The organism is Sulfitobacter sediminilitoris, from assembly GCF_010667575.1.
In the GTDB taxonomy this organism is placed as follows: Bacteria; Pseudomonadota; Alphaproteobacteria; order Rhodobacterales; family Rhodobacteraceae; genus Sulfitobacter; species Sulfitobacter sediminilitoris.
Window position 1 is genome coordinate 54,936 of sequence record NZ_JAABNT010000005.1, and the last position, 56,186, is coordinate 111,121.

Annotated in this window: 57 protein-coding genes and 1 pseudogene (2 of these 58 cut by a window edge); 29 read left to right on the plus strand and 29 right to left on the minus strand. The window is 59.0% G+C overall.

Annotated features, from left to right (window positions below):
- Positions 1-638, minus strand: partial view of a TldD/PmbA family protein gene (locus GV827_RS09730; RefSeq protein ID WP_164353617.1) — the 5' end (the start) only. 709 nt of this gene lie to the left of the window's left edge; 638 of the gene's 1,347 nt are visible here — the first part of the coding sequence; its start codon is at positions 636-638; its stop codon lies beyond the left edge, outside the window.
- A gap of 122 nt (positions 639-760) precedes the next feature.
- Complete coding sequence (locus tag GV827_RS09735; protein ID WP_164353618.1) at positions 761-2,290, minus strand: DUF2125 domain-containing protein; 1,530 nt, start codon at positions 2,288-2,290, stop codon at positions 761-763.
- Between the two features lie 157 nt (positions 2,291-2,447).
- Between GV827_RS09735 and GV827_RS09740 the strand changes: the two genes are divergently transcribed.
- Complete coding sequence (locus GV827_RS09740; RefSeq protein WP_164353619.1) at positions 2,448-3,197, plus strand: SDR family oxidoreductase; 750 nt, start codon at positions 2,448-2,450, stop codon at positions 3,195-3,197.
- Positions 3,194-3,835 carry an enoyl-CoA hydratase/isomerase family protein gene (locus GV827_RS09745; RefSeq protein ID WP_164353620.1) on the plus strand — a complete coding sequence of 214 codons (642 nt, stop codon included), beginning with the start codon at positions 3,194-3,196 and terminating at the stop codon, positions 3,833-3,835. Before GV827_RS09740 ends, GV827_RS09745 begins: the two co-directional genes overlap by 4 nt.
- Positions 3,836-4,052: 217 nt before the next feature.
- Here GV827_RS09745 and GV827_RS09750 read toward each other — a convergent pair whose 3' ends face one another.
- Together GV827_RS09750 and GV827_RS09755 are read right to left on the minus strand one after the other, a co-directional pair.
- Positions 4,053-5,258 carry a serine hydrolase domain-containing protein gene (locus GV827_RS09750; RefSeq protein ID WP_235930312.1) on the minus strand — a complete coding sequence of 402 codons (1,206 nt, stop codon included), beginning with the start codon at positions 5,256-5,258 and terminating at the stop codon, positions 4,053-4,055.
- A gap of 205 nt (positions 5,259-5,463) precedes the next feature.
- Positions 5,464-5,757 carry an HNH endonuclease family protein gene (locus GV827_RS09755; protein WP_164353622.1) on the minus strand — a complete coding sequence of 98 codons (294 nt, stop codon included), beginning with the start codon at positions 5,755-5,757 and terminating at the stop codon, positions 5,464-5,466.
- Positions 5,758-5,832: 75 nt separating this feature from the next.
- Between GV827_RS09755 and GV827_RS09760 the strand changes: the two genes are divergently transcribed.
- Both GV827_RS09760 and GV827_RS09765 read left to right on the plus strand, forming a co-directional pair.
- Positions 5,833-7,164, plus strand: coding sequence for a mechanosensitive ion channel family protein (locus GV827_RS09760; protein WP_164353623.1), 1,332 nt, complete (start codon positions 5,833-5,835; stop codon positions 7,162-7,164).
- Positions 7,161-8,345, plus strand: a complete 1,185-nt coding sequence (locus GV827_RS09765; RefSeq protein ID WP_164353624.1) for a TIGR03862 family flavoprotein — start codon at positions 7,161-7,163, stop codon at positions 8,343-8,345. Before GV827_RS09760 ends, GV827_RS09765 begins: the two co-directional genes overlap by 4 nt.
- 8 nt (positions 8,346-8,353) lie before the next feature.
- Here GV827_RS09765 and GV827_RS09770 read toward each other — a convergent pair whose 3' ends face one another.
- From GV827_RS09770 to GV827_RS09790, 5 genes are all read right to left on the minus strand, one after another.
- A complete protein-coding gene (locus GV827_RS09770; RefSeq protein ID WP_164353625.1) occupies positions 8,354-8,947 on the minus strand; it encodes a glutathione S-transferase family protein in 594 nt (197 codons plus the stop codon).
- A gap of 19 nt (positions 8,948-8,966) precedes the next feature.
- Entirely contained in the window at positions 8,967-9,965 is a 999-nt protein-coding gene (holA, locus tag GV827_RS09775) for a DNA polymerase III subunit delta (RefSeq protein WP_164353626.1), read from the minus strand.
- On the minus strand, positions 9,962-10,444 hold the full coding sequence (gene lptE, locus GV827_RS09780) for an LPS assembly lipoprotein LptE (RefSeq protein ID WP_164353627.1): 483 nt from the start codon (positions 10,442-10,444) through the stop codon (positions 9,962-9,964). The genes holA and lptE overlap by 4 nt, the downstream gene beginning before the upstream one ends.
- Positions 10,431-12,977, minus strand: coding sequence for a leucine--tRNA ligase (gene leuS, locus GV827_RS09785; RefSeq protein WP_164353628.1), 2,547 nt, complete (start codon positions 12,975-12,977; stop codon positions 10,431-10,433). The genes lptE and leuS overlap by 14 nt, the downstream gene beginning before the upstream one ends.
- 84 nt (positions 12,978-13,061) lie before the next feature.
- The gene (locus tag GV827_RS09790; protein ID WP_164353629.1) at positions 13,062-13,562 is read right to left on the minus strand and encodes a DUF3576 domain-containing protein; all 501 of its coding nucleotides are present in this window, start codon (positions 13,560-13,562) and stop codon (positions 13,062-13,064) included.
- A 290-nt stretch (positions 13,563-13,852) separates the two neighbouring features.
- Here GV827_RS09790 and GV827_RS09795 point away from each other — a divergent pair, with 290 nt between their 5' ends.
- Positions 13,853-14,752 (plus strand): porin, encoded by a 900-nt coding sequence (locus GV827_RS09795; RefSeq protein ID WP_164353630.1) that lies wholly within the window; start codon positions 13,853-13,855, stop codon positions 14,750-14,752.
- Positions 14,753-14,852: 100 nt separating this feature from the next.
- Positions 14,853-15,506 carry a YggS family pyridoxal phosphate-dependent enzyme gene (locus GV827_RS09800; protein WP_164353631.1) on the plus strand — a complete coding sequence of 218 codons (654 nt, stop codon included), beginning with the start codon at positions 14,853-14,855 and terminating at the stop codon, positions 15,504-15,506.
- 306 nt (positions 15,507-15,812) lie between these two features.
- Here the strand turns inward: GV827_RS09800 and GV827_RS09805 are convergent, their stop codons facing one another.
- Both GV827_RS09805 and ribA read right to left on the minus strand, forming a co-directional pair.
- A complete protein-coding gene (locus tag GV827_RS09805; protein ID WP_164353843.1) occupies positions 15,813-16,292 on the minus strand; it encodes a L,D-transpeptidase family protein in 480 nt (159 codons plus the stop codon).
- A gap of 23 nt (positions 16,293-16,315) precedes the next feature.
- A complete protein-coding gene (gene ribA, locus GV827_RS09810) occupies positions 16,316-17,404 on the minus strand; it encodes a GTP cyclohydrolase II (RefSeq protein ID WP_164353632.1) in 1,089 nt (362 codons plus the stop codon).
- A gap of 168 nt (positions 17,405-17,572) precedes the next feature.
- Here ribA and GV827_RS09815 point away from each other — a divergent pair, with 168 nt between their 5' ends.
- The 5 genes from GV827_RS09815 (at position 17,573) to GV827_RS09835 (ending at position 21,095) form a co-directional block, all read left to right on the plus strand.
- Positions 17,573-18,259, plus strand: coding sequence for a response regulator transcription factor (locus tag GV827_RS09815; protein ID WP_164353633.1), 687 nt, complete (start codon positions 17,573-17,575; stop codon positions 18,257-18,259).
- Between the two features lie 223 nt (positions 18,260-18,482).
- The gene (locus GV827_RS09820) at positions 18,483-19,271 is read left to right on the plus strand and encodes an exodeoxyribonuclease III (RefSeq protein WP_164353634.1); all 789 of its coding nucleotides are present in this window, start codon (positions 18,483-18,485) and stop codon (positions 19,269-19,271) included.
- 58 nt (positions 19,272-19,329) lie between these two features.
- Entirely contained in the window at positions 19,330-20,241 is a 912-nt protein-coding gene (gene trxA, locus GV827_RS09825) for a thioredoxin (RefSeq protein ID WP_164353635.1), read from the plus strand.
- Positions 20,242-20,268: 27 nt separating this feature from the next.
- Complete coding sequence (locus GV827_RS09830; RefSeq protein ID WP_164353636.1) at positions 20,269-20,913, plus strand: LON peptidase substrate-binding domain-containing protein; 645 nt, start codon at positions 20,269-20,271, stop codon at positions 20,911-20,913.
- 29 nt (positions 20,914-20,942) lie between these two features.
- Positions 20,943-21,095 (plus strand): Trm112 family protein, encoded by a 153-nt coding sequence (locus GV827_RS09835; RefSeq protein ID WP_204325835.1) that lies wholly within the window; start codon positions 20,943-20,945, stop codon positions 21,093-21,095.
- On the opposite strand, the gene GV827_RS09840 is transcribed toward GV827_RS09835, so the two are convergent.
- Complete coding sequence (locus GV827_RS09840) at positions 21,092-22,318, minus strand: FAD-dependent monooxygenase (RefSeq protein WP_164353638.1); 1,227 nt, start codon at positions 22,316-22,318, stop codon at positions 21,092-21,094. The genes GV827_RS09835 and GV827_RS09840 overlap by 4 nt on opposite strands.
- Positions 22,319-22,405: 87 nt before the next feature.
- On the opposite strand from GV827_RS09840, the gene GV827_RS09845 reads away from it, so the two are divergent.
- The 5 genes from GV827_RS09845 to GV827_RS09865 all read left to right on the plus strand — a co-directional run bounded on the left by GV827_RS09845 (position 22,406) and on the right by GV827_RS09865 (position 29,662).
- Positions 22,406-23,734, plus strand: coding sequence for an amidase (locus tag GV827_RS09845; RefSeq protein ID WP_164353639.1), 1,329 nt, complete (start codon positions 22,406-22,408; stop codon positions 23,732-23,734).
- A 118-nt stretch (positions 23,735-23,852) separates the two neighbouring features.
- Positions 23,853-25,040, plus strand: coding sequence for an aminotransferase class I/II-fold pyridoxal phosphate-dependent enzyme (locus GV827_RS09850; protein ID WP_164353640.1), 1,188 nt, complete (start codon positions 23,853-23,855; stop codon positions 25,038-25,040).
- A 17-nt stretch (positions 25,041-25,057) separates the two neighbouring features.
- Complete coding sequence (locus tag GV827_RS09855; RefSeq protein WP_164353641.1) at positions 25,058-27,946, plus strand: DNA translocase FtsK; 2,889 nt, start codon at positions 25,058-25,060, stop codon at positions 27,944-27,946.
- Positions 27,947-28,347: 401 nt separating this feature from the next.
- Entirely contained in the window at positions 28,348-28,965 is a 618-nt protein-coding gene (locus tag GV827_RS09860; RefSeq protein ID WP_164353642.1) for a hypothetical protein, read from the plus strand.
- Positions 28,966-29,059: 94 nt separating this feature from the next.
- Complete coding sequence (locus GV827_RS09865; RefSeq protein ID WP_164353844.1) at positions 29,060-29,662, plus strand: LolA family protein; 603 nt, start codon at positions 29,060-29,062, stop codon at positions 29,660-29,662.
- Between the two features lie 136 nt (positions 29,663-29,798).
- Here the strand turns inward: GV827_RS09865 and GV827_RS09870 are convergent, their stop codons facing one another.
- Together GV827_RS09870 and GV827_RS09875 are read right to left on the minus strand one after the other, a co-directional pair.
- Positions 29,799-30,386, minus strand: a complete 588-nt coding sequence (locus tag GV827_RS09870; protein WP_164353643.1) for a transglycosylase SLT domain-containing protein — start codon at positions 30,384-30,386, stop codon at positions 29,799-29,801.
- A 72-nt stretch (positions 30,387-30,458) separates the two neighbouring features.
- Positions 30,459-31,340, minus strand: a complete 882-nt coding sequence (locus GV827_RS09875) for an AEC family transporter (RefSeq protein ID WP_164353644.1) — start codon at positions 31,338-31,340, stop codon at positions 30,459-30,461.
- 85 nt (positions 31,341-31,425) lie between these two features.
- Between GV827_RS09875 and hspQ the strand changes: the two genes are divergently transcribed.
- Positions 31,426-31,752 (plus strand): heat shock protein HspQ, encoded by a 327-nt coding sequence (gene hspQ / locus GV827_RS09880; RefSeq protein ID WP_164353645.1) that lies wholly within the window; start codon positions 31,426-31,428, stop codon positions 31,750-31,752.
- Positions 31,753-32,055: 303 nt separating this feature from the next.
- Here hspQ and GV827_RS09885 read toward each other — a convergent pair whose 3' ends face one another.
- Both GV827_RS09885 and GV827_RS09890 read right to left on the minus strand, forming a co-directional pair.
- The gene (locus tag GV827_RS09885) at positions 32,056-32,565 is read right to left on the minus strand and encodes an ATP-binding protein (RefSeq protein WP_235930313.1); all 510 of its coding nucleotides are present in this window, start codon (positions 32,563-32,565) and stop codon (positions 32,056-32,058) included.
- The gene (locus GV827_RS09890) at positions 32,549-32,887 is read right to left on the minus strand and encodes an STAS domain-containing protein (protein ID WP_164353646.1); all 339 of its coding nucleotides are present in this window, start codon (positions 32,885-32,887) and stop codon (positions 32,549-32,551) included. Before GV827_RS09890 ends, GV827_RS09885 begins: the two co-directional genes overlap by 17 nt.
- 85 nt (positions 32,888-32,972) lie before the next feature.
- Here GV827_RS09890 and GV827_RS09895 point away from each other — a divergent pair, with 85 nt between their 5' ends.
- The 8 genes from GV827_RS09895 to rarD all read left to right on the plus strand — a co-directional run bounded on the left by GV827_RS09895 (position 32,973) and on the right by rarD (position 42,743).
- Complete coding sequence (locus GV827_RS09895) at positions 32,973-34,145, plus strand: thiolase family protein (protein WP_164353647.1); 1,173 nt, start codon at positions 32,973-32,975, stop codon at positions 34,143-34,145.
- Positions 34,146-34,361: 216 nt separating this feature from the next.
- Positions 34,362-34,934, plus strand: a complete 573-nt coding sequence (locus tag GV827_RS09900) for a helix-turn-helix domain-containing protein (protein WP_164353648.1) — start codon at positions 34,362-34,364, stop codon at positions 34,932-34,934.
- A 3-nt stretch (positions 34,935-34,937) separates the two neighbouring features.
- Positions 34,938-35,558 (plus strand): LysE family translocator, encoded by a 621-nt coding sequence (locus GV827_RS09905; RefSeq protein ID WP_164353649.1) that lies wholly within the window; start codon positions 34,938-34,940, stop codon positions 35,556-35,558.
- Between the two features lies 1 nt (position 35,559).
- Positions 35,560-35,934: a GFA family protein gene (locus tag GV827_RS09910; RefSeq protein ID WP_164353650.1), complete on the plus strand. Its 375-nt coding sequence runs from the start codon at positions 35,560-35,562 to the stop codon at positions 35,932-35,934.
- Positions 35,935-35,945: 11 nt separating this feature from the next.
- On the plus strand, positions 35,946-38,393 hold the full coding sequence (locus GV827_RS09915) for a GcvT family protein (RefSeq protein WP_164353651.1): 2,448 nt from the start codon (positions 35,946-35,948) through the stop codon (positions 38,391-38,393).
- Entirely contained in the window at positions 38,390-39,271 is an 882-nt protein-coding gene (locus tag GV827_RS09920; RefSeq protein ID WP_164353652.1) for a homocysteine S-methyltransferase family protein, read from the plus strand. The genes GV827_RS09915 and GV827_RS09920 overlap by 4 nt, the downstream gene beginning before the upstream one ends.
- A 36-nt stretch (positions 39,272-39,307) precedes the next feature.
- Positions 39,308-41,752 carry a GcvT family protein gene (locus GV827_RS09925; RefSeq protein ID WP_164353653.1) on the plus strand — a complete coding sequence of 815 codons (2,445 nt, stop codon included), beginning with the start codon at positions 39,308-39,310 and terminating at the stop codon, positions 41,750-41,752.
- Positions 41,753-41,819: 67 nt separating this feature from the next.
- Positions 41,820-42,743, plus strand: a complete 924-nt coding sequence (gene rarD / locus GV827_RS09930) for an EamA family transporter RarD (RefSeq protein ID WP_164353654.1) — start codon at positions 41,820-41,822, stop codon at positions 42,741-42,743.
- Here rarD and GV827_RS09935 read toward each other — a convergent pair.
- Positions 42,740-43,150, minus strand: coding sequence for a nuclear transport factor 2 family protein (locus GV827_RS09935; RefSeq protein WP_164353655.1), 411 nt, complete (start codon positions 43,148-43,150; stop codon positions 42,740-42,742). The two genes, rarD and GV827_RS09935, sit on opposite strands and share 4 nt — an antisense overlap.
- Before the next feature lie 76 nt (positions 43,151-43,226).
- Between GV827_RS09935 and GV827_RS09940 the strand changes: the two genes are divergently transcribed.
- Positions 43,227-43,874, plus strand: coding sequence for an RluA family pseudouridine synthase (locus GV827_RS09940; protein ID WP_164353656.1), 648 nt, complete (start codon positions 43,227-43,229; stop codon positions 43,872-43,874).
- Positions 43,875-43,880: 6 nt separating this feature from the next.
- Here GV827_RS09940 and GV827_RS09945 read toward each other — a convergent pair whose 3' ends face one another.
- The gene (locus GV827_RS09945; protein WP_164353657.1) at positions 43,881-44,516 is read right to left on the minus strand and encodes a class I SAM-dependent methyltransferase; all 636 of its coding nucleotides are present in this window, start codon (positions 44,514-44,516) and stop codon (positions 43,881-43,883) included.
- 164 nt (positions 44,517-44,680) lie between these two features.
- Positions 44,681-46,108, minus strand: a complete 1,428-nt coding sequence (locus tag GV827_RS09950; RefSeq protein ID WP_164353658.1) for an aldehyde dehydrogenase family protein — start codon at positions 46,106-46,108, stop codon at positions 44,681-44,683.
- 153 nt (positions 46,109-46,261) lie between these two features.
- Between GV827_RS09950 and GV827_RS09955 the strand changes: the two genes are divergently transcribed.
- Positions 46,262-46,915, plus strand: a complete 654-nt coding sequence (locus GV827_RS09955) for a peroxiredoxin (RefSeq protein WP_164353659.1) — start codon at positions 46,262-46,264, stop codon at positions 46,913-46,915.
- Here GV827_RS09955 and GV827_RS09960 read toward each other — a convergent pair.
- The 4 genes from GV827_RS09960 to pnp all read right to left on the minus strand — a co-directional run bounded on the left by GV827_RS09960 (position 46,912) and on the right by pnp (position 51,417).
- Positions 46,912-47,589, minus strand: a complete 678-nt coding sequence (locus tag GV827_RS09960) for a hypothetical protein (RefSeq protein ID WP_164353660.1) — start codon at positions 47,587-47,589, stop codon at positions 46,912-46,914. The two genes, GV827_RS09955 and GV827_RS09960, sit on opposite strands and share 4 nt — an antisense overlap.
- Positions 47,586-48,437: a glycosyltransferase family 25 protein gene (locus GV827_RS09965; protein ID WP_204325826.1), complete on the minus strand. Its 852-nt coding sequence runs from the start codon at positions 48,435-48,437 to the stop codon at positions 47,586-47,588. Before GV827_RS09965 ends, GV827_RS09960 begins: the two co-directional genes overlap by 4 nt.
- Before the next feature lie 142 nt (positions 48,438-48,579).
- Entirely contained in the window at positions 48,580-49,137 is a 558-nt protein-coding gene (locus GV827_RS09970; protein WP_164353662.1) for a L,D-transpeptidase, read from the minus strand.
- A 144-nt stretch (positions 49,138-49,281) separates the two neighbouring features.
- Positions 49,282-51,417, minus strand: coding sequence for a polyribonucleotide nucleotidyltransferase (gene pnp / locus GV827_RS09975; RefSeq protein WP_164353663.1), 2,136 nt, complete (start codon positions 51,415-51,417; stop codon positions 49,282-49,284).
- Positions 51,418-51,665: 248 nt separating this feature from the next.
- Here pnp and GV827_RS09980 point away from each other — a divergent pair, with 248 nt between their 5' ends.
- Complete coding sequence (locus GV827_RS09980; protein WP_164353664.1) at positions 51,666-51,881, plus strand: hypothetical protein; 216 nt, start codon at positions 51,666-51,668, stop codon at positions 51,879-51,881.
- Between the two features lie 70 nt (positions 51,882-51,951).
- Here the strand turns inward: GV827_RS09980 and GV827_RS09985 are convergent, their stop codons facing one another.
- On the minus strand, positions 51,952-53,067 hold the full coding sequence (locus GV827_RS09985; protein WP_164353665.1) for a serine/threonine protein kinase: 1,116 nt from the start codon (positions 53,065-53,067) through the stop codon (positions 51,952-51,954).
- Between the two features lie 100 nt (positions 53,068-53,167).
- Here GV827_RS09985 and GV827_RS09990 point away from each other — a divergent pair, with 100 nt between their 5' ends.
- Positions 53,168-54,565, plus strand: coding sequence for an amidase family protein (locus GV827_RS09990; RefSeq protein ID WP_164353666.1), 1,398 nt, complete (start codon positions 53,168-53,170; stop codon positions 54,563-54,565).
- 67 nt (positions 54,566-54,632) lie between these two features.
- Here the strand turns inward: GV827_RS09990 and rpsO are convergent, their stop codons facing one another.
- From rpsO to GV827_RS10005, 5 genes and pseudogenes are all read right to left on the minus strand, one after another.
- Positions 54,633-54,902, minus strand: a complete 270-nt coding sequence (gene rpsO / locus GV827_RS09995) for a 30S ribosomal protein S15 (protein ID WP_164353667.1) — start codon at positions 54,900-54,902, stop codon at positions 54,633-54,635.
- Between the two features lie 165 nt (positions 54,903-55,067).
- Positions 55,068-55,475, minus strand: coding sequence for a hypothetical protein (locus GV827_RS23990; protein WP_328823141.1), 408 nt, complete (start codon positions 55,473-55,475; stop codon positions 55,068-55,070).
- A 21-nt stretch (positions 55,476-55,496) separates the two neighbouring features.
- Positions 55,497-55,736, minus strand: a pseudogene (locus tag GV827_RS23995) (calcium-binding protein); the annotation flags it as partial.
- Between the two features lie 9 nt (positions 55,737-55,745).
- Positions 55,746-56,018, minus strand: coding sequence for a hypothetical protein (locus GV827_RS23595; RefSeq protein ID WP_235930314.1), 273 nt, complete (start codon positions 56,016-56,018; stop codon positions 55,746-55,748).
- Positions 56,019-56,125: 107 nt separating this feature from the next.
- Positions 56,126-56,186 carry the 3' end of a DUF1643 domain-containing protein gene (locus tag GV827_RS10005; protein ID WP_164353668.1) on the minus strand. It continues 464 nt past the right edge of the window, so the window shows 61 of its 525 coding nt (coding positions 465-525); the start codon falls outside the window, past its right edge — the gene reads right to left on this strand; it ends in the stop codon at positions 56,126-56,128.

Genomic DNA, 56,186 nt, shown 5'->3' on the forward strand with positions numbered 1-56,186 from the left:
CCGATGTCTTCGGGCGTGCGCAGGTCGCTTTGAAAGATACGACCATCGCCGTCATAGTCGCGTTCCATACCGGTGCCGGTCCCTGCAATTGCAACGCAGGAAATGCCCCGGTCGGTCCGGCCATAGCCCCCTTCGAAACCGTTGCTCATCGCGATGTGGACCTGCTGTGCGCCGTAGCCACCACTAGCGGATTGAACCTGCGTGACACCTTTGACAGCCAATGCCGCAGCCTCGGCGCGCGCGGCATCGTCTTGCAGGGCGTCTGGTGTTGGCTCCGGCGTGTCGTCATAAAGCTCAAGCGCCGCGAGATCCCAACCGGTCGCAAGCTGATCGGGGTCCGCCAGACCCGCATAGGGGTCTTCCGGTGCTTCGCGGGCCATTGCGACGGCGCGTACTGCCATCTCTTCAATCGTGCGCTCTGACACATCAGAGGCTGAGACGGTCGCGGTGCGCTGACCCACGAAAACGCGCAGGCCGATGTCGATCCCTTCTGATCGCTCAGCTTGCTCTAGCGCGCCGCCCCGGACATCTACGGAAAGCGAGGTCGCCTGAACGGCCTTGGCATCAGCCGCATCGGCCCCGGCCTTGGACGCCGCGTGCAAAAGCGATTTGGTCAGCACATCAAGAGGCTGTGACATGAAGGATGGCTCCGTTTGGATGATGACGGAGAGGTAACCTCACACCTGTCCAAGAACAAGTGCAGTGCGAAAAAAGGGCGAAACTGCAGGCCGCCCTTAAATGCCGTCGTGGCAGATGTATGTCAGCGAATACGCTGCCCGTTCGCAAGGATCTGGCCATCCTGTGTGAACTCGATCCGCGATTTGAGGGAATCGGGTTCTGTGCCGGGCACGGCGAATAGACCCATCATCATCCGTGCACCCATCGCCTGATCTTGCGGCAAAAGGCCCATCGCGACCAGCTTGTCCAGCAGGCCGTTGCCGCCGTCCAGCGTCAGGTTCACATCACCAACCGGGTTGCCCATGCCGGGCACCATGCTGGGCCCTGCACCATCGAAGGTCAAATCGCCGGAGCCTTCCAGCTTGGCACCTGCCGCATCAACAACCAGAGTATTGAGCTGGAGCGCCTCAACCTCGCCCGGTGCACCGGCCATCTGTGCGGCAGCATCGGGGTTCATCCAGTCCACCAGCAGCTTGGCCTTGCCCGCCAGATCAAGGACCACTGTTGCCGGGTCGCGTGGCAGCTGGCCCGCAGGGTCAAACATGCTCCAGATCATGTCTGACATTGTGAAACTGCCGAGCGTGAGGCCAAAGGCGAAATCCTGTGCCTCGTCGGATTTGCTGACGGGCATCGCAAGGTTGAACCCGCTTTCCGCCATCGCGATTTCGAAGGGAAATGGCATGCCTTCGGCGGTCACGGCCACGTTCACGTTTTTCTGTGCGCCAGCATAGGCCAGACCGTCGGCGCCCATATCGACACTCAATTCCCCTCCATCGGAGGAGGTGGACATGACATAGTTTCCGCTTTCAGGGTCTTTCATGTCAAAATTCGAAGAGCCGCCGGTGTAGGAAAAGCCGCCCGATACATCAAAGCCAGCCTCAAGCATGGCGGCCATGTCCCCCGCATCCGGCACGTCCAGCGGGATAATCCCGGCCCCGTTCATGGTAACCCCGGTGACGCTTCCGGTGACGGCCCCTTGGGTGTTGGGCTGTTCCGGATCGATGAAGGAAAAATCATACGTCAGGGAATCGAGGCTGCCCGATTGCGTATATTCGCGCATGTCGCCGATGCTGAGCGTCGTTGTCGTTTCAAGGTTCGACCCTGCCACCTTCACGCGCGCCATGTCTTCACCCAGCGCCTCATTGCCGACCTGCATCTGGACAAGGTCCATCGCGATGGTTTGCGCGGTATAGAGATACGTCATTTCCTCGGGTGAACCGCTGGCTGTCATCGCGTGCCCGGTCTGGGAATAGTTCAGCGTCATCGCGAACTCTTCCCCGCCGGGGCCGCTGTCCTTACCGGACATGGTGATGGGCATGGTGTCGGGCAGGATGATCGCGACCGTGCCATCCCTGTTCTGGTCAAAACGGATTGTGCCCAACGTCATGTTCATGCTGCCGTCTTCGGGCATCTGGAAGTTGAGGCTGATATCGCTGACCGTCAAATCATCTCCGCTTACGCTCTCTGTGGCGCTGATCTGATATCCCATGCCTTCCAAGTAGGTGCGCCAGTCGCCCCAGACCTGCGCAGGGGTCAGATCAGCAAAAGCTGCTGTTGAAAAAAGCGCGACCGGCATGGCAAGGCCAAGCGCAAGAGGAGGAAATCGAGTCATGAAATATCCTTTGTAACAACGTGTCGGCACCGTCTGACAAAGCCGTTACGGCGTCAAGACAGAGGGAGAGGGGTGGACCCCAAGTCAGCGGAAGATTACCACATTGCCGAGAGAAGATGCAAAATTCGACAGGAACCTCGAAGGGAGGACCGCGCAGATGGATATGAACGGCAAGACGGTCATGATTACGGGGGCAAGCCGGGGTATCGGCGCCGAAGCAGCACGGGTGTTCGCCGATGCAGGTGCCAATGTGGCGCTGCTTGCCCGGTCCCAAGAGGCAATCGCCGAACTGGCCGGTGAACTTGGGCCCAAAGCCATCGCCATCCCCTGCAATGTCGCCCGCTATACAGAGATGGCGGCGGCGGTTGAGAAAACCGCAAGCGCCTTTGGCGGTCTCGATGTGCTGATCAACAACGCTGGCGTGATCGAGCCGATCTCGCATCTGGCCGATGCCGATCCTGACGAGTGGGGACAGGTGATTGATGTAAACCTCAAGGGGGTCTTCAATGGCATGCGCGCGGCCTTGCCAGTGATGAAGGCACAAGGGGCCGGGTCCATTCTGACAATTTCTTCAGGCGCGGCACATCACCCGATTGAGGCATGGAGCCATTACTGCGCCTCTAAGGCTGCTGTGAACATGCTGACGCGCTGTGTGCACAAGGAAGAGGCCGGGAACGGCATCCGCGCCATGGGCCTGTCGCCCGGCACCGTGGCCACCCAGATGCAACGCGAGATCAAGGCGTCTGGCATCAACCCTGTCAGCCAACTGGATTGGGAGGATCACATCCCGGCAGACTGGCCCGCCAAATGTCTGCTGTGGATGTGCGGCGCCGAGGCAGACCGGTTCATCGGGGATGAGATTTCCCTGCGGGATGAAGACATCCGTCGCGCGGTGGGGCTGATATGATCGACCTTAACAAAGAGGCGGACGTCTGGACTGTCACCATCAACCGTCCCGACAAGGCGAATTCGCTGACGCACGCGATGCTGAGTGAACTGGCAGACATCATGGAAGACGCACAATCTGCCCGGGCGGTGATCCTGACGGGAACCGGCAAGGTCTTCAGCGCCGGTGCCGATCTGGAAGAAGCCGTGGCCGGGCTGGCGAAATCCGATGTCTGGGAGCGGTTGTCAGGCGCGATTGCCGCGCTGCCGGGTCTGACGATTGCCGCCTTGAACGGCACCTTGGCGGGGGGCGCCATGGGCATGGCGCTGGCCTGTGACCTGCGCATCGCGGTGCCGGGATCGAAGTTCTTTTACCCGGTGATGAAGCTTGGTTTCCTGCCGCAGCCGTCCGACCCTGCCCGCATGTCGGCCCTGATCGGTCCTGCGCGCACCAAGCTTATCCTGATGGGCGGTCAGAAGATCGAGGCCGAAGAGGCCCTGAGATTTGGTCTGATCGACCGGATCATAGAGCGGGATGACCTGATGGCGCACGCGCGTATGCTGACCGAGGATACGGTTGCTGCCGCACCGGAGCACGCCATCGGGATCAAGGAGATGTGCGGTCCGGGACCCATGGCGGGCGATCCGGGGACCGTCTGATCAGATCAGCGGCACAAAGGGCACGTCGCAGGCGGCAAGTAGGGTCAGAGCCGTCAGGGTCAGAAGAATGCGCATGGGGTGCCTCGTTTCACTGCCTTTTTTGCACGATCCGTCCTGCCGGGCCAGGTGTCAAGCGCGGTTGGCGAATGGATGCCGTTCCGCCGAGGCAGCCCGTTGCACAACGCCTGGCAAGTGATCCTGTCGTCCTGGGGCGCGTCTATTGCGACATCAAGAACTCTGCCACGGCCTGATAGGCAGGGAGGGAGGTCGGATCGATGTATCCGTTCTGTGCCCTCGGGAAAGAGGCAAGGCGGACTAGAACCATCTGTGCCGTCGGGTCCACATAGATGGTCTGACCATGCACCCCGCGCGCGGCATAGGCACCGTGGTCATTGTGAAATACCCACCATTGGCTGGTGTAGCTGCCGCTGGGCAGGGTGGGGAAGCCACTGAACTTGGCCGGGTCGCCCCCGGCTGCAATGGTCTGGACAACCTCGGCCGGAAACAGTTTTTTGCCGTTGATTTCCCCTTGGTTCAGCATGACAAGACCCAGCCGTCCGAGATCACGCAAACCTGCGGTCACGCCTCCGCCAGCGAAGGGGACACCCTTGCCGTCAACGGTCTGGTAGGCATCCTGTTCGGCTCCCATGGGCCGCCAAAGCCGGTCAGAGGCCAGTTCAGTGACTGACTTTCCCGTGACCCGGCTGATGATCCAGCCAAGCATATCTGAATTGATGGTCTTGTAGTGAAATGCATCGCCGTGTTGCCCATCGGCTGCGACCTGCTGGAGGTACTCCCAATATCCGTTGGGCCCAGCGTAATCCTCAGGTTTCGGCAGCGGGCTGGCGGCGGCGGAGTACAACCAGATGTCCGCATTAGGATCAGAGTAATCCTCGGAGTATTTGACGCCCGTGGTCATATCCATGACCTCGCGGATCGTAACAGTCGCAAAAGCGCTTTCGCCGATTTCAGGGATGACATCGCGTACCAAAAGCGTGTCATCCAGCACCCCTTCAACGACGAGAATTTGGCCCAGTAGTCCCGTGATCGACTTTGTCATCGACATGATCGCGTGCTTGCCGTCCTCCTGCAGACAGCCAAAATAGCGCTCGTAGACGACCTGCCCTTTATGCAGGATCAGGATGCCATCGGTGTAATTGGCATAGAGGGATTCCTCCCACGTCATCTCTTTTTCACCGTTGATCGGCATGAAGCTGAGCGCATCGATGCTTTGACGCAGATCGGCAAAACGGGCGGGCGACGGGTATTGCAACGCCACAGGAGCAGCGGTGCCACGGCTGATTTCTTCGGTCGGAAGAAACTCGCGCAGGTGGCAGACCGACCAGCGCAATTTGGGAAAGCTGAAATAGTTGGAATCGGGTTGCGTGATCAGCTTGTCAGCGGGCGGGGGAAAACCCTGCATCCATCCCATGACGCGAGGATCGGACTCCTTGGCTGATAGGACATCAGTCTGAGCATGAACCGCTGTTGTGACAGGTGTAAGCAGCAAACAAAGCACACCGGTGATTAGATTTTTCCAATATCCAAGCATGAAACCCTCCCCTCAACGAATCTTGATTTATTAGTTGATGTTAGCGCAGGGACGGCTGATTGTCTGCGCAACGCCCTCATCGACCACGCCGCTTGCCCGGCACCTTGGATCGGAACCCGGGCGGGCGCTTGGCCACCCAAGCCGCGAATTTTGCAAGGCGCGGATGGGTTCGCAGCGCCTCTGGCGTGCTGAAATGCCGTGCCAGTTCCGCTTCTGAAAGCGTCGCATGAATTTCCCGGTGGCAGATGTGATGCATCAACACTGTCGGGCCGCCTTTACCCCCTTTCAGTTTCGGGATCAGGTGGTGCAGGCTTTGCGGGACGTCCCCGGGGATCGGGCGAAGGCAAAGCGGGCATATCGGGTCGGACATCAGCAAAGACCTTGAACGCGGACGGCGGGACGGGCAAGAGGATGACGCAACACCGAAGAAAGACAAGGCGCAGGTATGGAGTTTGATCTCTCCCAACAGCCGGAAATCGTACAGCAAGCCTACGGGTATGCGGTGCAGGCATGGGAGCTGGCGATGAGCTGGCTGCTGAGTCCCGAGGCGTGGTCGCAATTTGGCCTGCTGGTATTGGCGTGGCTTCTGGCGGGTCTGATTTCCCGAAGGATGCGCCCGGCACTGGCACGGGTGATTGATCCGGGCGAGAAGGAGAACCTCTTTTCGACGCCGCGCCGCTTCCTGTTGCAGTTCCTGCCGCTGATCTCGCCCCTGCTGGCCTATGCCCTGACGGGCATCGGGGAAAGCATCGTGCGGTCGCTCTTTGACAGCGGTGCCGTGATTGCGTTTGGCAAGCGGGTATTCTTGTTCCTTGCGGCGCGGGCGCTGGTGCGGGACATCATCACGGACCCGTTCCTCAAGCTGCTGGGGCGCTATATCCTGCTCCCGATCATGGCGATTTACACGGTCGGGCTGCTGGACGTGGTGAGCGCACGGTTGAGCGAAACCATCGTCGGCGTCGGCAACATTCGATTTTCGCTGATGACGCTGGTGCGCGGCATTATCGCGGGGTCGTTGCTGTTCTGGCTGGGCCAGTGGTCGAACAGCCAAACCACGGCGCTGATTGCGCAGAACAAGGAAATGCGCCCCTCCATCCGCCAGTTGCTGATCAAGACGGCGGAGTTCACGATTTTTGCCATCGCGTTCCTGCTGCTGATGAACATTCTTGGGATCGACCTGACAACGCTTGCGGTCCTGGGTGGTGCAATCGGTGTGGGGCTGGGCTTTGGCCTGCAAAAGATTGCGTCGAACTTCATCTCTGGCGTGATCCTGTTGGTCGAAGGTCAGGCGACCGTCGGAGACTACGTGGAGCTGGACGGCGGCGAGCAGGGCAAGATCGTCAAGATGATGGCACGGGCCGCAATACTGGAGACATTCGACGGGCGCTGGATCGTTGTGCCGAACGAGGATTTCATCACGACGCGTGTGGTGAATTATTCAGACAGCGGATCGGCAAACCGCTACGAGGCGCCGTTTTCGGTCAGCTACGACACGGACATCAACAAGATCCCGCCGCTGATCGAAGCAGCAGTGGCATCCCACCCGGAAGTGCTGGACGTCCCATATCCTCCCGATTGCGAACTGCGTGGTTTTGGCGAGAGCGGCATCGATTTCGCGGTGGAATTCTGGGTGAACGGTCTGGATGACGGGCCGAACAAATACACGTCAGATGTGCTGTTCCTGATCTGGAATGCCCTGAAGGACGCCGGTGTGGAAATCCCGTATCCACAGCGGGTGGTCGAGATCAAAGGCGGACTGCCGAAAGAAACGCCGTGAACCATGCCGTGGTAATCGGGGCCGGTCCGGCGGGGCTTATGGCCGCGGAGGTCATGGCGGCGGCCGGGCTAAAGGTGACCCTGTGCGAGGCCAAGCCTTCTGTCGGGCGCAAGTTTCTGATGGCGGGAAAGTCCGGGTTGAACCTGACCAAGGACGAGGCGCTGGACCCTTTCACAGAGGCATTCGCAGAAGCAACCGGGCCTTTGGCCTCAATCATCCGGGCTTTTGATAGTGATGCGGTGAAAGCCTGGGCGCAGGGACTGGAGCAAGAGGTCTTCACCGGCTCCACCGGCCGGGTGTTTCCCGTGGCGATGAAAGCCTCGCCCTTGTTGCGCGCCTGGATGGGACGGCTTGCCGAGACCGGCGTGGAGGTGCACACGCGCTGGGCGTGGCAGGGATGGCGCGACGGGGCGCTGATATTTAGTACACCTGAGGGTGAGCAAACGCTCGCTGCTGATGTGACCGTGTTGGCCCTGGGCGGCGCAAGCTGGTCACGATTGGGGGCAACCGGGGAATGGGCGGATATCCTCAAACGGCAGGGTGTGGAGATTGCGCCATTTGCTGCAGCCAATGCGGGTGTTTCGGTCAAGTGGTCGAGCCATATGTCCAAACATTTCGGTGCTGCATTGAAAGGGGTGGCATGGCATGCTGGTCCCTATACATCGCGGGGCGAAGCCACGCTTTCGGCGCGGGGGCTCGAAGGGGGCGGTATCTATTCCGTCTCGAGGGGCGTGCGCGAAGGCCATCCGCTGACACTTGACCTGTTCCCCGATCTGACGGTGCCCGATATTACTGCACGGCTGAGCAAGCCGCGCGGCAAGGCCAGTCTGTCAAATCACCTCCGCAAAACGCTGAACCTGTCTCCGGCGCAGATCGCCCTGGTGCAGGAAATGGCACGTCCCTTGCCGGATGGTCTGCGAGCCACGGCCCGGCTGTTGAAAGCGTTGCCCATCAAGCACGCGGGCTTGCGACCCATGGATGAGGCCATCTCGACCGCGGGCGGCATTCCGTTCGATGCACTTGACGACACATTGATGCTGCGCGATTTGCCCGGCGTTTTTGCCGCCGGGGAAATGCTGGACTGGGAAGCGCCGACCGGTGGATACCTGATCAGCGCCTGCCTTGCGACAGGGCGCTGGGCGGGGCTTCATGCTGTCGAATGGCTGCGCAAGGCAGGGTAGGCGCGGCCTTATCCCGGTTGCTTGGCCTGTGCGGCCTTGAACGCATCACGTTCGCGCATGGATTTCGCCCATTCGCCAAGGCGATCGTTCACACGGGGGAAGCCCGCGCCGATTGACCAGTTGATGCAGTGCACTGCCAGAATGTCAGCATGGGTCATGTGATCGCCCATCAGGAACGGACCTTCCAGCCGGTCTGCCAGAACGTCGGCTGAGCGGATGAATTCAGCTTTCAACGCGTCCTTGATCGCGGGCACGCGGCTTTCCTCAGGCAGAACAAAGCTGTGTTTCGCGGCAGTCCACAGGATCGCGTCGAATTCGTCGATCAGCCAGAAGGTCATGGCATCTTGACGGGCGCGGGCAGGGGTGCCTGCGGGCGCGGTCAGCTTGCCGTGTTTGTCGCCAAGATACGTCATGATCGCGACGCTGTCGGTAAGCACGTCCTCTCCGTCGATGAGCGCGGGAATTTTGCCCAATGCGTTGTACTTCTTGGCCTCGTCTGAACGGGGTCCAGCGTCGATTTGAATGTACTTCTCGCCCATTTCTTCAAGCATCCACATGACGCGGAAAGCGCGGGATTTGGTGGCTCCGATGACGGTGTACATGGGCAGTCCTTTCAGTGGGTTATCTTTGAGCGCCCAGCATGGCGAGGCGAATGAAAGCGCGTTCAACAAGTGCCAGACTTGGGGCATTCTGCCCGGCTGAGCGCAAGGTAAGGTCGGTGTCGGTCAACACGCTGAGGGCAGTCTCCAGTTTGGCCGCGCCCCAGCTTTTGGCCTGTCGTGCCACCCGGTCGCGGTCGCGCACGCCGTAGATGGGCGCGCCGGGGCTGGCCGCAATCCGGTAGAGCGTGCGGAAATGGCGGATTGCCATAATGGTAAGTGTGACGGCGGTGACACCCTGAGCTTGCAGTTTGCTCATAACGGGGCCGATGTCGCGCGCGCGGGCTTCGGCGACCACGTGCAATATGTCGTCGACATCCGCCTCAGTCGAGGTGGGGGCGCAGGCCATGATATCTTCTGTGCTCAGCCCGGTGTCATCATTCAGTTTGTAAAGCGACAGTTTTTCTACAGTCTGGCGAAAATCACCGGGATCAAGGACGCGGGCAAGATCGGTCAGGGCCGGCATTGCCTCGCCATCGGGGTGCAGCCCGGCATCGCTGAGCATGCGCTCGATCTCGGCCCGGTCGGGTGGGTTGTCATAGATGGCGGCCGCAAAGGCGCTTGGATGTGCTTCGAATGCCTTGCGCACTTTTGAGGTCTTCTTGAGATCACCGCCGGTGACGACGATCTGTGCATCGCCCGGCTGCCAGTCAGCCAATGCGTCGATCAGGATCTTCGCGACATTGTCGTTCGCGTCCTCGACGAAAGCTGCGCGCGGGCCGGGAAAGAAACCCACCGCCTTGATCGCGTCCAGCAACATCGCGGGATCGCGACGCAGGTCTGCCGCCGGAATGCGGGTAAGACGCATTTCTTCTTCGGCGTTCGGCCCAAGCAGTGCCTTGACGAACTCCTGCCGCTTCAATGCGACACGCATTGCATCGCCCCCAAAAATCAACAGGCCGGCATTTTCCGGATCGGGGCGCGCGAAATAGGCGTTGGCATCGCGGGTGTTGAGTTTCATGTGCCTAGATCTGCCGCGTATAGGCGCGTGACGATCTGATCTGCGATCACGTTCATCAGACGCTTCTGCGCGTCCTGCTCTCCGGCAAGGGTTTCAACGGTTGTTCCGGTGGCGGAATATCCGACGAAGTTTTCAACTGTACCAGAGGTTACCACCTGACCACTATCAAGGCTGCGCAGACTGAATTGAACAACCCCGATCAGGTTGAACCGCCCGGTATCGCCTTCGCGGTCAATGGCAAGACGCGCTTCGGATGTGTTGATGATCATTGAAAGCGCAAAGGCCGGATCGCTGCTGCGGCCCAGCCGCTCTTCCAGTTCCCGCACCAAAAGGTAGCTGTCCTGTGAGCCGGGCGGATCCACAAGCACGCGGTTTTGCAGGGTCTGGCCGTTTCCGCCCGGACCGTAGATCGGTGTGAACCCGCAAGCGGCAAGCGCCAGCGGGGCCAAAAGCACAAATCTGCGGTCAGGCAACAACATTCACGATCCGTCCGGGGACAACGATGACTTTCTTTGGTGCGGCCCCATCAAGGGTCCGGATGACAGCTTCGTGGGCGAGGGCGATTTTTTCAACCTCTTCCTTGGCCATATCGGCGGGCACGTTGATTTCTGCACGCCGCTTGCCATTGACCTGGATCGGCATGGTGATCGTGTCGTCAACCAGCATCGCTTCGTCCGCCTTTGGCCAAGGCGCGTTGACGATCAGACCGTCGCCGCCCTGATGGGCCCAGACATCCTCGGCCAGGTGAGGGGTCATCGGGGACATGAGCTGCGCGAGGGTCATGATCGCCTCGCGCTGTGCCGCGTACCCGGCCTTGGATTTCTGCAAGGTCGCGGTGAAAGCATAGAGCTTTGCGATGGCCGCGTTGAACCCGAAGGATTCGATTCCCATGGTCACATCATGGATCGTCTTGTGCATGGCACGGAGCAGATCGTCATCGCCTTCGCCTTTTGCATCCTTGTCCATCTGTCCGATCTTGTCGCACAGGTTCCAGACACGAGTGAGGTGTTTGAAGGCGGCTTCGGCACCTGAGGCCGTCCACTCCACGTCCCGTTCCGGGGGCGAATCGCTCAGCACGAACCAGCGGGCGGTGTCGGCGCCGTAGTTCGAGATGATGTTCAGCGGGTCGACCACGTTTTTCTTGGATTTCGACATCTTGGCCGAAGGGATGATCTCGACCTCGGTGCCATCGGCCAGTTTGCCGTCGGTCACGTCCTCGGGCAGATGATAGACGGGTCGCCCGTTTTCATCGCGTGTGAGGTAGATCTCATGCGTCACCATGCCTTGGGTAAACAGGGCATCAAAAGGTTCAATCGCGGATTCCGGCAAGTGCCCCGTGATGTGCATCGCACGGGCAAAGAAGCGCGAGTAAAGCAGGTGGAGAATCGCGTGTTCGATGCCGCCGATATACTGATCGACATTCATCCAGTATTGCGCGTCTTCCATGTTTGTCGGTGTCTCGGCGCGCGGGGCGGTGAAGCGGGCAAAGTACCACGACGAATCGACGAATGTGTCCATCGTGTCGGTCTCGCGCTTGGCCGGTGCGCCGCAGGCGGGGCAGGTGCAATCGCGCCACGTGGGGTGACGGTCCAGCGGGTTGCCGGGCGTGCTGAAATCCACATCATAGGGCAGTTCGATAGGCAGGTTCTCTTTCTTTTCGGGCACCACGCCGCAGGCGTCGCAATGCACGACGGGAATCGGGCAACCCCAGTAGCGCTGGCGGGACAGACCCCAGTCGCGCAGGCGGAATTTCGTCACGCCCTGACCAACGCCATTCTGCTCGCAGAAGTCGATGGCGGCGTCGATGGCTTCTTCGCCGGTTTGCCACTGCTCTCCAGCAAAGCCCCGGTTGTAGAAGACCTTGTCGGTCTTGGGCGGGACGTAAGCCTCATCAAGCTCTTCGGCGCTTTCCTCGGACGGGAGGAAAGTCGAAATGATAGGCAGGCCGTATTTCGTGGCGAATTCAAAGTCACGCTCGTCATGGGCGGGGCAGCCAAAGATCGCACCGGTGCCGTAATCCATGAGGATGAAATTCGCGATATAGACCGGCATTTCATGCGCGGTATCAAAGGGATGGCGCACACGGATGCCGGTATCAAAGCCAAGCTTCTCAGCGGTTTCGATAGCTTCTTCGGTGGTGCCGCCGGTGCGGCACTGGGCGCAGAAGGCTGCGACGTCTTCATTCTCGCGCTCCAGCACCTTGGCAAGCGGGTGGTCCGGCGAGATGCCGACAAATGACGCGCCCATCAGCGTGTCGGGGCGGGTTGTGTACACTTCAATTCGGTCATGGCCATCGGGCGCATCAACGGTTGAGAACGCGAATTGAAGCCCGCGCGATTTGCCGATCCAGTTGGCCTGCATCAGCTTGACCTTGGCGGGCCAGTTATCAAGCGTATCCAGCGCCGAGAGCAATTCTTCGGAATGTTCGGAAATCTTGAAGAACCACTGCGTCAGCTCGCGCCGTTCCACCAAGGCACCGGAACGCCAGCCACGGCCGTTTTCGACCTGTTCGTTGGCAAGAACGGTCATATCGACCGGATCCCAGTTTACGATGGCGTTCTTGCGGTAGACCAGATCAGATTCAAGGAAATCGAGGAAAAGCGCCTGCTGCTGGCCGTAGTATTCCGGGTCGCAGGTGGCAAATTCGCGGGACCAGTCAATGGACAGACCCAGCGGCTTCATCTGGCCGCGCATGTCGTCGATGTTGCCGTAGGTCCAGTCCTTGGGGTGGCCTCCGATGGCCATCGCGGCGTTTTCGGCGGGCATGCCGAAGGCGTCCCAGCCCATCGGGTGCAGCACGTTGTGGCCCGTCGCAATCTTGTAGCGCGCGATCACGTCACCCATCGTGTAGTTGCGCACATGACCCATATGGATGCGCCCGGACGGATAGGGAAACATCTCAAGCACGTAGTACTTTGGCTTGGACGCATCGCGCACGGCCTTGAAGGTTTCGTTCTCTTCCCAGGCTTGCTGCCAACGGGCTTCAATTTCAGCAGGGATATATCGGGACATTACGGTAGGACCTTTGAGAATTGAAAACGCCGGGCTGTTGCCTCGACAGGGCCCGGCGCGAAAGTAGTATAAGAGTGTTCGGGCTCAGAGACGGTTATCGGCAATGCGCAGTTCGCGGGCGCGGCTGAGAATTGCATCCTCAACCGCACGGGCAGTGGCCCTGTTGACGGCCCGTCCGCCACGCGTTTGCAACGCCACATTCAAAGACCGCGCATCAAGAGCAGGATCATCGATCAGGACAGTCGCACGGTAGGACCGCCCGCCACCGGGAGGGGTGCCATACCCAGTTACGATCACTCCGGTGAAGGGATCGACCGACTGCACAGGCAGAAAGTTCAGCACCTCAAGAGAGGCAGACCACAAATACTTGTTTACAGAGACCGAGCGTTCCGCGCTCTTGCGGTTAAAGATCGACCAGATCGTGTTGTTCGGATCTGTCTCAATGTTGCTTGGGTTGTTTGCATTTGTATATGTGTCAGGGCGCGCGGTGGCCTCGCTGCCCAGATTGCGCAGGGTGCCGCAGGCGCTCAGCATGCCCAAAAGCATGACAGCGATTCCGATTCTGCAGAGGGTGTTACGGACCATTACAGCGTTCCTTTGCCTGTTTAGGCAATGGTCTATCCAAGCGGCGCTGCGTGGGCAAGGCATATGTATTAAGGCGATTCTGGGATCAATCCGGCGCAACCGGCCCTATTCTCCCCCGTCATGCGACGACCCTGTGTTAAAACTGTGGCAAAGCTGCACCATTGGGCCGAGCAATGGTGAGATGCGATTTGTGCTTCTTGCCAACCAATGGGCATTGGATGCAAACACCCTCATGTACCCTTTCCGGATTCCCCGGTCTGGGCATGTGAATTCAAACCGAGGGAAAACTCATGAAAAAAGTTCTCTTCGCTACAACGGCTCTGGTTGCGACCGCCGGCGTTGCAGCAGCAGACGTTACCTTTGGCGGCTATGGTCGCTTTGGTGTAATCCACGTAACTAACCCGACTGGCACGAACGAAACAAATGTGACGTCTCGTTTCCGTCTTCAGATCGATGCGACAGCAGAATCTGACGCGGGCGTGACATTCGGTGCACGTGTTCGCCTCGAAGGCGAAGAGCGTGATGAAACTAATGGCAACCGTCCGAGTTTCAACGGTGTGCGCTACTTCGCACGTTCCGGTGGCCTGGAAGTCGGTGTTGGTAACATCTTTGGCGCGCTGGAATTCATGCCTGGCATGTACCCAATCGATCTGGGTCTGACCGGTCATAACTACGACTACACCGCGTACAACTTCGGCGGCGACGCGTACTCCTCCGGCGGTCTGGGTTCTGCCGGCTCCAACGGCGTTGAACTTCTGTACTCCGCAGGCGACTTCTCCGTACACGTTTCTGCTTCGGAAACACAAAATGCCGACCGTATTGCAGCGCACATTGCTTACACTTGGAACGGCTGGACATTCGCTCTGGGTGGCCAGGATTCCGACCTCGCAACAGACACCGAGCTGGCGGCATCCGTTGGCGGTTCCTTCGGTCCGGTTGACGTAACGCTGGCCTTTGCTGACAACGGCACAAAAGGTGATCACATCGTTCTGGCCGGTCGTGTTGATGTTGGCGCAGCGACAAACGTCGAAGCCTACGTTGCAGATGCTGATCAGTGGGCTGACACAAGCTTCGGTATCGACTTCAATCACGACCTCGGCGGCGGTACCTCCCTGCGTGGTGGTGTTTCCACAGGCGGTAGCCTCGGCGACGAGTCAGCTGTCGACTTCGGTGTGCGTTTCAACTTCTAAGTTGAACGTCACTTCGGTGATTTGGGGCGGGCCTTTGGCCTGCCCCTTTTCTTTTGTGCAGGCCTGTTGTTATTTGCGCCTCTGAACCGGAGGAACCAAGATGAGCCTGCAAGAGATCAAAGACCGCATTGCACAAGCTGAGAAAGACGCTGGTCGCGCTGCCGGGTCGGTACATCTGATCGCGGTCAGCAAAGTACAGCCCAATGAACGTGTGCAGGCCGTGCTGGAACAAGGCCACCGCTGTTTCGGCGAGAATAAGGTGCAGGAGGCTGCAGGCAAATGGCCTGCGTTCAAGGAAATTTTCCCGGGCATCGACCTACATCTGATTGGCCCGCTTCAGTCTAACAAGACACGGCAGGCCATGGACCTTTTCGACGCCATCCATTCGGTCGACCGCCCCAAGCTGGCCAAGGCCATCGCGCGTATAGCGCAGGAAGAAGGCAATTGTCCGGATCTCTTCGTACAGGTGAATTCCGGCGAGGAGGAGCAAAAAGCCGGGGTTTTGCCCGCTGATGCAGATGCGTTCATCGCGGATTGTCTATCGATGGACCTGCCCGTGAAAGGGTTGATGTGCATTCCGCCAGTGGACGAGGAGCCGAGCCTGCATTTCGCGCTGCTGGCCAAGATCGCCGCGCGCAATGGTCTGACGGGCCTTTCCATGGGAATGAGCAGCGATTTTGAGCGCGCCATTGCCTTGGGCGCCACGCACGTGCGCGTCGGATCGGCAATCTTTGGCGCGCGTGTCGCGGGTTGATCCAGAGGAGCGGCTTCGCCGCACTGCATTATTGATTGGCTCTTGTGCGCTGACGTAGTTTTACGTCCGGGCTGGTGATGCGTTCTGGGGTTGCGAGGCTTCTGGCTCACCATCCCAGAGGGTCTGGTGCCACCATCGCTTGATCCCGTCCATGTCAGACCGCCACCCGCTTCCCAAGAAGAATAGCGGTATCCCGCAAGCGGGTCCCTCCGCGATTCGTCTTGGCAACCGGCTGTCGCCCTGCCCTGACATGCTCAAGCGACGGCGGCTCCAGCCCAGAGAAAGGGTGACGGGGCAGTCCAGTGCTCAGGGGATGACCAAGCGGGTACGGTGTCGGATGCGTGGGGCGATGTGGTGCAGGCTTTGCCTTGAGAGGGCGATGCAGCCTTCGGTGGGATAACCCGGTCGACGCCATTGGTGGATGAAAATTGCCGACCCGCGTCCGGGCACGGCATAGGGCCAATTCCAGTCTGTCAGCAGGATCAGATCGTAAAGCGGGTCACTGCGGCGCAATTTTTCATGACTGTGGGGATAAGGCGCACGGACCATCATGTTGTAATCTTCGTCGCCGGGACCATCAGACCAAAGATCGCCGGGGTGGATGGGGACGGCCCAGTCTGCCGGCCGCGCCATGCGGTCGGGGCGGTAGAGCATGCCCACGATCCTGTGAGCCCCCCGTGGTGTTGCACCATCCCCTTCGCGTTTGCGGCTGGTGAGTCCGCCCTTTCCGATGGTGCAGGGATAGGTACGACCCAAAAACCGCAGGCCCTTCGGGCTTAGGACCATATCCCATGGCGATGCTGTACGGTTCACAGAAGATGCCCGGACTTCTTGGCCTTGGTGGCGAGGTAGGCTGTGTTGTGGCGGTTCTCGCCAACACGCAGCGGCACGCGTTCTGCCACATCGATACCACTTGCCTTCATCATTTCGACCTTGCGCGGATTGTTCGTCAGCAAACGGACAGCAGAAAATCCCATGGATTTCAGGATGTCCGCGCCAAGCCGGAAATCGCGTTCATCATCTTCAAAGCCGAGGCGGTGGTTCGCCTCCACCGTATCAAATCCCTGATCTTGCAGTGAATAGGCGCGCATCTTGTTGGTCAGGCCAATCCCGCGCCCTTCCTGGTTCAGATAAAGCAGGACGCCGTGGCCTTCTTCCCCCATCTGCGCCAGTGCGGCACGCAATTGAGGGCCGCAGTCGCATTTGAGGCTGCCCAGCAGATCACCGGTGAAACAGGCAGAATGGAGGCGGGTCAGAACCGGCTTGGCACGGTCCGGTGACCCGATCTCAATCGCATAGTGTTCTTCGCCGCCGTCCTCTGGCCGGAAAATATGCAGCCGCCCGGCTTCGGAGACCTCCATGGGCAGTCGTGCGTTCACGACCGGATGCAGGTGGCTGCGCGTTTCCAGCGCCGAAGCAGCAGCATTCAGATCAAGCGTGGTGAGATGATTCTGAGCCGCAAAATCCACGCCGCCGGGAAGATCCAGCACCAAAGCGGCGGGCAGCAATCTGGCAGATTTTGCCAGCTGAAGGGCGGCACGGTGTACATCTGTCGCCCCCCCTCGCGCACAGGCGAACGGGCCTTTCATCGGGGCGCGCAGATCATCTGCGGGATTTGCAATGCTTTGGACCCAGGCGGGTGTGGCATCCTTGGGCAACGCAATACGTGCCAGATCGCCGTCATAGACACGTGCCTTGAGCGTCTCGGCCCGGCGTGCAGTGATAGCCAGCACAGGTTCGCCCCCCAAGGCAAGCAGATCGGCAAGACGTTGAGACGTCAGCGTTTCCGCAGCCATCACCAATGCTGTACTCTCACCGTGCAGCATCACAGGTACACCCATCCGCAGGTCTGCGCGGGCGCGTGCCAACTGCTCTGTTATGTCGGGAGCAAAGCTCATCTTTTGTTACGACTCCGGGTCTGGATTGAAAGATATCTATGTCAGGCGGGGCGGAATTGAAACATTTGAGCGGTATTGGCACACGAGCCCGTGAAAGAAATGCACAAAACCTTGTCGAAGATCGCGACAGACCACATTTCTATATTAACGAACAGTGGAGACAGCCCAATGGCGCAGTTGAAGAAGATATTGCTGGTGGATGATGATGACGATCTGCGCGAGGCGCTGAGCGAACAATTGATCATGACCGAAGACTTTGATGTTTTCGAGGCCGCCAACGGTGGTGATGCCATGACGCGGGCCAAAGAAGCCATTTACGATCTGGTCATTCTGGACGTTGGTCTGCCCGACACTGACGGTCGCGAGTTGTGCCGCCTGATGCGCAAGCAGGGCGTGAAAAGCCCGATCATGATGCTGACAGGACATGACGGTGATGCCGATACGATCCTTGGCCTTGACGCAGGGGCAAATGACTATGTCGCAAAGCCCTTCAAGTTTCCCGTCCTGCTGGCGCGTATCCGCGCGCAGCTTCGACAGCATGAACAATCCGAAGACGCGGTTTTTCAACTTGGGCCATATACGTTCAAGCCATCAATGAAGATGCTGATCACTGAAGACGAAAAAAAGGTGCGGCTGACTGAGAAGGAAACCAATATCCTTAAATTCCTCTATCGTTCGACCGACGGTGTGGTGCCGCGCGATGTGCTGTTGCATGAGGTGTGGGGATACAATGCAGGCGTGACCACCCATACGCTCGAGACGCATATCTACCGGCTGCGTCAAAAAATTGAACCAGATCCGTCAAATGCGCGCCTTCTTGTGACCGAATCTGGCGGGTACAGATTAGTTTCATAGACCGGGAACTTTTCCCGATTCTCGGAGTTACAATTCAAGAGCGTGTTTTTTCATGAGTTTTCGCTCTTCCTAGATCCCGAAGTTTGTGTCCGGGTAATGACACATACCTCCCTGTTGGACTGGCCGGACCTTGGTGTCCGGCCTTTTTTCTTGTGGTGATCGCTATGGCGGCCTGCTGACACACGGGGTAGGTTCGCGCCGAGTCACACCAGCGGAGCCTACCATGCCCTTTACCCTTGCCACATGGAACATCAACTCGGTCCGATTGCGCGAACAGCTGGTGCTACGCATGCTGGCGGAACATGGACCGGACGTTCTGTGCCTGCAGGAGTGCAAAAGCCCGGTCGACAAGATTCCGACCGAAGGCTTTGCCGAGGCCGGATACAACCACATGGTTGCGCGGGGGCAGAAGGGCTACAACGGCGTGGCGATCCTGTCAAAGCTGCCTCTTGAGGATGTGGGCGACAAGGATTTTGCGGCACTCGGTCATGCCCGCCATGTTGCGGCGAAACTAGAGAACGGCACCACGATCCATAATTTCTACGTGCCTGCGGGTGGCGACAAACCTGACCGAACAATCAACGAAAAGTTTGGCCAGAAGCTCGATTACCTCGCCGAGATGCGTGACTGGTTCCATGAAGACAAACCTGAAAAGGCAATCCTTGTCGGTGACCTGAACATCGCGCCGCGCGAAGACGATGTCTGGGACCACAAGAAGCTGCTCAAGGTCGTCAGTCACACGCCGGTCGAGGTTGAAGCCTTCGGCGCGACGCAGGACGCCGGGCACTGGGTCGATATCACCCGGCAGGACATCCCCGAGGGCAACCTTTACAGTTGGTGGTCTTACCGCTCCCCCGATTGGGACACGGCAGACAAGGGACGCAGGCTTGATCACATCTGGGCCACGCCTGATATTTCCAACGCTGCGCACTCCAGCCATATCCAGCGGGTGGTGCGCGGTTGGGAGCAACCCAGCGACCATGCCCCGGTTTTTGCAACCTTTGACCTTTGATTCACGCGGCAAAGCGCTCATATAACCTTCAAACGCGAGCAAGCGAGGACTGAAGAAGATGGAATTAGACCTAACCGGCGCAGCGGGCGCCGACCTGATCATTGATAGCGACGAAGCCAGCTTTATGACCGACGTGGTCGAGGCGTCTCAGACGACCCCGATCATCGTGGATTTCTGGGCACCTTGGTGTGGCCCGTGCAAGACACTTGGCCCCATGCTGGAAGATGCCGTGCGCGCAGCCAAGGGCGCGGTCAAGATGGTTAAGGTCAACGTGGATGAGGCGCAAATGATCGCGGGCCAGCTGCAGATCCAGTCGATCCCGACGGTCTACGCCTTTCACAAGGGGCAGCCGATTGACGGTTTTCAGGGCGCGCAGCCGCAATCCGAGATCAAAGCATTCGTGGACCGCGTGGTGAAAGCGGCTGGCGGAGAAGCACCCGGTGACGGATTGGCCGAAGCAGTTGAGGCCGCAGAGGAAATGTTGGCCGAGGGTTCGGCGACGGACGCGGCACAGACGTTTGCAGCCGTGCTGGGTGAAGACCCGAACAACGCCGCCGCTTACGGCGGGATGGTTCGCGCGCATATCGCGATGGGTGAGTTGGATCAGGCCGAGGCGTTTCTGAATGGTGCACCGATCGAGATTTCTAAGGCACCGGAGCTTGAAGCCGCCCATGCACAGTTGCAACTGGCGCGGCAGGCCGCAGATGCCGGTCCAGTCGCCGATCTGACCGCTGCGGTCGAGGCAAACCCCGAAGATTTGCAGGCGCGTTTTGACCTTGCACAGGCCCTGTACGCAAACGGCGATGCGCCCGGTGCTGTGGATCACCTGCTTGAGCTTTTCAAACGGGATCGCGAGTGGAATGAAGGGGCGGCCAAGACCCAGCTCTTTACGATTTTCGACGCTTTGAAACCAAATGATCCGGTTGTTCTGAACGGACGGCGAAAATTGAGCTCGATGATATTTGCCTGATCAATTCGCAGCGCTACGTCCCCTTTCATGATCAAGCCAACAGACCTGCCAGATACAATCGCGATATTTCCGCTGGCGGGAGCATTGTTGCTGCCGCGTTCGCGGCTGCCATTGCATATTTTTGAACCGCGTTACCTTCAGATGATTGAAGATGCGCTTAAGACCGACGCACGGCTTATCGGGATGGTGCAGCCCAACACGGTTCTGGGACGAGACGGCCACGGCCTGCACACCATCGGCTGTGCCGGACGCATCACTCAGTTTTCCGAGACAGAGGATGGCCGTTACATGATCACCCTTGGTGGCGTGTCGCGGTTCCGTGTCGTGAAAGAAATCGAAGGTTTCACGCCTTACCGCCGGTGCGAAGTAAACTGGGAAGGCTTCGAAAGAGATCTGGGCAAGGACGAGGCTGACAATGGCTTTCAGCGCAAAAGCTTCCTCAATCTGCTGGGCCGCTACTTTGAAACGCGCGGCCTATCGGCCGATTGGGGCACGCTCAAGGAAGCGGATGATGAGTTGCTGATCAATTCGCTATCCATGATGCTGGATTTTGAAGCCGAAGATAAGCAGGCGTTGCTTGAGGCACCTTCGCTTGAAACCCGGCGCGAGACATTGGTGACCCTGATAGAATACGCCATGCGCGGCGGTCAGGACGAAGGAATGATGCAGTGAGCGATACCGAAGTACAGTTTGACCGCCGAATGCTTGAGGCGCTGATCTGTCCGCGCACGCAAACGACGCTGAGCTACGATGCCGAAAGGCAAGAACTGGTGTCAAAGGCCGCCGGGCTTGCCTATCCGATCCGCAATGGCATCCCGGTGATGCTGGTGGATGAGGCGCGGCGGCTCGATTAAAGCGCTTTGCCCTGCATCAGGCGGGGCAGATCACCGGTCAGACCCGCCGCTTCGCGAATGAAGCCCCGGCGCAAGCCCGGCAATGCATTTACCGCAGCCATACCGATGTCTCGTGCCATGCGGACAAGCGGGTTATTATTTGAGAACAGCCTGTTGAAGCTATCCGTGGCAAGCGCCAGCGTCGCATTATCGAACCGCCGCCACTCCTGATAGCGCAGCAGAGCGGCGTCAGAACCCACGTCCTCGCCCCGGCGTGCCGCGTCCGCGATCACCTCGGCCAATGCCGCCACATCGCGCAGCCCTGCGTTCAGTCCCTGACCTGCAATCGGATGCACCCCATGCGCAGCATCGCCCAAAAGTGCCACGCGGGGCGCGACCATCTCATGCGCAAGCGAAAGTCCCAAGGGGTAGGTATAGCGTGCACCCGCCAGTTTGATGTCGCCCAAAAAGCTGCCGAAACGAGGGCGCAGCACGTCGAGATAGGCCTCATCAGGCAGCGCATTGATCTGGGCTGCGTTGGCTGTCGTCTCGCTCCAGACGATTGACGACCTGTTGCCGGTCAGCGGCAGGATGGCCAGCGGCCCCGGCGGCATGAAGAACTGATGTGCCACGCCGTGGTGTGGCAGCTCATGTTCAATCGCACAGACCAGCGCTGTCTGCCCGTATCCCCATTCGATCCGTTTGATCCCCGCACGGGCACCGGTGCCCGTGCCACGGCCATCGGCGCCCACCGCAAGTTTTGCGCGCAAGCTCTTCCCGGATGCAAGTGTCATGGTAATTCCTGCCGCATCCACCTCTTGCGCGATCACCTTTTCACCGTCCATGCGGGTGATGTTTTGACAGCTCTCTACCGCCTCCAGCAGAACCCGACGCAAGTGCCGGTCTTCAACCATATACCCCATCGGGCCTTCTTCGATCTCGGCATGATCAAAGTGCATGAACATCGGTGCCGGCCCGTCGCCTGCACGCCCGTCGGTGACCTTGATCTCAAGCATCGGCTGGGCGTTGTCGATCAGGTCGCCCCAAATGCCGATACCCTCCAGCAACCGGGTCGAGGTCAGTGCCAGCGCATAGGACCGCCCGTCAAAGCCAGCATCCTTGCGCACCTTGTCTGCCAGCGCGTCGATCAACGTGATGGACTGACCTGTTTGGGCAAGCGCAAGTGCCAAGGCGGTGCCATTCAGCCCGCCGCCAATGATCGCGATATCGGTATCAAATTTCATGCCCCTCAATATGGTTGCAGGGCAGGGATTGTCCATGTGCGCAAGCGTCGCTACCTTCCGGTCAAATCATTAAAGAGGGGGTGCGCCATGCAAGAGTGGCTGACAATGACAGCGGCAGACCTGGGGCGCGGGATTGGCGAAGGCAAGATTGATCCGGTCGCGCTTTGCCAGACCTATCTGGATGCCATTGATGCACATCCGCTCAAGGACCGGATATATGCCCGTGTCACGGCTGATCGTGCCTTGGCAGAGGCCAAAGCGGCAGCGGAGCGGGCGGCGTCCGGATATCGCTTGTCGCCCTTGGACGGTGTTCCGATCTCGTGGAAAGACCTTTTCGACACGGCTGGTACCGTGACCGAAGCCGGATCGAAGCTGCTGGAAGGGCGGGTGCCCGACCACGATGCCGCGGTGCTGGTCAATGCAACCGCCGCCGGGCTTGTCTGTCTGGGCAAGACACATATGAGCGAACTGGCGTTTTCGGGGTTGGGTCACAACCCCAGCACAGCGACGCCACCATGCGTGAACAATGAAGCGGCAGTATCTGGGGGGTCGTCCTCCGGTGCGGCAGCGTCGGTTGCGTTCAATCTGGCGGCGGCTGGCATTGGAACGGATACGGGCGGGTCCGTGCGTATTCCTTCAGCGTGGAATGACCTCGTCGGCCTCAAGACCACTTCTGGACGGCTCTCGCTTGAAGGTGTTGTGCCTCTGGCCTTGAAATTCGACACTGTCGGTCCGCTGTGCCGATCCGTGGAAGACGCGGGCATTCTGATGGCGATCCTCGAAGGCGGCACACCGGCTGACCTGCGCCACGCCGATCTTAAAGGGCGTCGCTTTGGCATGCTGAGGACCGTTGCGCTTGAGGACATCCGCGATGAACCGCGCCTGGCGTTCGAGGCCGCAGTGGAAAAACTGCGCAATGCTGGAGCTGAGGTTGAGGAGATCGAGGTTCCGGAAGTGGCCGAAGCCATGACATTGGCCACCAGCCTGTTCACGACCGAAGCCTACGGCCTGTGGCGCGACGTGATCGAAGCGAACCCGGACAGGATGTACGAAGAAATCCTGATGCGTTTCCGGTTGGGCAAGAACCACACTGGCCCGGATTACGTAGCCGCCTGGGCCAAGCTGGATGCCTTGCGAGCGGCCTATGATGCCGCCACCGCTGGTTATGATGCAGTCCTGGCCCCCACAGCTCCAATCTTGCCGCCCGATCTGGCGCGGTTGGAAGAAGATCACGACTTCTATCTGACAGAGAATTTGCTGGCGCTGCGTAATACCCGGATTGGTAATCTGATGGGGCTGTGCGGCCTCACACTTCCTACGGACACGCCTTCTTGTGGTTTGATGATGCTTTGCCCACCAAATATGGAAGAACACCTTCTTCGTCTGGGGATTGCGGCAGAGGAAGCGCTGCGCTGAGATTGGCCTAAATGCCACAAACCCCTGTTTGCGTTCCGGTTTTTCTGGACGGCGACCGGGCGCTTGGGTACTTTGAAAGAAACGGGGCGATAACGATCCCGATCCGAGGCAGTTTTAGATGGTGTACCCAGAGCGGTTTTCGAACCTTCCGGCTCATGCTTGGCCGCGCCTGCGCGCTCTTTTAGACGTGCATGAGGGCGGTGGCCCGCTGATCCAGATGACAATTGGCGAGCCGAAACATGCGTTTCCGGCTTGGGTTACTGATGTCATCACGCAAAACGCCGCTGGGTTTAACAAGTATCCGCCGAACGATGGCTCTCCTGAACTCAAGTCTGCCATCGCGGGCTGGATCAAGCGGCGCTACGGGGTCGAGATGGATGCCGAAACAGAGGTTATGGCGCTGAACGGCACGCGCGAGGGGCTCTATAACGCGGTCATCGCGCTGTGTCCTGAGACGAAGCATGGCGAAAAACCCGCCGTGCTGATGCCGAACCCCTTTTATCAGGTCTATATGATCGCCGCAATTTCCGGCGCTGCCGATCCGATCATGGTGAATGCCACGGCTGAGACAGGTCATCTGCCGGACTTCGAAAACGTGCCCGAAGATGTGTTGCGCCGAACAGTCGCTACCTACATCTGTTCGCCCGCCAATCCGCAAGGGGCCGTGGCTGATCGTGATTACTGGGCGAAGCTGATCGCGCTGGCCGAGAAGTACGATTTCTTTATTTTTGCCGATGAGTGTTACTCCGAGATCTACCGCGACACGCCGCCCCCCGGTGCGATGGAAGTGGCCGAGGAACTGGGCACGGATCGCAACCGGGTGGTGATTTTCCATTCGCTCAGCAAACGGTCGAACCTGCCGGGACTGCGTTCCGGTTTCGTGGCGTCCGGTCCTGATACCATCCGCGAGATCAAGCAGCTGCGCAATTATGCCGGTGCACCGCTGCCGCTGCCGTTGCAGCAGGCCGCTGCCGCTGTCTGGACCGACGAGGAACACGTCAAGGAAAACCGCCGTCTCTATCTGGAGAAATACCAGATCGCCGACCGCATCCTTGGCAACGTGCCGGGCTATGTCAGTCCGGACGCCGGATTCTTCCTCTGGCTGCCGGTCGAGGATGATGAAGAAGCGGCAGTGAAGCTGTGGCGCGAGACAGGCGTCAAGGTGCTGCCCGGCGGGTATCTGGCGCAGGACGTACCGGGGCAGGAAAACCCCGGCAAGAAATACATAAGAGTGGCGCTGGTCGCGCCTGCGGATGAAACGGAACGCGGATTGGAGCTGATCCGCGACTGTCTTTATCCGGCATGAGTAAGAGGGACGAAAGCATGGCATATCAGACACGCGGGCGCGATCCATTGCTGGACAGCAACATGGCTGAAGCCATCGAGAAACGCGGCAAGGAACTGCTGGGTCTGGTGCTGATCCTATTCGGTGTGATGGCTGCGATGATGATCGGAAGCTATACGCCAGACGATCCCAACTGGATGGTGTCCACGGATGCCCCCGTGCAGAACTGGATGGGCCGGATGGGTGCGTCCATCGCGGCACCGCTGTTCATGATCGTGGGCTGGGGCGCTTGGGGCGTGGCCATTGTCCTGCTGGTCTGGGGCGTGCGTTTTGCACTGCACATGGGGCAGGATCGTGCCGTGGGGCGCCTGATCTTTGCACCGATTGCCTTGGCACTTGGCTCAATCTATGCAGCGACCCTCGCGCCGGGGCCGGAGTGGCTGCAAACACACAGCTTTGGTTTGGGGGGCCTTTTTGGCGACACCGTCATGGGGGCGATCCTGACGATCCTGCCCATTGGCTCCACCTTCACGGTCAAGTTGATGTCGCTGGTAATGGGCGTTGGTATCTTGGCACTGGGTGCTTTCGTGCTGGGCTTCACCAAGGTGGAGCTTGCCCGTATCGGGCGCTTCCTTCTGGTTGGTGTGATCATGGCCTATGCGCTTGTCATGGCGGCACTGGGCCGCAGTGTCAGCGGTGCTGTCCACGCAGGTCAGAAGCTGCACATCCGTCAGGCCGAGCGTCGCGAGCGCAACCGCATTGCAGCCGAGGAGCAGGCCGCGTTTGAAGCCAGCCAGCCGGTGATGACAACGCCAACTGCACCCGCACTGCCGCCAGAGCTTATGTTGACGGCTGAGGCTCCGGATCAGAAGACCGGGCTTTTGGCACGGATGCCCGGACTGATCAAACGGCCCGAACAGATGCCCGAACCGGAACTTGTAGAGCATTACAGCGATGTCGTCCTTGACGACATGCCGGGTGAGGACCGCATCAAGTCCAAGATCGCTGATGTCATCAAGAACCGCGTGCGCAGCACGACCGCCGTACATACCGCAACCACAGCACCCTTGACCAAAGGGCGCGGCCGCGGTCCCGATGCGCTGCTTTTGAACAGCGCACCGCAAACGCAGCTCAAGCCTGAACCGCCGCTTACCGCGTCTGCGCGAACGGTGCCTCCTGTAACCGCAACGAAGCTTTCCATCGATACTGTGGCACCTGCGGCTGTCGCAGTGCCGCCAGCCACGTCACAGGAAGCAGCCCTGCCATTGCAGGAAGCACCCGCGCCCGAAGTGCCGCCCATCCCCGTGGCCGAACCGCGCAACATCGTGCAGCAACCGACACGCAAGCCTGTTCAACCGTCCAAACAAGCCAAGGCAGAGGCGCAACCGACACTCAGCTTCGAAGAGACCCACCCCGGCTTTGAATTGCCTCCACTTAACCTCCTGGAAAACCCTGAGGAAATTCAGCGACTGCACCTGAGCGATGAAGCGTTGGAAGAAAATGCGCGCATGTTGGAATCGGTGCTGGATGATTACGGCGTGAAGGGCGAGATCGTCGCCGTCCGCCCCGGCCCGGTGGTGACCATGTACGAGCTTGAGCCCGCACCGGGCCTCAAGGCGTCCCGTGTCATTGGTCTTGCCGATGATATCGCCCGTTCGATGGCAGCCCTCTCTGCGCGTGTCTCAACCGTGCCGGGCCGCAGCGTCATCGGTATCGAACTGCCAAATGAGAACCGCGAAAAGGTTGTCCTGCGTGAGATTCTGTCAGCCCGAGATTTTGGCGACAGCAACATGCGGCTCCCGCTGGCGCTGGGCAAGGACATCGGCGGCGATCCGGTGGTCGCGAACCTTGCCAAGATGCCTCACCTGCTGATTGCGGGGACCACCGGCTCCGGTAAATCCGTTGCGATCAACACGATGATCCTGAGCTTGCTTTACAAGCTGACGCCCCAGGAATGTCGGTTGATCATGATCGACCCCAAGATGCTGGAACTTTCCGTCTATGACGGCATCCCGCACCTGCTGTCGCCGGTGGTGACAGACCCCAAGAAGGCGGTCGTAGCCCTCAAATGGGTCGTGGGCGAGATGGAAGAACGGTATCGCAAGATGTCCAAGATGGGCGTGCGGAACATCGAGGGTTTTAACGGTCGTGTGCGCGAGGCATTGGCCAAGGGCGAGATGTTCAGCCGCACCGTTCAAACCGGTTTCGACGAGGATACCGGCGAGCCGATTTTCGAGACCGAAGAGAACACCCCCGAGGCGCTCCCCTATATCGTCGTGATCGTGGACGAGATGGCAGACCTGATGATGGTCGCTGGCAAAGAGATCGAGGCTTGTATCCAGCGTCTGGCACAGATGGCGCGTGCCTCTGGCATTCATCTGATCATGGCGACACAGCGACCTTCCGTTGATGTGATCACCGGTACGATCAAGGCGAACTTCCCGACGCGGATTTCCTTCCAGGTAACCTCCAAGATCGACAGCCGCACGATCCTTGGCGAGATGGGAGCCGAACAACTGCTTGGTATGGGTGACATGCTTTACATGGCTGGCGGCGCCAAGATCACCCGCTGCCACGGACCTTTCGTCAGCGATGAAGAGGTCGAGGAAATCGTCAACCACCTCAAGCAGTTCGGAGAGCCGGATTACGTCTCTGGTGTGGTCGAAGGACCGGCAGAGGACTCCGAAGCGAGCATCGATGCTGTGCTGGGGCTGGGTGGCAATACTGACGGCGAAGACGCGCTTTATGATCAGGCGGTCGCGGTGGTTATCAAAGACCGCAAATGTTCCACCTCTTACATCCAACGTAAACTTGCGATCGGATACAACAAGGCGGCGCGACTGGTGGAGCAGATGGAAGATCAGGGTCTTGTGTCACCCGCAAACCACGTCGGCAAACGCGAAATACTCGTGCCAGAACAAGGCTAGGCTTACCTCCAAGGGTCAGGTTCCAAGGCACCATGGCACCGCCGGGCTTCTCTCTCCCGGCGGTGTTTTTCGTTTGGTTTCGAGTCGGCAAAAGGACCGTAACAGTCTGTTCGGGATACCAATGGCCCGGCTGACGAATGCTCAAAATTCTGGACGGAAGGTGCAGAAATGCCCTAGGCTGCCGGTGCAATCCCACTCTGCGACCTGTCACAAGGCCCATATTCAGCGGCCCTAAGGGGCGGGTGGGGCCATTTTGGCCTGCAATATTTTAAAACGATTATTTCAACGATCAAGTGATTGAAGGACAGACGTGCCAGCAGTTTTGGAACTGAACGTCACAGTAAGACGCGGACCCGTCGGCACATCCTGATCCTGCAGATCAGTGCGAAAAGGACCCTGCCATGGCAGAAGACAACGACCCGACAAAGAAATTTCTGGACGCGACCCAAAGGTATCAGACACGGTTACAGCATTTGTGGAAGACCGTTTTCAAGAAGGTGGCATCCTATCTGAAATCCTTGGTGGCTTTCATCACCAAGGTCACGAAAGCGGCCGCAAAACTGGCCATGACCGTGGGCAAAGCGGTGGTTGACAAGGTCATGGCTGCCGGAAAGCTGGTCGAACAGCTTATCAGCAAGATTCCGCAACTGATCAAGGCAGCCATGAAGCTGGGCAGAAAGATCATCGACCTGATCAAGAAAGCTTCCGATCCGAACAAGATCATCGGCACGCTGAAAAAACTGTTCACCCGCTATGTGAAGATGCTGAGAGAAATTTTCGGCGAGATCGCGCAATTGGTGAAACAACTGGATGTGATGGGGACACTTCTGGGCATCGTGAATTCCTTTAAAAAGGTCCTTCAGCTGGTGTTTGCGTGGATCGCGGATGTGACAAAGGCGAACGATGCCGTGATCCGGGCCAAGCGGATGCTTCAGAAAGCCATCAAGGAAATGAAGAAAGAGGTAAAAGAGGCCGAGAAGCTTCGCAAAGAGGTGATGAAGCTGAAGGTTGCGGCCTGACCTTTGTGCAATGCGCGAAAATCCGCGGCTTGATATCGCATATCAACCCCGGACGCCTTATGTCGTGATCAGCAATGACATACAGGTAAACATCATGCGTTTCTTCCGGTCTGCCATCCTTGGCCTTGGCATGGCGATCTTTCTTCCTCTGGCGGCTGCAGCGCAAAAGCTGCCGTTGAACGATATCTCCGCGTATCTCAACAAGCTCCAGACGGCCAAGGGAGAGTTCACCCAGATCAACGACGATGGCTCTATCAGCACGGGCACGATTTATATCAAGCGCCCCGGTAAGGTACGGTTCGAATATAACCCGCCTGAAAGCGCGCTGGTCGTGGCCGGCAGCAACACGGTCGTGATCTATGACAAGAAATCGAACCAGCCAGCAGAAAGCTATCCGCTGTCACGTACGCCGCTGTCGATCATCCTGGCGCGCAACGTGAACCTTGGTGCCGCGAACATGGTGACGGGCCACCGTTTTGACGGCACGGCCACGGTCGTCACCGCGCAGGACCCGCAGAACCCCGAATACGGCAACATCCAGCTGAAATTCACGGGCAATCCCGTTGAGCTGCGCCAGTGGGTGATCAACGATGGCAATGGGTCCCAGACGACAATTGTGTTGGGGGATCTGCAAGAGGGCGCAAACCTGCCCAACAGCCTGTTCGATGTCGGAAGCCCCGGTCAAGCGAACCGCTAAGGCCGGGGAGAAAACGCACTGAACGCCCCATGCTGCGGCAGTCGGGTGATCAAATTCATGACGTTTTTGCAGGGCGTCATGATGATCTGGCCAAAGCTGGACCGTTCATCAGACAAGCACCCAACCTGCAGGCTGATCAGCGCCGCAGGCGACATCCGTTGATCTGATCGCGGTACATGGACGAGCGGGCGTCAACCTTGGCTGCCACGCCGACCAACCACGCCTTGCGATTGTAGGTTCCGCGCGAGAATCCGGTGTGCCCCTCGTGATAGGCCAGATACTGGTTGCGGGCGTCGGCAAGCGATACACCGTTACGTTCGCGCGTCTGGTTGAAATACCAGCCCATGAAATCGGTGGCATCGTTAATCCGGTTGCGTCGCGCCGCGCGGCGATTCTGGTCCTTGCGGTATTCTTCCCAAGTGCCATCCAACGCCTGACTGTAGCCATAGGCGCTGGATTGACGTCCCATCGGGATCACCCCCAACACATACTTAAAAGGGGTTCGGGCGTCAGCGACGAATTTGCTCTCCTGATGGATCGTGGCCATCATTACGTGCATCGGCACGCCCCACTTACGTTCAACCTTGCGGAATGCCTTCAGATACTGCGGGCGCTCTTTGAGAATTGAGCAGGCGTTGTCCAGATTGCGCGGCGCAGACGACTGTCCACCACCGCAGGAGGCCACCAGCAATACAATTATCAGGGCGCGAAGGGTTTTGCTCATCTGCCTCTCGCTTTGTCTTTTTATATTTTTGTGCAGTTTAGCGGATTTTTCGCCCGCGTCACATCACATTTTTCAAAGCAGCACGGCCAAAAGCAGCGGCAACGCGCCGATAGACATCAGTGTCGAGACAACGACAAGCCCGGCGACGGACTGCGCGTCGGCGCCGTATTTCTCGGCCAGCATGTACGAGGTGACCGCCACCGGCGTCGCCACCTGCAACACCAGAATGCCAAAGGCTGCTTTGTCGAGCGCGAACCAATCCGCCGCAACCCATGCACAACCGATACAGATTGCCAGCTTGACCAGCGACAGCACCATGGCGCGACCAATGCCGCCCGGCGACAGGCGCGCAACGGCAACCCCAAGGGTGATCAGCATCAAGGGGATAGCCATCTGCCCAATCAGACCCAGCGTATTGTCCAGAAACGTGGGCAGCTTCCAGTCCTGCCAAAGGAACACTGCGCCCAGCACCGTAGCCCACATAAGCGGTTCTTTCAGGGCCTTGGTGAAGGATCCGGCCCCGGCAACCAGCCAGATGCCATAGGTGAATGACAAAAGCGCCATCACCGCAAAAACCACGACAGCATATTCCAGTCCGACCTCGCCAAAGGCAAAGAGGGCAAGCGGCAGGCCCAGATTGCCCGTATTCCCAAAGATCAGCGGCGCGGCATAAGTGCTTTGGTTCAGGCGGGCCACCCGGACAAGCACCAGCACGATCCCTGACACGGCGGCATAGGCGACAAGGCTGGCCAGCGTCAGTGTGGTCAAGGCGGCCGGATCAAGCGTGGTGTTCACCAGCGCGGTAAAGATCAGACAGGGCACGGCAAGGGTCATGGCAAGCCGCGTGACAAACTGCAGGCGGTATTCAAACCCCAGCTTGACCCAACCAAACCCAACGGCAGCCAACAAAAACACCGGGGCCACGATTTCCAATACCGTCAGAACAAGGGTCAACAGTCTGTTTCCTTCATTTCGCGGGACGTGATTGGACAAAACCCCCTTGAACCGAGTACTAACGAAAGGTAGGGGCTGCAATGTTATGCTACGCACACGTGCAAAATATCATCTCGGCCAGGTCGTCCGGCACAAGAAACACCCTTTTCGTGGGGTGATTTTTGACGTCGATCCTGAATTTGCAAACACGGAAGAATGGTACGAGGCGATCCCCGAAGACAGCCGTCCTGTAAAGGATCAGCCGTTTTATCACCTGTTGGCCGAGAATGACCAAAGCTACTACGTGGCCTATGTGTCAGAGCAGAACCTGGTCGCGGATTATTCCGGCGAACCGGTGGATCATCCTGATATTCCAGATCTTTTCGGGCCCTTCACCGATGGCGCCTATCCCCTGCATTTCCAACTGAACTGACGGCTGAAATCAGCTGCCTGTCAAGGCGCAACGCGTCCGTGGGTTATATGGTTTTCAATTTCTTGGAAAAGAAAGTCGTCGACACCGCGCACTGGGTGGGGGCTATTAAACGCGGTGCCGACGGAAGCCATATGCAGCTACAGCCACTGGTATGCTTTCTGACCAAGGCGCAAATGTGATGAGGTCTGGGCCATTGTGCGAAAGTTGGCGGCAGAAATGCGGCATGGTTAATTGAGTAAAGACGAAGCGGTAAATCTTACCGACTGCTCTGCAACGCGCTGACATCTTGAAGCGAATGCGCGCTTATTCTGGATCAGCCCGGCCTGTTGCCCCAAAAGCAATGCGCAATCTCAACTGGTTTTCCTGCCCGACGCGCCGATACTCAACGTCATGGGTCAGGTCCTTGATCAGAAACCAGCCAAATCCCCCTTCGGGCAGATCGACGATCGCCACATCTACCGGTTTTGGGCAGCCGACTGGCGCTTTGCCGTCGGGCATGGCGCGGCCGTTGTCCTTGATATCCAGCAGCCCGTCCTGGCTGCGCGCGCACCGGATATGGATGGGGCCGACAGGACCGATAGGAGGATAGGCATGTTCAAGGATGTTGTTCAGAACTTCGGCAAGAATGATTTGGACTGTGCCGGCCTGCTCCAGATCAAGGTGGAATGCGCCAAGCGCCGCAATGACCTCTTCAAGTGCGTCACGAATGGCAAATTCACCGCTGCGCACGCTGACGTCAAAGTTGGGCAACCCATCCAGCGACAGATCCATGATAGATTGGACCACGATGTTCGGGTCAGACCCGTTGGGCATCCACTGCGTCCTCTAACGTCGGGAAGATCTGGAACACACTATCCATTCGGGTCAGCCGAAACACCTTGTCAACCATCGGGGTAAGCCCGGCCAGATGCAGCGTGCGTTCCGGTGCGAGGTTCTTCATTGCTGCCACGATGGCACCCAGACCGCTGGAATCGATAAAGTCGACTTCACTCAGGTTAAGGATCACCTGCGGTGGCGCAACTGCTGTTTGCGTTCGCAACGCGTCCTTAAAGGCAACGGCCACTGGCGCATCGATGCGTTGCTCCTGCACGGTGACGATACAGATATCCCCTTCTGTTCTGACGGACATTTCCATAAACAGACCCCGCAAGCTTGGTGATTGTTCGGCATAGGGTAAAATGCTTACCAAGAGATAAGCGGTCTGATGAATGGAGATGGATATGCGAAACGTGGTAATTGCTGGTGCGGCGCGGACCCCGATGGGGGGATTCCAAGGGGCGTTCGAAGGCGTCAAGGCTGCTGAGCTTGGCGGTGCGGCTATCCGTGCCGCGCTTGAGAACGCCGGTCCTGCAACGGTTCAGGAAGTTCTCATGGGCTGTGTTCTGCCGGCAGGCCAAGGGCAGGCACCGGCGCGGCAGGCCGGTTTCGCCGCCGGTCTGGGTGAGGACGTGCCCGCGACCACGCTAAACAAAATGTGCGGGTCCGGGATGAAGGCCGCGATGGTGGGATTCGATCAGATCGCGCTGGGCCACACGGACGTCATGGTCGCCGGCGGCATGGAAAGCATGACCAACGCACCTTACGTCCTGCCCAAAATGCGCGGAGGCGCGCGATTGGGTCATGCGCAGGTGATTGACCATATGTTTCTTGATGGTCTGGAGGACGCCTATGACAAGGGCCGCCTGATGGGCACCTTTGCCGAGGATTGCGCCGAGACCTACCAATTCACACGCGAAAAGCAGGATGAATATGCTCTCAGATCGCTTTCGCGCGCGCTTGAGGCGCAGGAAAGCGGCGCGTTCGCGCAAGAGATCGCGCCTTTCGAGGTGAAGTCGCGCAAAGGGTCCGTGACCGTTTCAGCGGATGAACAACCGGCCTCAGCACGCCCCGACAAGATTCCAAATCTAAAGCCCGCTTTCCGCGAAGGCGGTACAGTAACGGCGGCGAACTCTTCCTCCATTTCGGACGGCGCCGCAGCCCTCGTGTTGGCCTCCGAAGAGGCGGCGAAAGAGCAGGGTCTGAATATCCGTGCCCGGATTATCGGCCATGCAAGCCACGCGCAGGCACCGGGCTTGTTCACCACAGCCCCCGTCCCTGCCGCACGAAAGTTGCTGGAGCGTATCGGCTGGGCCACAGAAGACGTGGATCTTTGGGAGGTGAACGAGGCTTTTGCCGTGGTCCCCATGGCCTTCATGCATGAGATGGGTCTGTCCCATGACATCGTTAACGTGAACGGCGGTGCCTGCGCGCTGGGCCACCCTATCGGCGCATCGGGCGCGCGGATCATGGTCACGCTGCTGAACGCGCTGGAAAAGCGCAACCTCAAACGCGGTGTCGCGGCGATCTGCATCGGCGGCGGTGAAGGCACGGCGATTGCCATCGAAAGGGTCTGATCCCTTTGGCAGGCACCTGATTTGCCTGTTGCACTGGGTGGATCAGCAGGAGGCAAGGCGCCTCCTGCTGCGTCGTCAGAGGTGATCATCTCCCCCGTCATCCAGAAAACGTCAGGAAAGCAGATCAGGTCATCCAAATACACGTGAAATAATTCTGGATTTTTTCACGCGACTCGATCAGAGTGAAATTCAGGGATAGAATTTCACGGACCTGCCATGCAGCACAGCAGACCAGATGGACCAACCACGCTTGGCGCGGATCTGCGGGCGCTGCGCAAAAGCAGGGGCCTCACGCTGATCGACATGGCGGATACGCTTGGTAGGTCCGTTGGCTGGCTCAGTCAGGTCGAACGGGACATTTCCGAACCATCCATCACCGACCTGCGCCATATTGCGGCGGCGCTTGATGTGTCGATCTCAATGTTGTTCCGGCACGCAGCAGCCCCCGCGCATGAGGCAGGTCACGTCGTGCGCCGCGACGCGCGCCGAACCATTGGCTCACATATGGCCGGTCTGGTCGAGGAACTGCTCTCGCCGGACCTGACGGATGATTTCGAGATGGTGCATTCCACCTTTCAACCGCGCAGCCGCATCAAGGAGGCGGTGACACGCCCGACTCAGGAGGTGGGCTATGTCCTGTCTGGAAAACTGGAAATTGAAATCGCAGGGCTGACCCACCTGATCAATCCCGGTGACAGCTTCCGTATCCGAGGAGAACCTTTTCGTTGGTCCAACCCCTTTGATGGACCCGCCGTGGCCATCTGGGTCATCGCCCCGCCGGTGTACTAAGCCATGAGCTTTGACGCCTGGCTGATATTCGCGCTGTTCTGGGTGGTTTTCGTCACCACGCCGGGGCCCAATGCAGTCAATTGCATCACCAACGGCATGACGTTGGGTTTCCGCAAGTCTTTGATTGGCGTGCTGGCGATCCTGACGCAGGCCTCGTTGTTCCTGCTGCTTTCTGCCTTTGGTGTCACGGCGCTTATCGCTGCGTCTGAAACGGCGTTCACCATTGCCAAGTACATCGGGGCAGGGTTCCTGATCTATCTCGGCGTCCGCGGCTGGATCATGTCCAAGACACCGCCGGTGGTAAATGAACGGCCAGCCCGCAGCATCTATTTGCACGCATTCGCCATAGCGACGATCAATCCGAAAAGCGTCGCGGGATACCTTGCCGCCTTTTCGCAATTCGTGCAGCCCGACGTGCCGATCTGGCAGCAGATGGGCATTATCGTGCCAACAGCGCTCACCATCACTGCGTTGAGTTATTCTACTTTCACCGCTCTGGGGGCGGGGATTGGCCACGCGGCCCTTGGCGCGGTTTTCAACGTCTGGTTTCGGCGGGTCATGTCGATTTGTTTTATTGGTTACGGGATGCTCTTGGGCAGTGCCGCAACACCGGTGAGGGCCTGAAATGCTTGAGGGAAGCTGTAACTGCAAGGCCATCCGGTTCGACGTGAGGGGCAACTGGAAAGGGGCCTCAAACTGTCACTGTGGCCAGTGTCGCAAGCAGTCGGGCCACGTCTGGGCGTCTGCATTCGCGCCGGTGACAGACATCCAAATCAGCGGCGACCCCCGCTGGTACCGCTCAAGCGACAGCGCCAAGCGGGGTTTCTGCCCCACCTTCGGCGCATTCCTTTTTTGGAAGCACGACGCCGAAGACACGATGAGCTTTGCGCTTGGCGCGCTTGATGGCCCAACGGGCCTGCATCTGGAAAAACACATCTTTGTCGCTGACAAGGGCGACTATTACGACATTGCTGACGGCCTGCCGCAGCACGACCAATAACGGAGCATCCTATGGCTGATTTCCCAACAACGGCCCGCGTGGTCATCATCGGCGGCGGTGTAGTCGGCACCTCGACCCTCTATCATCTGGCCAAGGCGGGCTGGGCCGACTGCGTACTGCTGGAAAAGAACGAACTCACCGCTGGCTCCACATGGCACGCGGCGGGTAACGTCCCCAACTTTGCAGGCTCCTGGGCTGTGATGAACATGCAGCGCTATGCAGCCGCGATGTACCGCACGCTGGGCGAGGACGTGGATTACCCGATGAACTATCATGTCACCGGCTCCATCCGTCTGGGTCATTCCAAAGAGCGAATGCAGGAATTTGAGCGGGTCGCGTCGATGGGGGCGTATCAGGGGCTTGAGATGACGATCTGTACGCCTGATGAGCTGAAGGAAATGCACCCGTTCATGGAAACGCATGATCTGGCCGGTGGCCTTTGGGATCCGCTGGACGGCGATATCGACCCTGCGCAGCTGACGCAGGCCATGGCCAAGGGCGCGCGCGATCTGGGCGCGCGGATCGAACGGTTCTGCCCCGCGATTGGTATTGAACGGGATGGCGATGAATGGATCGTCAAGACACCCAAGGGTGACATCCGTTGCGAATATGTTGCGAACTGTGCCGGATATTATGCGCAGCGCGTGGGCGAGATGTTCAAACCTTTCGGCGGGCGCACCGTTCCGATGGTCACCATGTCTCATCAGTATTTCCTGACGGAACCTATCCCGGAACTGGAAGCATGGACCAAGGAGAAGGGTCACAAGGTCCCGCTGCTGCGCGACGTCGATACCTCTTACTACCTTCGTCAGGACAAAAGTGGCCTGAACCTTGGCCCGTACGAGCGGAACTGCAAGGCACACTGGGTCACACCGGACGATCCAATGCCGGAGGATTTCAGCTTCCAACTGTATCCCGACGATCTGGAGCGGCTGGAATACTACATCGAGGACGCCATGGCGCGCGTGCCGATCCTTGGCACTGCTGGCGTGGGCCGCAACATCAACGGCCCCATTCCCTATGCGCCCGATGGCCTGCCGATGGTTGGCCCCATGCCGGGTGTCAGAAATGCCTTCGAGGGGCATTGCTTTACTTTCGGCATCGCGCAGGGCGGTGGCGCGGGTAAGGTGCTGTCGGAATGGATCATGCACGGCGAGACCGAGATGGACATGTGGGCCGTCGATCCGCGTCGCTACACCGATTACACCGATCACGATCACTGCCTTGCCAAGGCGCTGGAAACCTACGGCCACGAATATGCCATGCATTTCCCGCACCACGCATGGCCCGCAGGACGTGACAAGAAACTGTCGCCGGTGCACGACCGCGTCATCGCGGCAGGTGGCCAGATGGGTGCCTACAACGGCTGGGAACGCGCCAACTGGTTTGCGCAGGAGGGCGACGACACGTCCGAGGAATCGACCCAGACGTGGGACCGCAATGGCCCCTGGGCCAAGCGCGTGAAGGAAGAGGTCGAAGCCGTGCGTGACAGTGTGGGCGTGCTGGACCTGCCGGGCTTTTCCCGTTTCAACCTCAGCGGTGAGGGTGCCGCTGAATGGCTCCGTGGCCGCATTGCCGGGGCCTTGCCAAAGGTGGGCCGCATGAACTTGGCCTATTTTCCTGACAGCCGGGGCCGCATCCTGACTGAGATGTCGCTGATGCGCCACGGGGAGGATCACTTCACTCTGATCACCGCTGCCACTGCGCAGTGGCATGATTACGAAATCCTGTCGCGCAATCTGCCCGATGGCCTGTCGCTGACCGACCACACGACGGAATATTCCACGCTGATTGTCACCGGGCCCAAGTCGCGCGACCTGTTCGAGGGGTTGGGCACCGAAGCTGACCTGAGCGCCTCATGGCTCTCTCTGCAGCCGGCCAAGGTCAGTGGCGTCGACTGCGCACTGGCGCGGGTATCCTTCGCGGGCGAACTTGGCTGGGAAATCCATGCTGCCAATGCGAACATCCCAGCGCTTTACGATGCGGTTGTCGGTGCGGGGGCCAAGCCCTTCGGCATGTGGGCGCTGAACTCCATGCGGATGGAAAAAGGCTACCGGGCGTGGAAGGGCGACCTGTCCACGGACTACTCCCTGCTCGAAGCGGGCCTCGACCGGTTCGTCAAGTTGGACAAGCCACAGGATTTCCCCGGCAAGGCAGCACTTTTGGCGGAAACGCAGCAGGGCGTGAAAAAACGTTTTGTCACGCTCATTGTCGATGCCGGTGATCAGGACGCGCCGTATATGTCGACCGTCTGGCACAATGGCGAGGTCGTGGGCGAAACCACCTCTGGCGATTGGGGCTACCGGGTGGACAAGTCTATCGCGCTTGGCATGGTTCGGGCGGAACTGGCCGAACCCGGCACTGAGGTCGAGATCAATATCTTTGGCAAGATCTGCAAGGCTACCGTGCAACCGGATCAACCGCTTTGGGATCCCGAAAACGCGCGGATCCGCGCATGACCGATATCACCCTTCTTGATGGCGGCATGGGGCAGGAACTGGTCCACCGGGCAGGCGACAAGCCGACGCCGCTCTGGTCCACACAGGTAATGATCGACCACCCCGGTCTGGTGGCTGATGTCCACCGGGATTTCACCGCAGCCGGGGCGACCGTTGCAACGACGAACACCTACGCTGTCCATCACGACAGGCTGGCGGGCACACCGCTTGAGGACCGTTTTGCCGATCTGCTGACCATGGCGCTGGCTGAGGCACGTGTCAGCGGGGCCAAACGCATCGCTGGGGCCATCGGTCCACTGGTCGCATCCTATCGGCCTGATCTGCACCCAGACGCAGACACCGCTGCGCCGATCTACGCGGAGATCGCGCAGATGATTGGCCCGTCCTGCGATCTGATTATCTGCGAGACCGTGGCCTCGGTCACCCATGCAGAAGCGGTCCTGCGTGGCGCCTCCGCCTCAGGCAGGCCGGTCTGGCTGGCGCTGACGGTTCAGGACAGCGACGGCTCCAAGCTGCGCTCTGGCGAAGCTCTGGCCGACGCGCTGCCCTACGCCGAAGCGGGTGCGTCGGCGGTCCTGGTTAATTGCTCTGCCCCCGAAGCAATCCCGGCGGCCCTTGACGTCTTCAAAGCGGGCAAGCTGCCTTTCGGGGCCTACGCCAATGCGTTTGAGCAGATCACGGAAGACTTCCTGAAAGACAAACCCACCGTTGATGCCTTGCAAAAACGCCGTGACATGACCCCCGAAGCCTATGCCGATCACGCGATGGCATGGGTCGATCAGGGCGCCACCATCGTCGGGGGCTGCTGCGAGGTCAGCCCCGCCCATATTGCCGAAATCGCCCGTCGCCTGCGCGCGGCTGGTCATACCATTGTCTAGCGCGCCTTGGCGCGACATCTTCTAAAGGATCAAGAGATGGCTGAAGTCCCTTCTCACGCCCGCGTCGTTATCATTGGCGGCGGCGTCATTGGCTGTTCCGTGGCCTACCACCTTACCAAACTCGGTTGGAAGGATGTGGTCTTGCTGGAACGTAAACAGCTGACCTCTGGCACCACTTGGCACGCCGCTGGCCTTATCGCGCAACTACGCGCGACGGCGAACATGACCAAGCTCGCGAAGTATTCACAGGAACTCTACGGCAATCTTGAAGAGGAAACCGGGGTCGCAACCGGGTTCAAACGGGTAGGTTCCATCACCGTTGCGCTGACCGAAGAGCGCCGGGAAGAGATCTACCGACAGGCTGCCATGGCCCGCGCTTTCGGGGTGGACGTCGAAGAAATCAGCCCACAGGAGGTGCTGGCGAAATACCCACATCTTAACATCGAGGGCGTCACCGGCGCGGTTTACCTCGACAAGGACGGGCAGGGCGATCCGGCCAACATCGCGCTGGCATTGGCCAAGGGCGCTCGTCAGCGCGGTGGCAAGGTCATTGAACGAACCAAGGCGACCGGTGTGACACGCGAGGGGCGTCGCATCACCGGGGTGGACTGGGAACAGGGGTCCGAGACCGGCCACATCGCATGTGAGATGGTCGTGAACTGCGGTGGGATGTGGGGTCATGAGGTCGGCCGGATGCTGGGTGTCAACGTACCGCTTCAAGCCTGCGAGCATTTCTACATCGTCTCTGAACCCATCGAAGGTCTCAGCCAACTCCCTGTTTTGCGCGTCCCGGACGAATGCGCCTATTACAAGGAAGACGCGGGCAAGATGATGCTGGGCGCCTTTGAGCCGCACGCAAAGCCATGGGCGCTGAACGGCATTCCGGAAGACTTCGAATTCGATCAACTGCCAGAGGATTTCGACCATTTCGAGCCGATCCTTGAAAACGCCGTGAACCGGATGCCCATGCTGGGGGAGGCCGGTATCCACACCTTCTTTAACGGCCCTGAGTCCTTTACCCCTGATGACGCCTACCACCTTGGCCTGGCACCTGAGATGGACAATGTCTGGGTCGCCGCTGGCTTCAACTCTATCGGCATCCAGTCAGCGGGTGGTGCGGGCATGGCGCTGGCACAATGGATGGAGGATGGGCAAAAACCTTTCGATCTGGGCGATGTGGACATTGCCCGCATGCAGCCCTTCCAAGGCAACAAGACCTATCTTGCGGAACGCTCCAAGGAAACGCTGGGCCTGCTTTATGCAGATCATTTCCCTTACCGCCAGAAAGCGACAGCGCGGGGTGTGCGTCGCACGCCGTTCCACCAGCACCTGCTGGATCGGGGCGCGGTCATGGGAGAACTGGCAGGCTGGGAGCGCGCCAACTGGTTTGCAGATGACGGACAGAAGCCGGAGTACGCATACAGTTGGAAAAGGCAAAACTTTTTCGACAACGTCGCCGCCGAACACATGGCGGTGCGTGAAAATGTCGGCATGTACGACATGTCCTCCTTCGGCAAGATCCGCGTCGAAGGCAGGGATGCGACTGCGTTTCTCAACCATATCGGCGGCGGGCAATATGACGTGCCTGTTGGCAAGATCGTATACACCCAATTTCTGAATCCTCGTGGCGGGATCGAGGCGGATGTGACCGTCACCCGCGTGTCCGAAACAGCCTATCTGGTTGTCACCCCCGCCGCGACGCGGCTCGCGGATGAGACTTGGATGCGTCGCCATCAGGGCGATTTTAATGTGGTCATCACCGATGTGACCGCGGGTGAGGGCGTGCTTGCCGTCATGGGCCCGCGCGCGCGGGAATTAATGCAAGCGGTGTCGCCCAATGATTTTTCAAATGCTGCGAATCCCTTTGGCACCGCGCAAGAGATCGAGATTGGCATGGGTCTCGCTCGTGTACACAGGGTGACCTATGTCGGCGAACTGGGTTGGGAGATTTACATCAGCACCGATCAGGCGGGCCATGTGTTCGAAACATTGGCCGAGGCTGGACAGGACTTTGGCCTTAAGCTGTGTGGCATGCACATGATGGACACTTGTCGGATCGAAAAGGGCTTTCGACACTTTGGTCACGACATCACGCCTGAGGATCACGTGCTTGAAGCGGGGCTTGGCTTTGCCGTGAAAACCGACAAGATGGACTTCATCGGACGTGACGCGGTGTTGCGCAAGAAGGACGAAGGATTGTCCACTCGCATGGTCCAGTTCCGCCTGACCGACCCCGAACCGCTGCTGTATCATAATGAGCCAGTGCTGCGGGACGGTGAAATCGTCGGCTACCTGTCCTCTGGTGCATATGGTCACGCGCTGGGCGGTGCCATTGGAATGGGCTACGTGCCGTGCAAGGGGGAAAACGCAGCAGACCTGCTTGCCTCCGCGTACGAGATTGATGTGGCGGGTACGAGGGTGCCGGCCAAGGCGTCAATCACGCCGATGTATGATCCCAAGGCCGAGCGGGCGAAAGTGTAACGGGTACAAAGTAAGTCTTTTCAGGGGGCTGTAGTTTGCCATACCCCTAGGGCGAACGGAGAACCCCATGCGCAGCCCCGATACCAGGACATCCCCAAAAACCAACGAAGACACCCTTCAGGGCTTGTTCTTTGCGTTGATGGCCTACGGGCTGTGGGGCTTCCTGCCGATCTATATGAAGATCATGTCTCATATCCCGGTGGTCGAAGTTCTGGTGCATCGGGTCCTGTGGTCTGTACCCATTGCGGCTGCGGTGCTGATCGTGTTGCGCCGCACGTCGGCCCTGAACGAAGCGCTGCGCAATCCGCGGATGTTGGTCATGGGCTGTGTCACGGCGGTGCTGATCTCGGTCAACTGGGGTGTGTACATCTGGGCGATCGTGACCGGACAAGCGCTGGACGCCGCGCTGGGCTATTACATCAACCCTCTGTTCAGTATTTTTCTGGCCGCCGTGATCCTTGGTGAACGTCTGACGCGGGCGCAACTGGTCGCTATCGCGCTGGCAGCAACTGCGGTTGTGGTGCTGACTGTCGAGGCGGGGCGCATTCCTTGGGTGTCGCTTGTATTGACTGTGTCATGGGGGTTTTACGCGCTCGCCAAAAAGAGCCTGCCGATTGGGCCAAATCAGGGCTTCCTGCTTGAGGTGCTGATCCTGTCTGTCCCGGCCTTAGGCTATCTGGCCTATCTCACGGCTGCCGGAGAGTCGCATTTCTCACTCAGCTTTGACCGCGATACATGGCTGCTGATGGGGTGTGGTGTGGTGACTGCGGTACCGCTGATGTTCTATGCCAACGGGGCCAAGCTGCTGCGGCTGTCGACGATCGGCATTCTGCAATACATCGCACCAACATTGATCTTTCTGGTCGCGGTCTTTGTCTTTGGCGAAACCTTCGGTCGGGCGCGGATGATCGCCTTCCCGATGATCTGGGCTGCATTGGTGGTCTACTCTTGGTCAATGCTGCGGCAGATACGCAGTGCGCGTGTGGCTTAAGACAACGCCTCGCGGAATTTGAGAAAGCGGGGGTCCGTCGCCACACGCTTGTTCATCGCTTCGCGCAGCGCTCCGATGGTCTTGTGCGGGCGCATCACCACCTCGAAATCCTGCATGAGGCCCTCTTCGTTCAGGGTGATCAGATCGACACCGACACAGTCCAGGCCTTCTATGGTGCATTGAAACTCCAATGCCCAGTCCTGGCCCTCTCCCATGACCCGGCGATAGACAAAGTTCTCAAACACCTCGTTCACGTGACCCAGAACGGCTGACACCGCGTCGCGCCCGTTCCAAGTTGCCCAATAGGTCGGCGGCTTGAAACGCACGTCTTCTGCCATCAGCGCTGGCACGCCATCGTGGTCTTTTGCAAGGACAAGGTCGTGGAACTTCTGGATTGTCGGGTGCATGTGGGCCTCCTCTGTAAGGCCAAGACTGGCACGGGATGGGTTGAAAACCTATCCGCGATCTGTGACGAGGGCGGCAATGGACGTAACGTATTCCCCTCCAACTGACCCCTTGGTCGTGCTGCACGAAGATGCCGAGGTGCTGCTGGTCGACAAACCCAGCGGTCTGCTCAGCGTGCCGGGCAAAGGCGAGCATCTGGCCGATTGCCTGATTTCCCGCGTGCAGGCCGCATTCCCTCAAGCGCTGCTGGTGCACCGGCTGGATCGCGACACATCCGGCGTGATGATCTTTGCCATGACACGCTACGCGCAGCGCCATCTGGGCCTGCAATTCGAAAAACGCATGACGCGGAAGACCTACGTCGCCCGCGTCTGGGGGGTGCCTGAGCAGAAGTCAGGGCTGATTGACCTGCCGCTGATCGTGGATTGGCCCAACCGTCCACTGCAAAAGGTTTGCCATGAAACGGGCAAGCCCGCGCAAACGGAATGGAAGGTCATCAAGTCAGACGATCATACCGCGCGTATGCGCCTGAGCCCCAAAACAGGCCGCAGCCATCAGTTGCGTGTGCATATGCTTGCACTCGGTCATCCGATCTTGGGTGACCCGTTCTATGCCACGGGTCCCGCACGCGATTACCCCCGGCTGATGCTGCACTCAGAGGAGTTGCGTTTCAAACATCCGCAAGGCGGCATATCCATGAAGGTGCGGGCCAAGGCCCCGTTCTGACAGTGCTCAAAGCTTCTTGTAGCAGGACCCGTTTGTGCCAACCTCGACCACCTTGCGAGAGCTTTGCATGCGCTCTGTGTTCAAGCCGATGATAATCGCGCCGGGTTTGGCGCTGTCCATCAGCAACTCTTCAAAGGCGGTTTGCATGTCATCGTCTGAAAAGGGCCGGTAAAAGAACAGCAGGTCAAACCCCGAATAGTCGAACTTCATCGCATCATCGACAAAGGCATCCTCACCCAGTCCATATATGCGCTGTGCCGTTTCGATGTACTCCGGCACGATGTCAAAGCCGACAGCTTTGACAATCGGGATCAGTTTCTGAGTGCGAAAAAGGCTGAGGTTGCGGCCAATCCCACAGCCGATCTCGACCAGCGTCAGCGGGCGGATGGGCTGGCGCGAATGGCGAAAATCTGGATCGTCCGGCAGGACAACGGAAAGATCCAGAAGGATGTCTGCCAGCCCGTCAAGAACATAGGGGATGTACTGAAACTGGCCTTCGGCGCTTTCGACTTCGGGGACGGCCCATGTATCCGGTGCTTCCAGCGCTGCTTTGAATATCTCGCACTTTCGCATCATCTCAAGGTATCGGGTTTCGATGCTCTTGAGGTCCTCGATGAATTGTTCGGTCTCATATGATCGCACGCCTCATCCCCTTTGATCCGGCCACCCCGACAGCATTCACCCTGAAGCCGTTTGTGTAAATGACTTGATATCTGTGGCTCGCGTCTGATCAGCACCGATCAAAGGGTCAGAATAAAAAAAGGCCGCCCGATCAGGCGGCCTGTCCCTTGATTCTTCAGATGGCCTTAGCCTGCGGCCCAACCGGATACGGCTTTGACTTCAAGGAACTCCTCAAGCCCGAACGCCCCGCCTTCACGGCCATTGCCGGACTGCTTGTACCCACCAAAGGGGGAGCCTTGGGCAAAGCCCACGCCATTCGTTTCCACCATGCCCGACCGCAGACGGCGCGCCACGCGGCGGCGCTTCTCGTCATCTTCGGTCTGAACGTAGTTGGTCAGGCCGTAAGGCGTGTCATTTGCGATCTGCACCGCTTCTTCTTCGGTCTCGAACGGGATGATCGACAGAACGGGGCCAAAGATTTCTTCCTGCGCGATGGTCATGTCGTTTGTCACGTCCGCAAAGACCGTCGGTTTGACGTAATAGCCACGATTCAGCCCATCGGGGCGGCCCAGACCACCGGCAACCAGCCGCGCCTCGGACATTCCTTTCTCGATCAGGCCCTGGATCTTGTTGTACTGCGCTTCGGACACAACCGGACCGATGTGCTTGCCTTCTTCGGACGCCGGGCCGACATGGGTGTTGTTGGCGACATCTGCCGCCATTTCGACCGCTTCGTCATAGCGCGACTTGTGCACCAGCATCCGGGTCGGTGCGTTGCACGACTGGCCGGAGTTGCGGAAACAGCGGATCGCACCCGCCTTGGCTGCCTTGGGGTGAGCGTCTTCAAAGATGATGTTCGCACCCTTACCGCCCAACTCAAGACTGACGCGCTTGAGGGTGTCTGCTGCGGCCTTGGAAATCGCGATGCCCGCACGGGTGGAGCCGGTAAAGCTGACCATATCCACATCAGGGTGGCAGGACAGTTGCGAGCCGACGCCCGCGCCATCGCCGTTGACCATATTGAACACACCGGGGGGGAAGCCCGCCTCATCCATGAACTCCGCAAACAGCAGGCCGGACAGCGGTGCAATCTCGGACGGCTTCAGCACGACCGTACAGCCGGTTGCCACTGCCGGGATCGCCTTGAGGATGATCTGGTTCATCGGCCAGTTCCAGGGCGTGATCAATGCGCAAACCCCGATAGGCTCCAGCAGCGTCTTCTCGGTTGCGGTAAAGTCTTTCTCGAACTCGAAGGTCTCGAAAGCCTTGAGGAAACCACCAATATGCCAGCTGCCTGCGCCAACCTGTTGCTGGCGGCTCAGGTCAATCGGCGCGCCCATTTCCATCGACATGGCCTGCGCCATCTCTTCCTGGCGGCGATCATAGATCTCGGCGAGTTTCTTGATCAGCGCCACGCGCTCTTCGCGCGGGGTCTGCGACCAGCCGTCGAAAGCCGCACGTGCGGCGGCGACAGCCGCATCCGTATCCGCCTGATCGCCAAGGGATATCACGGCGCATTGCTCTTCGGTGGAAGGGTCGATTACGGGGAAATCATTGGCCTTGGCGGGGGCGACCCACTTGCCATTGATATAGAACTCACGCTTTTCCAACATCGGTAACTCCTTATTATTGGTGGGGCGCGCCACGCGGGGCCGCCCAAATTCGCGCCACTGTGTCACCGCGCTTGCACCACTGCAAGGGGTGGTGTGCTGGGCGGGAATGACTACATACTAAGATAGAATATAAATCTGACCCCGGAGGATACCATGGGCTTGCGCATCAACGACACGATCCCTGATTTGACCGTCGAAACCGACCAAGGCACCATGTCCCTGCATGATTTCGTAGGCGACAGCTGGGCCATCCTGTTCTCTCACCCAAAGGATTTCACACCTGTCTGCACCACGGAATTCGGCGCTGTCGCACAGCTTGCCGATGAATGGGACAAACGTGGCACCAAGGTGATCGGCGTCAGCGTCGATGGCGTTGAGGACCACAAGAAGTGGAAAGGCGATATTGAAACGGTAGCAGGCACCAAGGCCGGTTTCCCGATCATCGCGGATGAGGGCCTCGAAGTGTCCAAGGCATTCGACATGCTGCCTGCCGAAGCCTATCTGCCCGACGGTCGCACGCCAGCCGATTCTGCGACGGTGCGGTCTGTCTTCATCATCGGGCCGGACAAGAAACTGAAGCTCTCGATGACCTATCCCATGACCGTCGGACGCAACTTTGCCGAAGTGTTGCGCGCGCTGGATGGGCTGCAGACCTCAACGGGAAAAGGCGTTGCAACACCCGCCAACTGGAATGTGGGCGATGATGTGATCATCCCGACAGCCGTGTCCGACGAAGACGCGAAAACCAAGTTTGGCGATTTCAAAACCGTGCTGCCCTACCTGCGGATGACCAGCGATCCCAGCTAAAACAGGCCAAAGACTTTTTTGCGGGGCGTCATGGTATCCAGATATTTCTGGTAATCGTGTCGCCCCGTGATCGTTCCATCAGCGACCGCGCAGAACAGTTCAACCGAACTACGCTTGCGAGACTGGAACAGATGGAAGAATTCCATCTCTCCATAAAACGTTCCAACACCGAACACACCTTGATCTGCCAACGGCCATTTCGGCTGAATAGCAAACCGTGGCGGAATCAGGGACACTGGCACGTCGCGCTCTTGCGCGATGTCGGTCAGGACTTGTGCGACGTCCTGATCATCGGTCCGCTCAAGTCCCGGTTCCCCAAAATCAGCATACATCGTCGATGGCAGTGCCATGAACATCGGGCCCGCATAAACGCGATTGGGATCCTTGTGGTTTGCCACCTGCGACAAGCCCACCAACGCCCCGTCTTTCGCGCTTGAGACCATCCGGTCAAACGCGTCCCGCGACAATGGGAAAGCATCGATATCGGCGATCACCACGACGTCATGCTCTGGCGGGCCTGCCAGTACCTGCGCCATCCAGCCTGCATGTGTCTGAGCGTTGTCCAAAAACTGGTTCAGCGGGATATCGAAGTGCTTGAACACCCGCGCCTGCGCGGCAACCAATTCGGGTGGGATGTTGTCGCGATAATAGCTGTGCACGACAGGGATGCTCATGTCAGTGCCCTTTTCGCACGCCGTTTGAGAGTGTTGGCGCGTCGGTTCTCTGCGATCACGCGCGCGGCCCGTTTCAGCGGATAGGATGGGCTGCGGCTGTCTCCGCCGCGCTTGTTTCCGATCCCTGAGACAATTTCGCTTTCTGCGTCGGTCGTGGAAAAGCAGGGCGGATAAAGTGCGACACCGCCATCGTTTTGCTGCATCAGGCGACGCAGGTGAATATCGACCGGACATGTGATGGGGTAGGCAGAGCGCACAAATCTTTCAGCGCCTCCGCGGGACCAAAGCAGCGCGGTCGTGCGCATCGGGAAGTAATGTGCGCGGTGCAACATCGTCATTTGCGACCCGGCATATATCTCGTAAAGCGGAGTTGCGATCTTCAGCTTGCCTGCGGCAAGGTGGGCCACATCCCATGCGGTCCGGTCGTCCTGTGCATCCGCCAGAAGCGCTCGCGATATCGCAAACGCACCGGGCAGGGGTTTCATGTCATCTTCCAGCACCAGCGCAAATCGAGCAGTTGAAGCGAGAAATCGCTTCGCCACCTCTACGTGGCTTATATAACAACCGACTTCTCCGCCCGTCAGATCGCGCCCCATCAACGCGCGTGCCGCCTCGGCGCTATATTCAGGGACTTCACGAAGGTCCTTGTACCTTCCATCGAACGCCGAGTGACGGACAAAGGCGACCCCCTCTGACCGCATAGCTTCTGTAGCCGCATCAAGACGTGCGTCAGAACCATCAAGATTGATGAGGAAGATCGGCAGGTCAGTCATCGCGCCCGATCCTAGCGGATCGTTCTGACCGGCGCTAGCAGATGCTGTCACCCAGCGGTGAAGAAATGGCTGCATGCTGTTGGGGAATTCGCCATCGCGTGGCTAGTTGTTTTCCTATTTCCCACAGGTGAAATTTTCGTCGCAACCATGTTCAATCAGGCAGACACCATACTCCCCGATGCGGCGCATCGGGGAGCACCACATTGGATCTGAAGGCTTAATGAAGGACGACGCGCGTCCCACTGGGCACCCGCTCATACAGGTCAATCGCGTGGGCGTTGATCATCCGAACACAGCCATTTGACCGGCGCGTGCCCATCGTATGCGGCTGGGGCGTACCATGGATGCGCAAAAGGGTGTCACGGTCCCCGTCGTAGAGATACAGTGCGCGCGCCCCCAGCGGATTGTTGGGGCCGCCGTCCATGCCGTCGGCGTATTGCAGATACTTCTCGGGTTCCCGTTCGATCATCGCCTTGGTTGGCGTCCAACGCGGCCATTCAGCCTTGCGACCAATGGTGAACGCGCCACTCTCGTAGAGTCCTTCGCGACCAATACCCACGGGATAGCGTACAGCCTTGCGCCCCGGCATCGTCCAGTAAAGCGCGAACTGCCCGGGGTCGACGTGGATTTCGCCCGGTTCGAACTCCGCCTTGATCCGGACGATACGCGCCTGATGTTCGGGCGGTATCTGGTAGGCTTGGGTGGCGGCGACGGCCTGTCCGCCGAAAAGAGTTGCGGCACCCGTGGCCAGAAAATTGCGTCTGCTCAAAGGCATTTCTCATCGTCCTCTTTCTTTGTTCGGTTAAATAACGCCGAGACTTCGGAAAAAGTTGCATTTCGAGCCGCTCTGTCAAGCCTGCAAGACAAAAGCCCCGGCGTTTCCACCGGGGCTTTTGCGATTGTTCAAAGAAGGTGCGGATCAGTCCTCCGCTTTCTCTTCTTTCTTGATCTCTTCGCCGGTCTCCTGATCGACAACTTTCATCGACAGGCGCACCTTGCCGCGATCGTCAAAGCCCAGAAGCTTGACCTTCACTTCCTGGCCTTCCTTCAGAACGTCCGAAGGATGGTTCAGGCGGCGGTTCTCGATCTGGGACACGTGGACCAGACCGTCGCGCTTGCCAAAGAAGTTCACGAAGGCACCGAAGTCCACGATCTTGACGACCGTACCTGTGTAGATCGCGCCTTCTTCGGGCTCGGCCACGATGGCGTGGATCATGTCGTAGGCTTTCTTGATGCTGTCGCCGTTTGGCGATGCGATCTTGATGATGCCTTCGTCGTTGATGTCGACCTTCGCGCCGGACACTTCAACGATTTCACGGATGACCTTGCCGCCGGATCCGATAACTTCACGGATCTTGTCCGTAGGCACCTGCATGGTTTCAATGCGTGGCGCATGGACAGAGAAGTCGGCCGCACCGGTGATCGCCTTGTTCATCTCACCCAGGATGTGCATCCGGCCGTCCTTGGCCTGAGCCAGGGCTTTCTCCATGATCTCGGGCGTGATGCCCGCGACCTTGATGTCCATCTGCAAGGATGTGATGCCGTCCTTGGTGCCGGCAACCTTGAAGTCCATGTCGCCAAGGTGGTCTTCGTCACCTAGAATGTCGGACAGGATCGCGTAAGACCCGTCATCCTCAAGGATCAGACCCATCGCCACACCGGCCACGGCTGTCTTGAGCGGCACGCCCGCGTCCATCATGGACAGCGAGCCACCGCAGACGGAGGCCATGGAGGACGAGCCGTTGGATTCCGTGATCTCGGACACCACGCGAATGGTATAGGGGAAGTCCGTTGCCGCAGGCAGAACCGCCTGAAGCGCACGCCATGCCAGCTTGCCGTGACCCACTTCGCGGCGGCCGGGAGGGCCCACGCGGCCCACTTCACCAACCGAATAGGGTGGGAAGTTGTAGTGCAGCAGGAAGTTGGACTTGAAGTTGCCGTGCAGCGCGTCGATGAACTGCTCATCGTCGCCGGTGCCCAGAGTGGTCACAACCAGACCCTGCGTCTCACCACGGGTGAAGAGCGCCGAACCATGCGTCCGCGGCAGAATGCCTGTCTCACAGACGATATCGCGGATCTCATCGGTTTTACGACCGTCGATACGCTTGCCGGTTTTCACCACATCGCCGCGCAGGATTGACGCTTCCAGCTTCTTCATCGCGGAGCCAAGGTTCGCGTCCTCAAGCTGCTCATCAGAGAGTTGGCCTTTGATCGTCTCGCGGGCGGCCGAAACCGCTGCCGTGCGCTCTTGCTTGTCCATAATCGCGAAAGCGGCGCGCATCTCTTTCTCGCCTGCCTTTTTCACGGCCTCATAGAGGTCGGAATAATCGACCGGCTGGAAATCGAACGGCTCTTTCGCGGCATCTTCGGCCAGATCAATGATCAGGTCGATGACGGGCTGGATGTTTTCGTGCGCGAACTTTACCGCGCCCAGCATTTCCTCTTCGCTCAGCTCGTAGGCTTCGGATTCAACCATCATCACGGCGTCTTTGGTGCCGGCAACAACCAGGTCCAGACGCTGTTCCGGGTTCAGACGCAGATCCTGCATGTCATCCACGGTTGGGTTCAGGATGTATTCGCCATCCTCGAAACCAACACGGCAACCGGCAATCGGACCCATGAAGGGCGCGCCGGAAATGGTCAGCGCGGCAGAAGCCGCGATCATCGCAACCATGTCTGGGTCGTTGACCAGATCGTGGGACAGCACGGTACACATCACCAGAACTTCGTTTTTGAAGCCCGGTACGAACAGCGGGCGGATCGGACGGTCGATCAGACGCGCGGTAAGCGTTTCTTTTTCGGTCGGACGCGCCTCGCGCTTAAAGAAACCGCCGGGCACTTTACCCGCGGCGTAATACTTTTCCTGGTAGTGGACGGTCAGTGGAAAGAAGTCCTGACCTGGCTTTTGCTGACGTGCAAAAGTGACGTTCGCCATGACGCTGGTTTCGCCCAGCGTTGCAATCACGGACCCATCCGCCTGACGGGCCACTTTACCGGTTTCCAGTGTGAGCGTTTCCTCACCCCACTGCATCTCTTTTTTCGTTACGTTAAACATCTACGTTTCCTGTTTCGGTCCACGTTGGACCATTTGCATAGGGGCCGAATTGCCCCTGACCGCGGTATCTTCATATGAGAGGCGCTGCGGTCCGGGCGCCGGCTTTCAGATGGGCCGCGTGTACAGGAGTTTTCGGCCCGTGGAAAGGGCGACAAATCGCCGGTCACAGCGCGTTAACCAATCAGTAATAACTGCACGCGACGGTTGTGATATCTTTGCGATAGAATCGACATGGGGAGGATGACGATATGACCACACATGACCTGAAAGCCAAGGCTGCCCACCTAGAACAGATGTTCGAAAATACCCAGCCCGAGGACCGGCTGAAACTGCGCCCGGAGGTCCAGCGCGTGATCCAGACGCTTGCGGCGCACCATCAGCCAATCCCTCTGCGACTTCGCCAGATTGAGCGCAAGCTGGAAGAGGAAGCCTTTGACGACATGTTCGAGAACATGCCTGTCTAGCCAGACCTTAGGTATCAAAGTGGCGGCGTGATGCCGAACACGAGGGCTCCCGGATAAATCCGCCGCTTCTTTACGCCGATAGGCTTGGGAAATAATCCTCGCACCCGCCTTCGCGGTAGACGTCCGCCGTGCAGCAATGCAGCCCGCCCCCAAAGGCATAGGCGTCCCGCAGCTCGACCTCGACGACCTCCATGCCCAGCTTGTCCATCTGCTCGGCCTGATAGACCTCGGACTTCTCCACGCAGACGGTCTTGGGGTCCAGAACCAGTACGTTCATTGAAAGCCACGTTGACGAATAACACAGCGGTGGCGGGGTGTTGTGGGCAGGCTGTGCGGCATCAACGATCTCCCAATCGTTTGCCTCGAACATACCGCGCTGATCCTCCGGCAACCTGCGCTGCGGGTTGTTCAGGATCAGACCAGGCCGCAACGGCGTAAAGGTGGCGTCGATATGAATGGGGTAGGGATCGCCGGGAAAGTTGACCGTATGGACCCGGTGATCGGGGAAATGACGGCGCAGCCATTCGATCCCTTTCAGGTTCGTGGTGAACCCGTGCTGCACCACCAGATCACGGCCAAACCGCAGCACATCCGCCGCATCGAACAACGGCTCTTCCTCGGTGGTGACAAAGAATTTCTCTGCTGCCCACTGCAGCCTCTTTTCCACGCCGATCTTATCGCTCAGGTAGTCAGGATGGTAATCCGCATCGGTCAGGCGCGGCTTTGGGGCGCTCTCATGGCGGAAATTCGGATCCTCATCGAAATACTTCTGCATGAGGGGACGGTAATTCAGATATTCAAACCAACGGCAGCGATAGGACATCGTCGCCTCAAGCATTTCCGACCCGACTGTCAGCAGCACATCACGCGGCGGCATGCATCCGAACTGGCTGTCGGTGTTAAAATCCGGTGTCGTTACAGGCAGGGCATGATCAATCGGCGTGGGCCGATCCACCCGCACGCCGCGCTTCTCCAGAAGGACTGCGAAATTGTCCAGCAGTTCATTCGCGCGATCAATCGTTTCCTGAGGACGGCGGCCCCACTGGCCGCGCATGTCACTGTCCTCGGGCACCTTCGCATCCAGCGCAGGTTCTTCGGGTGGGATATGACAATCATCTGCCCGCCCCACGATCACGTGCTTCAGCGGATCCCATTCGTTCCAGCTGTTCACCACTGTCTTTTGCATCTCGCCCTCCCGAAACCTGAATTTTGCAAGCCCTAAGACCAAAGATGAACCTGTGCAAGCGTGGTCCATCGTGCCAGTTTGTTCGCAAAGGGAGGATGCCATGGAACTCTATGAACTCACCGCGACGGAGACGGTAGACAAGATTAAAGCCGGAGAGATTACCGCACTCGCCGCTTGCGAGGCTGTGCTGGCCCGGATGGATGCCGTGAACCCGGCAATCAATGCCGTGGTCGCCCGCAACGACGCGGAAGCGTTGGAGGCCGCAGACGCCGTCGACGCCGCGCGCGCAAAAGGCGAAACGCTTGGCCCAATGGCAGGCGTACCTGTCACCATCAAGGAGAACGTCGATCAGAAGGGGTTCGCCACCACCAACGGCATACGCCTGCAAAAAGACCTAATCGCCAATTCCGACAATCCGGTCGTGGCCAGCCTGCGCCGGGCCGGGGCGGTCATCGTGGGACGGACCAACACACCTGCGTTTTCCCTGCGCTGGTTCACGCGCAATTCGCTGCATGGCCATACCAAAAATCCCCATAATCCGGCGATCACGCCGGGCGGCTCTTCAGGCGGCGCGGCATCTGCCACGGCAGCGGGGATCGGCGCGATGGGCCACGGCACCGATATCGGCGGATCGATCCGCTATCCCGCCTATGCCTGCGGATTGCAGGGCATTCGCCCCACGCTGGGCCGTGTCGCCGCCCGCAACGCAAGCGCCCCGGACCGGCACATCGGCGCGCAATTGATGGCCGTTTCCGGGCCGCACGCCCGCTCTGTTGCTGATCTTCGCCTGACGCTTGCCGCGATGGCGGAACCTGATCTGGAAGACCCGTGGCATATGCCCGTCCCGATGAGTGGTCCCGAATATCCGCGCCGCGCTGCCCTGTGCATATCGCCCGAAGGGTTGGATACCCATCCTTTGGTGGAACAGGCGCTGCGTGATGCCGCCACCCGGCTTGCCGATGCCGGTTGGGAGGTTGTCGAGACGGATTGCCCGCCGTTCCGTGAACCCGCCCGCCTGCAAGCCCAGCTTTGGCTGGCCGAGATGGAGCGCGGTGCCAAGGCTGCCTTTGCCAAGGAAGGGGATGCAGACGCGCTTTATGTACTGGCCGAGATGCAAAAGCTTACCCCCGTTCCCGACCGCGACGAGGTGATGGATGCTTTGCAATCGAGGGCTGGCTTTCTGCGCGACTGGCAGATGTTCCTTGCGCAGTATCCTGTGCTGATCTGCCCTGTCTCGGCTGAGCCGCCCTTCAGCGATTTGCTGGACCTTGAGGATTTTCCGCGCGTGATCGAAGCGCAGCTGACACAGGTGGGCTTGCCCCTGATGGGGCTGCCGGGCCTGTCTGTCTTCACCGGGTTCGGCACCAGTGATGACGGGCGCGTCCCACTTGGCGCGCAACTGATCGCAGGGCGGTACCGCGAGGACATCTTGTTCGACGCCGCCGAGGCGATCGAGGCGCGCAGCCCGAAGATCGGTGTTGTGACACCCAAAGGATGATCCCACACAATGAAAAAGCCGCGTCTGATACAGACGCGGCTTTCATCAACTGTAATGCGTGCAACGCTTAGCGGCGCAGACCCAGACGCTTGATCAGGTCCTGATAGCGGGCCTCATCCTTGCGCTTGACGTAGTCAAGAAGCTTACGACGCGTCGCAACCATCTTGAGCAGGCCACGGCGACCGTGGTTGTCTTTCTTGTGTGTCTTGAAGTGCTCGGTCAGCGTCGCGATACGCGAGCTCAGAACAGCAACCTGCACCTCGGGGGAGCCAGTGTCGCCCTCTTTGGTGCCGAATTCTTTCATGACGCGTGCTTTTTCTTCAGCAGTAATCGACATCGGGGTCTCCTTTCGGAAGTTGAGTTAAAGGTATGGCGCAGGCCGGGATGTCGTCCAGCACAGGCCCGTGGAGATGCGTCTGCCAATCAGGAATCAGCAGGCGACGGTGGCGTATAGGAAGAATCAACGGGGATGGCAAAGGTTTATTACGGTTATTACGCTGCATTAACTGCCCGCAAGACCCAGCGTCACGGCAGAGCTGAGCGGGATCAAGGCAATATCAGCCGTCGAAAGCTCGGATTGCCCACTGACTTGTGCCAAGACCTGATCTCCCATCCAGACCTGAAGCTGGCCTGCGTGGTCAGGATCAGGCCGCACGGCAATTTCCGGCACCTCTGCTTCGGTATCGCTATCGTCCCAGACGAACAGCAATGAATCGTCTTCCGGTTCAAAATCAGAGATCGCAGCACTGGCGCCATTCTCAATCCAGTCGCCCAGAACGATTTGATCCGCTCCGGAACCGCCATGCACCTGATCGTTCTGGCCCGCGACAATGACATCATCACCGCCACCGCCATTAAGAAAGTCAGCCTCATCAATATCCGATAGCGCATCGGAATCCGGGCCAGCCACGACACCGCTCAGCGTGTCGTCACCTGCGCCACCAAAAAGGGTATCCTCGCCCGCGTCGCCGCGCAACGCGTCGTCGCCCAGACCGCCCGACAATGCATCGTTTCCTGTACCGCCAGACAACTGATCGTCGCCCTCTGACCCGTTCAGCGCGTCATCGCCGTCATCGCCATACATGAAATCATCATCATTCTGACCCACCAGCGTGTCATCTTCGGACCCGCCAAAAAGATCATCGTCGCCGTCATCGCCAATCAGGGTGTCGCTGCCCGCCTAGCCTAACAGTGTATCATTTCCGCGGTCGCCGCGTGCTTCGTCGTCGCCTGTGCCAGCCTCCACCAGATCGTTCCCGTCGCCTGCGCTGATCCGGTCATCGCCCTGCGTCCCGGCGACAGCATCAGAGGCCTCTGATGCCGTGATCAGAGTCACATTGGGTGAAGTGGGCGAGGGTTGCTGAACGTCATCGTCCAGAACATCGTCGCCGATATCGACATAGGCGGCAGCACCTACCGCCATCAGACCCATCAATCCTGCCAGCCACAACATAAGACGACCTCAACTCATTCGAGAAAACGACATGTCGTCGCGGGTCAGATAAAAGCCACAGCTTAGACGTCAGGTCAAAACCAAAGAGATGAACTGGTTAAGGGGATCTAACCGCGCGCAGCATTCAAATCCCAGCGCACCGGGCTTTGCGCATATGGCAGATAAAGC

Excerpts from the sequence above, each read along its gene's own strand:
- GV827_RS09735 (WP_164353618.1), bottom strand. The coding sequence starts at position 2,290 with ATGACTCGATTTCCTCCTCTTGCGCTTGGCCTTGCCATGCCGGTCGCG.
- GV827_RS09740 (WP_164353619.1), top strand. The coding sequence starts at position 2,448 with ATGGATATGAACGGCAAGACGGTCATGATTACGGGGGCAAGCCGGGGT.
- GV827_RS09745 (WP_164353620.1), top strand. The coding sequence starts at position 3,194 with ATGATCGACCTTAACAAAGAGGCGGACGTCTGGACTGTCACCATCAAC.
- GV827_RS09750 (WP_235930312.1), bottom strand. The coding sequence starts at position 5,258 with ATGCAGGGTTTTCCCCCGCCCGCTGACAAGCTGATCACGCAACCCGAT.
- GV827_RS09755 (WP_164353622.1), bottom strand. The coding sequence starts at position 5,757 with ATGTCCGACCCGATATGCCCGCTTTGCCTTCGCCCGATCCCCGGGGAC.
- GV827_RS09760 (WP_164353623.1), top strand. The coding sequence starts at position 5,833 with ATGGAGTTTGATCTCTCCCAACAGCCGGAAATCGTACAGCAAGCCTAC.
- GV827_RS09770 (WP_164353625.1), bottom strand. The coding sequence starts at position 8,947 with ATGTACACCGTCATCGGAGCCACCAAATCCCGCGCTTTCCGCGTCATG.
- holA (WP_164353626.1), bottom strand. The coding sequence starts at position 9,965 with ATGAAACTCAACACCCGCGATGCCAACGCCTATTTCGCGCGCCCCGAT.
- lptE (WP_164353627.1), bottom strand. The coding sequence starts at position 10,444 with ATGTTGTTGCCTGACCGCAGATTTGTGCTTTTGGCCCCGCTGGCGCTT.
- leuS (WP_164353628.1), bottom strand. The coding sequence starts at position 12,977 with ATGTCCCGATATATCCCTGCTGAAATTGAAGCCCGTTGGCAGCAAGCC.
- GV827_RS09790 (WP_164353629.1), bottom strand. The coding sequence starts at position 13,562 with ATGGTCCGTAACACCCTCTGCAGAATCGGAATCGCTGTCATGCTTTTG.
- GV827_RS09795 (WP_164353630.1), top strand. The coding sequence starts at position 13,853 with ATGAAAAAAGTTCTCTTCGCTACAACGGCTCTGGTTGCGACCGCCGGC.
- GV827_RS09800 (WP_164353631.1), top strand. The coding sequence starts at position 14,853 with ATGAGCCTGCAAGAGATCAAAGACCGCATTGCACAAGCTGAGAAAGAC.
- GV827_RS09805 (WP_164353843.1), bottom strand. The coding sequence starts at position 16,292 with ATGGTCCTAAGCCCGAAGGGCCTGCGGTTTTTGGGTCGTACCTATCCC.
- ribA (WP_164353632.1), bottom strand. The coding sequence starts at position 17,404 with ATGAGCTTTGCTCCCGACATAACAGAGCAGTTGGCACGCGCCCGCGCA.
- GV827_RS09815 (WP_164353633.1), top strand. The coding sequence starts at position 17,573 with ATGGCGCAGTTGAAGAAGATATTGCTGGTGGATGATGATGACGATCTG.
- GV827_RS09820 (WP_164353634.1), top strand. The coding sequence starts at position 18,483 with ATGCCCTTTACCCTTGCCACATGGAACATCAACTCGGTCCGATTGCGC.
- trxA (WP_164353635.1), top strand. The coding sequence starts at position 19,330 with ATGGAATTAGACCTAACCGGCGCAGCGGGCGCCGACCTGATCATTGAT.
- GV827_RS09830 (WP_164353636.1), top strand. The coding sequence starts at position 20,269 with ATGATCAAGCCAACAGACCTGCCAGATACAATCGCGATATTTCCGCTG.
- GV827_RS09835 (WP_204325835.1), top strand. The coding sequence starts at position 20,943 with ATGCTTGAGGCGCTGATCTGTCCGCGCACGCAAACGACGCTGAGCTAC.
- GV827_RS09840 (WP_164353638.1), bottom strand. The coding sequence starts at position 22,318 with ATGAAATTTGATACCGATATCGCGATCATTGGCGGCGGGCTGAATGGC.
- GV827_RS09845 (WP_164353639.1), top strand. The coding sequence starts at position 22,406 with ATGCAAGAGTGGCTGACAATGACAGCGGCAGACCTGGGGCGCGGGATT.
- GV827_RS09850 (WP_164353640.1), top strand. The coding sequence starts at position 23,853 with ATGGTGTACCCAGAGCGGTTTTCGAACCTTCCGGCTCATGCTTGGCCG.
- GV827_RS09855 (WP_164353641.1), top strand. The coding sequence starts at position 25,058 with ATGGCATATCAGACACGCGGGCGCGATCCATTGCTGGACAGCAACATG.
- GV827_RS09860 (WP_164353642.1), top strand. The coding sequence starts at position 28,348 with ATGGCAGAAGACAACGACCCGACAAAGAAATTTCTGGACGCGACCCAA.
- GV827_RS09865 (WP_164353844.1), top strand. The coding sequence starts at position 29,060 with ATGCGTTTCTTCCGGTCTGCCATCCTTGGCCTTGGCATGGCGATCTTT.
- GV827_RS09870 (WP_164353643.1), bottom strand. The coding sequence starts at position 30,386 with ATGAGCAAAACCCTTCGCGCCCTGATAATTGTATTGCTGGTGGCCTCC.
- hspQ (WP_164353645.1), top strand. The coding sequence starts at position 31,426 with ATGCTACGCACACGTGCAAAATATCATCTCGGCCAGGTCGTCCGGCAC.
- GV827_RS09885 (WP_235930313.1), bottom strand. The coding sequence starts at position 32,565 with ATGCCCAACGGGTCTGACCCGAACATCGTGGTCCAATCTATCATGGAT.
- GV827_RS09890 (WP_164353646.1), bottom strand. The coding sequence starts at position 32,887 with ATGGAAATGTCCGTCAGAACAGAAGGGGATATCTGTATCGTCACCGTG.
- GV827_RS09895 (WP_164353647.1), top strand. The coding sequence starts at position 32,973 with ATGCGAAACGTGGTAATTGCTGGTGCGGCGCGGACCCCGATGGGGGGA.
- GV827_RS09900 (WP_164353648.1), top strand. The coding sequence starts at position 34,362 with ATGCAGCACAGCAGACCAGATGGACCAACCACGCTTGGCGCGGATCTG.
- GV827_RS09905 (WP_164353649.1), top strand. The coding sequence starts at position 34,938 with ATGAGCTTTGACGCCTGGCTGATATTCGCGCTGTTCTGGGTGGTTTTC.
- GV827_RS09910 (WP_164353650.1), top strand. The coding sequence starts at position 35,560 with ATGCTTGAGGGAAGCTGTAACTGCAAGGCCATCCGGTTCGACGTGAGG.
- GV827_RS09915 (WP_164353651.1), top strand. The coding sequence starts at position 35,946 with ATGGCTGATTTCCCAACAACGGCCCGCGTGGTCATCATCGGCGGCGGT.
- GV827_RS09920 (WP_164353652.1), top strand. The coding sequence starts at position 38,390 with ATGACCGATATCACCCTTCTTGATGGCGGCATGGGGCAGGAACTGGTC.
- GV827_RS09925 (WP_164353653.1), top strand. The coding sequence starts at position 39,308 with ATGGCTGAAGTCCCTTCTCACGCCCGCGTCGTTATCATTGGCGGCGGC.
- rarD (WP_164353654.1), top strand. The coding sequence starts at position 41,820 with ATGCGCAGCCCCGATACCAGGACATCCCCAAAAACCAACGAAGACACC.
- GV827_RS09935 (WP_164353655.1), bottom strand. The coding sequence starts at position 43,150 with ATGCACCCGACAATCCAGAAGTTCCACGACCTTGTCCTTGCAAAAGAC.
- GV827_RS09940 (WP_164353656.1), top strand. The coding sequence starts at position 43,227 with ATGGACGTAACGTATTCCCCTCCAACTGACCCCTTGGTCGTGCTGCAC.
- GV827_RS09950 (WP_164353658.1), bottom strand. The coding sequence starts at position 46,108 with ATGTTGGAAAAGCGTGAGTTCTATATCAATGGCAAGTGGGTCGCCCCC.
- GV827_RS09955 (WP_164353659.1), top strand. The coding sequence starts at position 46,262 with ATGGGCTTGCGCATCAACGACACGATCCCTGATTTGACCGTCGAAACC.
- GV827_RS09960 (WP_164353660.1), bottom strand. The coding sequence starts at position 47,589 with ATGAGCATCCCTGTCGTGCACAGCTATTATCGCGACAACATCCCACCC.
- GV827_RS09965 (WP_204325826.1), bottom strand. The coding sequence starts at position 48,437 with ATGCAGCCATTTCTTCACCGCTGGGTGACAGCATCTGCTAGCGCCGGT.
- GV827_RS09970 (WP_164353662.1), bottom strand. The coding sequence starts at position 49,137 with ATGCCTTTGAGCAGACGCAATTTTCTGGCCACGGGTGCCGCAACTCTT.
- pnp (WP_164353663.1), bottom strand. The coding sequence starts at position 51,417 with ATGTTTAACGTAACGAAAAAAGAGATGCAGTGGGGTGAGGAAACGCTC.
- GV827_RS09980 (WP_164353664.1), top strand. The coding sequence starts at position 51,666 with ATGACCACACATGACCTGAAAGCCAAGGCTGCCCACCTAGAACAGATG.
- GV827_RS09985 (WP_164353665.1), bottom strand. The coding sequence starts at position 53,067 with ATGCAAAAGACAGTGGTGAACAGCTGGAACGAATGGGATCCGCTGAAG.
- GV827_RS09990 (WP_164353666.1), top strand. The coding sequence starts at position 53,168 with ATGGAACTCTATGAACTCACCGCGACGGAGACGGTAGACAAGATTAAA.
- rpsO (WP_164353667.1), bottom strand. The coding sequence starts at position 54,902 with ATGTCGATTACTGCTGAAGAAAAAGCACGCGTCATGAAAGAATTCGGC.
- GV827_RS23595 (WP_235930314.1), bottom strand. The coding sequence starts at position 56,018 with ATGTTGTGGCTGGCAGGATTGATGGGTCTGATGGCGGTAGGTGCTGCC.